General features: G+C 44.4%; 59 protein-coding genes (1 of these 59 cut by a window edge). 34 read left to right on the top strand and 25 right to left on the bottom strand.

Going from position 1 to position 57,671, the window contains the following annotated elements:
- The 20 genes from EGV92_RS10570 to EGV92_RS10485 form a co-directional block, all read right to left on the bottom strand.
- A protein-coding gene (locus EGV92_RS10570; protein ID WP_131669247.1) for a P22 phage major capsid protein family protein crosses the window boundary here: on the bottom strand, positions 1-1,061 show its 5' portion. It extends 214 nt beyond the left edge of the window; 1,061 of the gene's 1,275 nt are visible here — the first part of the coding sequence; its start codon is at positions 1,059-1,061; the stop codon falls past the left edge of the window.
- A 15-nt stretch (positions 1,062-1,076) separates the two neighbouring features.
- A complete protein-coding gene (locus EGV92_RS10565) occupies positions 1,077-1,973 on the bottom strand; it encodes a hypothetical protein (RefSeq protein ID WP_131669246.1) in 897 nt (298 codons plus the stop codon).
- 222 nt (positions 1,974-2,195) lie between these two features.
- Entirely contained in the window at positions 2,196-4,370 is a 2,175-nt protein-coding gene (locus EGV92_RS10560) for a portal protein (protein WP_131669245.1), read from the bottom strand.
- A gap of 5 nt (positions 4,371-4,375) precedes the next feature.
- The gene (locus tag EGV92_RS10555; protein WP_131669244.1) at positions 4,376-5,650 is read right to left on the bottom strand and encodes a PBSX family phage terminase large subunit; all 1,275 of its coding nucleotides are present in this window, start codon (positions 5,648-5,650) and stop codon (positions 4,376-4,378) included.
- The gene (locus EGV92_RS10550; RefSeq protein WP_131669243.1) at positions 5,643-6,257 is read right to left on the bottom strand and encodes a terminase small subunit; all 615 of its coding nucleotides are present in this window, start codon (positions 6,255-6,257) and stop codon (positions 5,643-5,645) included. The genes EGV92_RS10555 and EGV92_RS10550 overlap by 8 nt, the downstream gene beginning before the upstream one ends.
- Positions 6,258-6,316: 59 nt before the next feature.
- A complete protein-coding gene (locus EGV92_RS10545) occupies positions 6,317-6,538 on the bottom strand; it encodes a crAss001_48 related protein (protein WP_131669242.1) in 222 nt (73 codons plus the stop codon).
- 241 nt (positions 6,539-6,779) lie between these two features.
- Positions 6,780-7,403, bottom strand: coding sequence for a helix-turn-helix domain-containing protein (locus tag EGV92_RS10540; RefSeq protein ID WP_131669241.1), 624 nt, complete (start codon positions 7,401-7,403; stop codon positions 6,780-6,782).
- Positions 7,400-8,293 carry a tyrosine-type recombinase/integrase gene (locus tag EGV92_RS10535; RefSeq protein WP_131669240.1) on the bottom strand — a complete coding sequence of 298 codons (894 nt, stop codon included), beginning with the start codon at positions 8,291-8,293 and terminating at the stop codon, positions 7,400-7,402. The genes EGV92_RS10540 and EGV92_RS10535 overlap by 4 nt, the downstream gene beginning before the upstream one ends.
- A gap of 67 nt (positions 8,294-8,360) precedes the next feature.
- On the bottom strand, positions 8,361-8,837 hold the full coding sequence (locus EGV92_RS10530; RefSeq protein WP_131669239.1) for a hypothetical protein: 477 nt from the start codon (positions 8,835-8,837) through the stop codon (positions 8,361-8,363).
- Positions 8,838-8,914: 77 nt separating this feature from the next.
- Entirely contained in the window at positions 8,915-9,169 is a 255-nt protein-coding gene (locus tag EGV92_RS10525) for a hypothetical protein (RefSeq protein ID WP_131669238.1), read from the bottom strand.
- Positions 9,144-9,266 (bottom strand): hypothetical protein, encoded by a 123-nt coding sequence (locus tag EGV92_RS14275; RefSeq protein ID WP_278248261.1) that lies wholly within the window; start codon positions 9,264-9,266, stop codon positions 9,144-9,146. Before EGV92_RS14275 ends, EGV92_RS10525 begins: the two co-directional genes overlap by 26 nt.
- 134 nt (positions 9,267-9,400) lie before the next feature.
- Positions 9,401-9,805 carry an antiterminator Q family protein gene (locus tag EGV92_RS10520; RefSeq protein WP_131669237.1) on the bottom strand — a complete coding sequence of 135 codons (405 nt, stop codon included), beginning with the start codon at positions 9,803-9,805 and terminating at the stop codon, positions 9,401-9,403.
- 165 nt (positions 9,806-9,970) lie between these two features.
- On the bottom strand, positions 9,971-10,165 hold the full coding sequence (locus tag EGV92_RS10515; RefSeq protein WP_131669236.1) for a hypothetical protein: 195 nt from the start codon (positions 10,163-10,165) through the stop codon (positions 9,971-9,973).
- Positions 10,166-10,182: 17 nt separating this feature from the next.
- A complete protein-coding gene (locus EGV92_RS10510) occupies positions 10,183-10,554 on the bottom strand; it encodes a hypothetical protein (RefSeq protein ID WP_131669235.1) in 372 nt (123 codons plus the stop codon).
- Complete coding sequence (locus tag EGV92_RS13945) at positions 10,554-10,718, bottom strand: hypothetical protein (RefSeq protein ID WP_165525607.1); 165 nt, start codon at positions 10,716-10,718, stop codon at positions 10,554-10,556. The genes EGV92_RS10510 and EGV92_RS13945 overlap by 1 nt, the downstream gene beginning before the upstream one ends.
- Positions 10,718-11,092 (bottom strand): RusA family crossover junction endodeoxyribonuclease, encoded by a 375-nt coding sequence (locus tag EGV92_RS10505; protein ID WP_131669234.1) that lies wholly within the window; start codon positions 11,090-11,092, stop codon positions 10,718-10,720. The genes EGV92_RS13945 and EGV92_RS10505 overlap by 1 nt, the downstream gene beginning before the upstream one ends.
- 245 nt (positions 11,093-11,337) lie before the next feature.
- Complete coding sequence (locus EGV92_RS10500; protein WP_131669233.1) at positions 11,338-13,635, bottom strand: bifunctional DNA primase/polymerase; 2,298 nt, start codon at positions 13,633-13,635, stop codon at positions 11,338-11,340.
- A 74-nt stretch (positions 13,636-13,709) separates the two neighbouring features.
- Entirely contained in the window at positions 13,710-13,970 is a 261-nt protein-coding gene (locus tag EGV92_RS10495) for a hypothetical protein (protein WP_131669232.1), read from the bottom strand.
- On the bottom strand, positions 13,960-14,331 hold the full coding sequence (locus tag EGV92_RS10490) for a CII family transcriptional regulator (RefSeq protein ID WP_131669231.1): 372 nt from the start codon (positions 14,329-14,331) through the stop codon (positions 13,960-13,962). The genes EGV92_RS10495 and EGV92_RS10490 overlap by 11 nt, the downstream gene beginning before the upstream one ends.
- A 3-nt stretch (positions 14,332-14,334) precedes the next feature.
- A complete protein-coding gene (locus tag EGV92_RS10485) occupies positions 14,335-14,571 on the bottom strand; it encodes a hypothetical protein (RefSeq protein ID WP_131669230.1) in 237 nt (78 codons plus the stop codon).
- 149 nt (positions 14,572-14,720) lie between these two features.
- On the opposite strand from EGV92_RS10485, the gene EGV92_RS10480 reads away from it, so the two are divergent.
- From EGV92_RS10480 to EGV92_RS10395, 17 genes are all read left to right on the top strand, one after another.
- Complete coding sequence (locus tag EGV92_RS10480) at positions 14,721-15,416, top strand: S24 family peptidase (RefSeq protein WP_242678695.1); 696 nt, start codon at positions 14,721-14,723, stop codon at positions 15,414-15,416.
- 14 nt (positions 15,417-15,430) lie between these two features.
- Positions 15,431-15,676 carry a hypothetical protein gene (locus tag EGV92_RS10475; protein ID WP_131669228.1) on the top strand — a complete coding sequence of 82 codons (246 nt, stop codon included), beginning with the start codon at positions 15,431-15,433 and terminating at the stop codon, positions 15,674-15,676.
- A 261-nt stretch (positions 15,677-15,937) separates the two neighbouring features.
- On the top strand, positions 15,938-16,129 hold the full coding sequence (locus EGV92_RS10470; RefSeq protein ID WP_131669227.1) for a hypothetical protein: 192 nt from the start codon (positions 15,938-15,940) through the stop codon (positions 16,127-16,129).
- A 30-nt stretch (positions 16,130-16,159) separates the two neighbouring features.
- Positions 16,160-16,666 (top strand): DUF7173 family protein, encoded by a 507-nt coding sequence (locus tag EGV92_RS10465; protein WP_131669226.1) that lies wholly within the window; start codon positions 16,160-16,162, stop codon positions 16,664-16,666.
- Positions 16,667-16,900, top strand: coding sequence for a hypothetical protein (locus EGV92_RS10460; protein ID WP_131669225.1), 234 nt, complete (start codon positions 16,667-16,669; stop codon positions 16,898-16,900).
- A gap of 140 nt (positions 16,901-17,040) precedes the next feature.
- A complete protein-coding gene (locus EGV92_RS10450; RefSeq protein ID WP_131669223.1) occupies positions 17,041-17,778 on the top strand; it encodes an ATP-binding protein in 738 nt (245 codons plus the stop codon).
- 2 nt (positions 17,779-17,780) lie between these two features.
- Positions 17,781-18,314 carry a DUF669 domain-containing protein gene (locus tag EGV92_RS10445; protein WP_131669222.1) on the top strand — a complete coding sequence of 178 codons (534 nt, stop codon included), beginning with the start codon at positions 17,781-17,783 and terminating at the stop codon, positions 18,312-18,314.
- A gap of 222 nt (positions 18,315-18,536) precedes the next feature.
- Positions 18,537-19,553, top strand: coding sequence for a PD-(D/E)XK nuclease family protein (locus EGV92_RS10440; RefSeq protein ID WP_131669221.1), 1,017 nt, complete (start codon positions 18,537-18,539; stop codon positions 19,551-19,553).
- On the top strand, positions 19,546-19,851 hold the full coding sequence (locus tag EGV92_RS10435; protein ID WP_131669220.1) for a hypothetical protein: 306 nt from the start codon (positions 19,546-19,548) through the stop codon (positions 19,849-19,851). The genes EGV92_RS10440 and EGV92_RS10435 overlap by 8 nt, the downstream gene beginning before the upstream one ends.
- A gap of 2 nt (positions 19,852-19,853) precedes the next feature.
- Entirely contained in the window at positions 19,854-21,557 is a 1,704-nt protein-coding gene (locus EGV92_RS10430) for a DEAD/DEAH box helicase (protein WP_131669219.1), read from the top strand.
- Positions 21,558-21,566: 9 nt separating this feature from the next.
- A complete protein-coding gene (locus tag EGV92_RS10425) occupies positions 21,567-21,767 on the top strand; it encodes a hypothetical protein (protein WP_131669218.1) in 201 nt (66 codons plus the stop codon).
- Positions 21,760-21,987 carry a hypothetical protein gene (locus EGV92_RS10420; RefSeq protein WP_131669217.1) on the top strand — a complete coding sequence of 76 codons (228 nt, stop codon included), beginning with the start codon at positions 21,760-21,762 and terminating at the stop codon, positions 21,985-21,987. The genes EGV92_RS10425 and EGV92_RS10420 overlap by 8 nt, the downstream gene beginning before the upstream one ends.
- A complete protein-coding gene (locus EGV92_RS10415) occupies positions 21,980-22,219 on the top strand; it encodes a helix-turn-helix transcriptional regulator (RefSeq protein WP_131669216.1) in 240 nt (79 codons plus the stop codon). Before EGV92_RS10420 ends, EGV92_RS10415 begins: the two co-directional genes overlap by 8 nt.
- 92 nt (positions 22,220-22,311) lie before the next feature.
- The gene (locus tag EGV92_RS10410; protein WP_131669215.1) at positions 22,312-22,962 is read left to right on the top strand and encodes an anthranilate synthase component II; all 651 of its coding nucleotides are present in this window, start codon (positions 22,312-22,314) and stop codon (positions 22,960-22,962) included.
- Between the two features lie 82 nt (positions 22,963-23,044).
- Positions 23,045-24,160 carry an anthranilate phosphoribosyltransferase gene (trpD, locus tag EGV92_RS10405; RefSeq protein WP_131669214.1) on the top strand — a complete coding sequence of 372 codons (1,116 nt, stop codon included), beginning with the start codon at positions 23,045-23,047 and terminating at the stop codon, positions 24,158-24,160.
- A gap of 116 nt (positions 24,161-24,276) precedes the next feature.
- Entirely contained in the window at positions 24,277-25,122 is an 846-nt protein-coding gene (gene trpC, locus EGV92_RS10400; RefSeq protein ID WP_131669213.1) for an indole-3-glycerol phosphate synthase TrpC, read from the top strand.
- A 60-nt stretch (positions 25,123-25,182) separates the two neighbouring features.
- Positions 25,183-25,917, top strand: a complete 735-nt coding sequence (locus EGV92_RS10395; RefSeq protein ID WP_131669212.1) for a Smr/MutS family protein — start codon at positions 25,183-25,185, stop codon at positions 25,915-25,917.
- A gap of 108 nt (positions 25,918-26,025) precedes the next feature.
- Here the strand turns inward: EGV92_RS10395 and EGV92_RS10390 are convergent, their stop codons facing one another.
- The gene (locus tag EGV92_RS10390) at positions 26,026-27,903 is read right to left on the bottom strand and encodes a mechanosensitive ion channel family protein (RefSeq protein WP_131669211.1); all 1,878 of its coding nucleotides are present in this window, start codon (positions 27,901-27,903) and stop codon (positions 26,026-26,028) included.
- Positions 27,904-28,203: 300 nt separating this feature from the next.
- On the opposite strand from EGV92_RS10390, the gene EGV92_RS10385 reads away from it, so the two are divergent.
- The 8 genes from EGV92_RS10385 (at position 28,204) to EGV92_RS10350 (ending at position 43,335) form a co-directional block, all read left to right on the top strand.
- Positions 28,204-30,168, top strand: a complete 1,965-nt coding sequence (locus EGV92_RS10385; RefSeq protein ID WP_131669210.1) for a TonB-dependent receptor plug domain-containing protein — start codon at positions 28,204-28,206, stop codon at positions 30,166-30,168.
- A 386-nt stretch (positions 30,169-30,554) separates the two neighbouring features.
- Positions 30,555-31,988: an adenosylhomocysteinase gene (gene ahcY / locus EGV92_RS10380; RefSeq protein ID WP_131669209.1), complete on the top strand. Its 1,434-nt coding sequence runs from the start codon at positions 30,555-30,557 to the stop codon at positions 31,986-31,988.
- Positions 31,989-31,998: 10 nt separating this feature from the next.
- Positions 31,999-32,847: a methylenetetrahydrofolate reductase gene (locus tag EGV92_RS10375; protein ID WP_131669208.1), complete on the top strand. Its 849-nt coding sequence runs from the start codon at positions 31,999-32,001 to the stop codon at positions 32,845-32,847.
- A 509-nt stretch (positions 32,848-33,356) separates the two neighbouring features.
- A complete protein-coding gene (locus tag EGV92_RS10370) occupies positions 33,357-34,259 on the top strand; it encodes a 16S rRNA (uracil(1498)-N(3))-methyltransferase (protein ID WP_131669207.1) in 903 nt (300 codons plus the stop codon).
- 141 nt (positions 34,260-34,400) lie between these two features.
- Complete coding sequence (locus tag EGV92_RS10365) at positions 34,401-36,113, top strand: sensor domain-containing protein (protein ID WP_131669206.1); 1,713 nt, start codon at positions 34,401-34,403, stop codon at positions 36,111-36,113.
- Positions 36,114-37,048: 935 nt separating this feature from the next.
- The gene (locus EGV92_RS10360) at positions 37,049-38,842 is read left to right on the top strand and encodes an acyl-CoA dehydrogenase C-terminal domain-containing protein (RefSeq protein WP_131669205.1); all 1,794 of its coding nucleotides are present in this window, start codon (positions 37,049-37,051) and stop codon (positions 38,840-38,842) included.
- Between the two features lie 128 nt (positions 38,843-38,970).
- Positions 38,971-40,755 carry an acyl-CoA dehydrogenase C-terminal domain-containing protein gene (locus EGV92_RS10355; RefSeq protein WP_131669204.1) on the top strand — a complete coding sequence of 595 codons (1,785 nt, stop codon included), beginning with the start codon at positions 38,971-38,973 and terminating at the stop codon, positions 40,753-40,755.
- A 225-nt stretch (positions 40,756-40,980) separates the two neighbouring features.
- The gene (locus tag EGV92_RS10350) at positions 40,981-43,335 is read left to right on the top strand and encodes a site-specific recombinase (protein ID WP_131669203.1); all 2,355 of its coding nucleotides are present in this window, start codon (positions 40,981-40,983) and stop codon (positions 43,333-43,335) included.
- Between the two features lie 188 nt (positions 43,336-43,523).
- Here the strand turns inward: EGV92_RS10350 and EGV92_RS10345 are convergent, their stop codons facing one another.
- From EGV92_RS10345 to pdxA, 3 genes are all read right to left on the bottom strand, one after another.
- Positions 43,524-44,354, bottom strand: coding sequence for a symmetrical bis(5'-nucleosyl)-tetraphosphatase (locus tag EGV92_RS10345; RefSeq protein ID WP_131669202.1), 831 nt, complete (start codon positions 44,352-44,354; stop codon positions 43,524-43,526).
- Positions 44,355-44,549: 195 nt separating this feature from the next.
- Positions 44,550-45,437: a 16S rRNA (adenine(1518)-N(6)/adenine(1519)-N(6))-dimethyltransferase RsmA gene (rsmA, locus tag EGV92_RS10340; protein WP_131669201.1), complete on the bottom strand. Its 888-nt coding sequence runs from the start codon at positions 45,435-45,437 to the stop codon at positions 44,550-44,552.
- A 313-nt stretch (positions 45,438-45,750) separates the two neighbouring features.
- On the bottom strand, positions 45,751-46,785 hold the full coding sequence (gene pdxA, locus EGV92_RS10335) for a 4-hydroxythreonine-4-phosphate dehydrogenase PdxA (protein ID WP_242678705.1): 1,035 nt from the start codon (positions 46,783-46,785) through the stop codon (positions 45,751-45,753).
- Between the two features lie 577 nt (positions 46,786-47,362).
- On the opposite strand from pdxA, the gene dnaB reads away from it, so the two are divergent.
- From dnaB to argF, 3 genes are all read left to right on the top strand, one after another.
- Positions 47,363-48,766, top strand: coding sequence for a replicative DNA helicase (gene dnaB / locus EGV92_RS10330; RefSeq protein WP_131669199.1), 1,404 nt, complete (start codon positions 47,363-47,365; stop codon positions 48,764-48,766).
- 5 nt (positions 48,767-48,771) lie between these two features.
- Positions 48,772-49,998: an alanine racemase gene (alr, locus tag EGV92_RS10325; RefSeq protein ID WP_131669198.1), complete on the top strand. Its 1,227-nt coding sequence runs from the start codon at positions 48,772-48,774 to the stop codon at positions 49,996-49,998.
- 274 nt (positions 49,999-50,272) lie between these two features.
- A complete protein-coding gene (gene argF / locus EGV92_RS10320; protein ID WP_131669197.1) occupies positions 50,273-51,190 on the top strand; it encodes an ornithine carbamoyltransferase in 918 nt (305 codons plus the stop codon).
- A 159-nt stretch (positions 51,191-51,349) separates the two neighbouring features.
- On the opposite strand, the gene rpiA is transcribed toward argF, so the two are convergent.
- Entirely contained in the window at positions 51,350-52,030 is a 681-nt protein-coding gene (gene rpiA / locus EGV92_RS10315; protein ID WP_131669196.1) for a ribose-5-phosphate isomerase RpiA, read from the bottom strand.
- A gap of 271 nt (positions 52,031-52,301) precedes the next feature.
- Here rpiA and ilvA point away from each other — a divergent pair, with 271 nt between their 5' ends.
- The 6 genes from ilvA to EGV92_RS10285 all read left to right on the top strand — a co-directional run bounded on the left by ilvA (position 52,302) and on the right by EGV92_RS10285 (position 57,628).
- The gene (ilvA, locus tag EGV92_RS10310) at positions 52,302-53,855 is read left to right on the top strand and encodes a threonine ammonia-lyase, biosynthetic (RefSeq protein ID WP_131669195.1); all 1,554 of its coding nucleotides are present in this window, start codon (positions 52,302-52,304) and stop codon (positions 53,853-53,855) included.
- 94 nt (positions 53,856-53,949) lie between these two features.
- A complete protein-coding gene (locus tag EGV92_RS14360; protein WP_131669193.1) occupies positions 53,950-54,252 on the top strand; it encodes an excalibur calcium-binding domain-containing protein in 303 nt (100 codons plus the stop codon).
- 180 nt (positions 54,253-54,432) lie between these two features.
- Positions 54,433-54,858: an RNA-binding S4 domain-containing protein gene (locus tag EGV92_RS10300; RefSeq protein WP_423227909.1), complete on the top strand. Its 426-nt coding sequence runs from the start codon at positions 54,433-54,435 to the stop codon at positions 54,856-54,858.
- A 97-nt stretch (positions 54,859-54,955) separates the two neighbouring features.
- Positions 54,956-55,477: a low molecular weight protein-tyrosine-phosphatase gene (locus EGV92_RS10295; protein ID WP_131669191.1), complete on the top strand. Its 522-nt coding sequence runs from the start codon at positions 54,956-54,958 to the stop codon at positions 55,475-55,477.
- Between the two features lie 133 nt (positions 55,478-55,610).
- Entirely contained in the window at positions 55,611-56,732 is a 1,122-nt protein-coding gene (murB, locus tag EGV92_RS10290; RefSeq protein ID WP_131669189.1) for a UDP-N-acetylmuramate dehydrogenase, read from the top strand.
- A 197-nt stretch (positions 56,733-56,929) separates the two neighbouring features.
- A complete protein-coding gene (locus tag EGV92_RS10285) occupies positions 56,930-57,628 on the top strand; it encodes a YdcF family protein (protein ID WP_242678694.1) in 699 nt (232 codons plus the stop codon).
- Positions 57,629-57,671: the final 43 nt, after the last annotated feature.

Raw genomic sequence — 57,671 nt, 5'->3', positions numbered from 1 at the left:
TTGACAAACAACGTATTGACGGCTGTGTCACGCTTGTTGAGCATGGTGATAGCAGCTCCGTTCGCAGGAGTGTCCGACACGTTTTGATATGCTTGCTCAGATGCTGTAGCAGCCGGATGGTTAGCTGCCACAATTGCAGGCACAACCTCAATACGTGAATCGGACTCAACACCAATCACACGAAACGTTTTTAGGTCGCCCGTGTTGGTTTTGTTTTTATCATGCACCGCATAAACGCCCGCGATGGTAAAGGCATCGCCCACCTTCCATGTGCCGCTAGTTTTAGCAACTGTTAACATCATACTACGGTTATCAACGTTGGTTTGGTTGCCATTGACCTCGTTTTTTTTGGTGGCAGTAGGGATGTGGCGCTGATTAGCAGCCGCAATAGTTGCGCCAGTGACAGTAGACGCGCTCAACCATACAGGTGAATCATCTTCATGTATGCTTACGCCTGCAATACGATTTACATAAGCTTCTTCGTAAGCGGTGGCGGTTTTGCCAATGAGATTTTGACGACTGGCTAAGTTGTCAGCCATATCAATCATTGCGGTAGATGAGTAAAAGCCCATGCGATTAGTGCCGCGAACGCCCAGACGGTCTAGCTTAGCCTTCATTGTTGCCACGTCACGGAAGCCTGTAGGCGCTCCAGCTCGTACATCAACGATTGATGAATAAAAAGCAGCTTCACGGCGTAAGGCATCATTAACCTTACTAGCCAACGTGATTTTCGCAGAATCGCCCCATTCTTTCATCGCGCTTTCATCGCGCAACTCGCTTGGATGCACGGAAAAAGGCACTGAGCGATTGCGATCAACACTAACAGGCGCAGCAAGCTCAGTTGGAGTGACAAAGTTGCCTTTTTGGTTTAGTCCTTCTTGTGATATGATTTGCTTAGGCATAGGCCGCCAGATAGTATCATTCCCGCGTAAAGCGACACGACCGCTAGGCAGTGGATAGACCTTAGCCGCCTGAGTGTAAACAAGCGCTTCTTCAAAGCCTTCGACCATATCATCAAAAGCTACAATCTCTTGCTTAGTTAATTTGCCAGTTCCAGCCATTTAGGCCTCCTTAAATTAAGATTTGTTACGAAGCGAGCGCTTGTAAGCGACGACTTTAGACCGGTCGCCAGTTTTTTCCGCTTGCGCTTCAAGTTTTGCTAATTGAGTATCGCCACCGCCTGCACCACCCGTTAATTCGTGGCTTGTAGGCTTTGGCTTGTTGGGGTTTCGTGATTTAGACTTAGTTTTAGATTGCGACATTTTTTGCTCCAAGAGTACGATTTGTTTAATAAATTGCGGCTCGTCAAGCTTTGACAGCTCTGCTAATTTATTAGGCGACTTGCCCAGCGTATAAGCCATCTTTGCAGGGTTGTCGCATAGCATCTTGAGCATGGCCTGCTTGACTTCAGGCAGCGTATCGATGACCACGCCCTCTACTTCATCGTAGTCATCGGCTTTGGTACGGATTGCATCTACATCAGCTTTATAACGCTCGTCATATTGCTGATATTTCTGCTGTTCTTGCTGCACCTTTTGCTCGTACTGCTGTTTTTCGGTATGCCAAGCAAGCAACTCTTGCTCAAAAGCGTCAGAGTCATAGTCAAAGTCTTCTAGTGTTGGCTTCTCGCGCAACACTGGCTGCTGACTATTGATTCCCACCTTGGCTTCAAGCTCTCGCTTCTGTCGCTCAAGCTCACGGTTCTTTTTCCGCAGGTCTTTGACCCACTGCGGGGCCTCCTGACCAGCGTAAGGGTCGCCGCCTTCGCCTTCTTCGTCGTCATCAAAAGAAAAACCCAGCTCATCATCGGCTGGGTCATCTTCTTCATCAGATTCGGCATCGGGTTCTTCACCGTCTTCGTCTGTATCATCGACATCATCGGGCAATTCGTCAGCTTCCGGCTCGGTCTCAGTAGCTTCCTCTTGTTCGTCGATATCGTCATACTCTACATTGTCGTCGTCATACTCACTCATTGTTATTACTCCTCAGATTATGGCATCTGGTCGCCGTTGTTAAAATTCGGGCATTAAAAAAGCCCCGCTCGAATGAGGGGGCTTTAATTAGATTTATTTAGTTACCGCAATTTTTGTGAGATTCGGCTTTTTGCAATCCAATTTTTTCAGTGTTTACAAAAGCTGCAACCAATAAAAGTAATGGTATTAATACAAGCCAATACAATTTTTCTAGGTTAATATTCATCGCATTAGCTCCTCAGGCGGCATTTGCTCTATATCAGGCATACCCGCTGGCGGCGCAGGCATTTCGCCCATGGGCGGCATCGGTGGAGGCGTCACCTCTTGCTTGATCTGCTGCTCACTCTGCATTTGAGATTGCTGCATGGCTTGCAAGATAGCCATCATCTGCTCCATCGTCTGCTGCACTTGCTGCTGCTCCTTTTGTATCTCAAACATCGTCTTAGCAGTATCAGCTCGTGTCTCGTCAACCTCGGCAAGTGTTTTTTGAACGTCAGCTTTAGCTTTCTCAGCATTAGCATGAGCTTTAGCGGCCTCTGCTTCCATCCATTGGTCTTGCGCTGATGGCGGTTGCTGACTGGCTGCTGCTTGAGCTGCTGCGAGTTCTTTTTGCTCCTCTTCGTTAGGCTCAACAATTTGCATGCTGATAAGATTCTTACGTGCCCATTTTCTGAGGTCTTGCAACCCTTCGCCTTCTTGGTTGGCCAAGATGGTATTGAGTAGTGCGGACTGCTGCTGTGGGTCGGTAATCATCGGCACTAAGTTGAGCAGACGCTTAATCGTCTTGTCTCGCTGAGTCGCAAACGCTTCGCCAACATCAACCGTTACTTTGTACGTGCCGCCTTGCAAGTCGTTTTCATACGCAAGTTTGCCGTCTTTGATGGTCGGCTTGTTGATGACAATATCAACATCTTGATCATCATGAGTCAAGCCCGTCATTTCACGCTGTTCTTCGTCGTAAATGGTTTTGGCCATTGATAGCCAAATCCGGCCAACATGCGCCATGGTCTTAGCAAAGTTATCAAGATAGATATAAGCCTGAGCGTCTACCTTATCCTGCACCATTTCGACCGCTTGCGTCGAGACGTTAGAGACTAGCTGCTCGCCGTTCGCTTGGTTGCCCGTCAGCTCGGCTATATCTTGCCCTGCTTTGTCAATCAAAGCGCCCATGGCTTGTGGTATCTGCGGCGACTTGGTGTAAGCCTGCGGCCCCACTGCGACCATGTTGCCATTGCCGTCCTTAGTTGGATTAATCGTGAGGTACGGCTTGCGCTTAACCTCTTTATTCGCCCAGATAAATTCATGACCTGCGATCTGTGCAGGTGTAAAGATAGGTATCTCATCTTGAGGGCGACTCGCCAAGTCAATCAAGCCTGACATCTTGACGTTATAAGCAATCTGAGCGTCACGAGACAGTCGAACGTGCCCTTGAGTGACCTCGCGACCACTGATATACATGCGCTTGCCATAAAACGGTGCTATTGGCAGATAGTCGCCCGCTATGACGCCTAGTTTCTCAATAATGCCGCTACCGTCGAGCACATAGCCTTTAACTACTCGGCGCTTGATTTTCTTTTCGAGAACAACCTCATAGCCTTGAGCCAACAACGAATCAAGCTCTTGTTCAAACTCTGCAACTTCTTCGGCGTCTTTTTTATTTGGCACATCAAGCGTTACAGGGTCGGCGTGCTCATGCTCAAGCTTGATAATATCGACTTTGTTTTCTGTTAATTCGTAGTGTTCAGCAACTTTGATACTGTCACCATTTCGCCAATCAAATCGCATACCTTGCAAATTGTCAAAACTGCATGGCTCTTTGTGATACTTTGCTTCAAAAGCTGATTTACTCATTGATGTGACGATTGTCACATGATTAGCATCCGCCTTGTCGTAGCGCTTAGCGTTTGCATCCCAATAGACGCAAGTGTCAGCTTCAAAGATGGGTTTGATTCTGATTCTCTGATGATCATCTTCATCACTATATTCATCTTCATACTCAGCTTTAAGCATGACCGCACTAATTCCGCCACTGATTCCTTCAAAAAAAGCAGTACTGTAAGCTTCATCGGCGTTACTATCTCGCTCGTCAGCCCTAAAGAGGTTTTGCAGTGTCTCGGCAGTGTCAGCATCGGCAATATGGTTTTTCGGGCGAAACTCTACAGTAAATCGGTTTTTAGCCCATTCGTTGTAGATGCGGATAACACTAAGTTGGATTTTATTAAACTCGAACTTTGGTCGGCCCTCGAATTGACGCCCAATGTCACCATCCCACTGAGCACCTGAAACAAAGCAGAATCGGCGGTCATCGTAAGATTCTTTTTGGTTCTCTTGTGACTGATCAAAGTCTACATCAATGCGCTCTAGCAAGCGCTGGTGTAAGTCTGTTTGCTTGCTCATATTGATTACCAATAACTTGTTACTGTGGGGATGGGTTGTGGTGGCAGGTCGTCTTGGTTGTGATTGGTTAGCTTGTCAGACACAATGCACAAGTATCTAAATGCATCAGCTCCATGGCTGTATTCATCATGAACAGGTCGGCTTGGCTCCCCTGTGGATTTGCTGACATGCCTACGGTATCGCTTTAAGCACTCCACAAGTCGCATAACGCCCTCGGATTCTTTATTGAAGTAAATGCGAGGGAACACCTCACGACCTCGACGAATCCCCGCCTCAACCTCCATGTTTGGTATTTGAGCCACATTACGCCCTAGCAACCTCATAACCTCAGCGTCAGACTTTCCACTTTGATGACGCTTGGCAAAACCATCGTGTGGTAGCCAGTCATCACCCCAGTTATAGTTACGAGGTGCTACATCCTCAGTTACATAGCTAACTAACGTGCGCCTGTTATCCTCAATTGCATCAATAATTCGCACTTCTGACGCAAGGCGCTGTGCAAACAAGATAAACATTGAGTCATTAAACCCTAAGTCCCAGATCGTATGTACTTTAAGCATGGGGTCATAAGGGAGTAGAGTTACACGACCTTTAGCTTCCGCGTCTGCAATCTCATTGAAATAAATAGCACCCTCAACGGCTGGCATACACTTACCCTCCCAGATATGTTCGTACTCAGCCTTTGATAGCGCAGCCTTAGCTTCTAGACGCTCATTGTTAAGCACTTCGGGAAACCACGGATTATCATACCAATTGACATCAATAGTAATAACATCGCTACGGCCACTATTGGCTAAAACATGGATGGGGTCAGTATCTAGCTGTGGGTTGTAAGTCACCCAAATTTCTGAGCCTTTAGCACGGATTGTTGGCGCTAAAATCTTGAGTGACTTATCTGTGATTGCTTGTCCTTCTTCAATCCAACAGATATCCACGCCCTCAAAGGACTTGATACTATCAACGGTCTGGTCACTTAGGCCGCTAAAGTAGATTCGAGTACCGTTTTTACCTCTGATTTCAGTCTCTAATACATTATAGAAGCCACCAAGCCCTAGCGCTGTCACTTGGTCTTTTAAAAGCTGGTGTACTGACTGCTTGATTGACTTTTGAACCTCACGAGTGCACAAGATGCGCTTAGGGCTTTGGCCGCCGATTAATAAGAGTTTGCGCGCTACCGTCCAAGACTTAGCGCTACCTCGGCCACCACGGGCAAATTTATAGCGACTAGGCTTGTCAAATGCTGCAAACTTTTTGGGAAACGAGATAGCAACATCATTCATATTTAACCGTTATAGATGGAAACAGTTCAGCGCCATCCGCACCCGTATGCTCCACTTTGTCTTTAAACATCCCCAAGTGCCTTGCTACATTGTCTAGCGCTTTCATTCTGTCAGCTGTCGTAACCTCAATCCCAAATTTGGTAGCCTTGGCACCTTGGTAGACCAATTTAGCAGCAGGCGATAATTTAGTGGTGTCAGCGATATGCACATAAGGTGCGCCCTCGCCTTTGCATTTTGGGCAATCAGGGTCAGGCGCTTCATTTGGATTGACTACCGCCGTCTCATCTTCATCGGTCAATGCTCCGCCCCAACACCAGCCACATGCCACACGCTTAACGCTAGACAGCTCGTTATAATCAGCCGTAGCAATCTGCCACCACTGCCACAAAACATTGTCTGCGTCGATGCGTAAGCGCTCTTTACGCTCAGCAATAGCGCCATCAATTGCTTGCTGTATATGCGGCATCTGTAGCAGCTTCCACGCTTGCTGGTCAGCGGTCTTTGCGCTAAATCCTGCGTCACGTGCTGCACGGCCGCCGTTAAAGTCTTTGATATACTCAAGCACAAAAAGTGCTTGCTTAGCAGTAAGCTTTTTAGACTGTGACATGCTTACCTCCTAAGCTGTAGACGTAAAAAGCCCGCTCAATGGCGGGGCTGTGGAATTTGCTATAGATTGTCTATAGCATCTGTAATGCGCTGACTCAACACCGAGTGATAGGCTTTCATGTGCTCGTATTGGTCATCAAGTAACCGCCATTGCGTATCATCAATGAATTCAGGCTGTCCTTTGTCTAAAAACTCAATCAATTTCACCAACCTAGCTTTCAGCTCTTTCTTTTCAACAATCATGCGCTGTAGGTGCTCTGGCATTTCTATTTGTGTTGTCATATCAAGTCCTAGACGTAAAAAAGCCCACATCGTGAGATATGGGCAATGGTTGTTTTTAGTGCTTAATAAAAAATATCTGCCCTGCTCTGGCTAAGTGCGGTTGCATCCCGTTAAGGCTCGCCGCAGACATTTAAGACACAAAAAAAGGCAATTAGAATTAACTAATCACCTTTCCGCTGCGGATGCAGACATCATATCATATTTATACACGTTACTTCGGTCAAAGTCAATAAAAAAGCCCTCAATCTACGTCAAGCTCTAATAGCAATTGCCATTTATCATGTGGCATTGGCTGTTCTCCATTTTCCCATCTGCGCACCTGTCGGTTACCAGCGACGCCGACTATTTTAGCTACTTGCTCTTGAGTAAGTCTCAACCGTTGACGCAACTGTTTAAGATTAGCAGGAGTATAGCCTAGCTCATGTATCGACTTTGACAGCAAGTAAGGTAATATCGCTGCCAGCTCATCGTTATGCATCTGAGTATAGCGACGGTTGTCAGGCGGTAATGTCCAGCTGCCAACCCTGCTATTAGATAAAGGCAGGCCCGACTCTTTAACGATCTCTTTGACTTGCTTAATATCGATATTTAGCTGCTGCATGATGATTTTTAACAAATCATTTGCAGTTACACTGTCAACATCATCTAGCAGCATCAAATCAGCTGCTTTAGCATGCAGCAATCGATCATCATTTAGCAGTGCCACTTTTTTAGACTTGTTATCATACTCTCTGCATGCGGCTCGATACGCTGACCATGCCACATGCTCATTATCAGTGATAAAGTATTGCTGATTATTAATATTGACTTGGTACATGATATTTTTGAGATAGTTGATGATGTTGCCAAGTTTAGCATATCTCATGATAGACCTCGCCACTCATCTACTAAATCCGCCCACCACTGCATCAGCTCTCTACGCTGCTCTATCATCTTCGCATGATTGTAGACGCCTTTTGTGCCCTTAACACTATGAGACAAAGACAGCTCGATAGCATCAGATAAAAAGCTCGCATCATGCGCCCTGGTGCTAAATATGTGTCTAAAACCGTGCATTGTCTGACGCTTCTCATAGCCAGCTACTCTAATCAGATAAAGCGGCGACCAAGGGTCGATGGGTTTTAGGCCTTTTACTGTATGATTGGAGGTAAATGCCCAAGGTGAGTCTATTCGGTCAAACTCCGTTTTAATCAAGCGCAGAGACTGATCAGACAGCGGCATAATCTGTTTAGACCGAGTTTTCGCCCGCTCAGCGGGTATTGTCCAAATACCACTCTCTAAATCAAACTCCTTTCGCTTAGCTAAAACACCCTCGCTACGTCGAGCTGCTGTATAGACTAAAAACCAGAATGCCGCATTGTTACCAGGACTTATTCTCTTCATGCGGTTTATTTCTGATAAGAGTAATGCTAAATCTGCGTCACTGTCTAAATGTGCAAAATGCTGATATTTATGACGTTTTAGATAGCGCTTGAGTCCATATGCTGGGTTATTATTTAAATAGCCCATAATACCCGCATAAACAAAAATCTCATTGCAGCGTCCGCACATGCGACCAGCTCGATAAGTTGATACTTTCTCTAGCTTCTTTAGCGTATCTAACATCATCTTTGGAGTGATGTCGATTATATCTATATGCCCGATAAGCGGATACAAGTGATCATTTAGATCCTGATTTATAGCACATATCGCTCCGTCACTAACCGTGGTGGCGTGTACATCACGCCACTCTCTAGCTAATTCAATAAATTTCACATGGGACTCCTGCCCCCGCGGGGCGTTGGTCGGTTAATATTTTGTTATAAAGTGTTCGTAGAGATTATTAGACTTCCTTTTGTTCAGTGTATGCAAACGCTTCAGCATCTTTAAATGAGACTGTTAGCTGACCATTTTTCAAGTCAAAGTAGTAATACCCTTGCGCGTAATACTCACCACTTTTTCTATTCTCAATCGTGTTTTTAGTCGAGCTACTAAAATTAGTAGTCCATTGTAGGTCAGTAGCATCATATGCTATGCCGTTTTCTTCTAATTGTTGTTTAATGAGCTTTCGGGCATACGGTTTAATAACATCAACATACTCACCAGACACTAAATCCAATTCATGTATTAGATGGTTGTATTCTGCACTCTCGCTAAATGCTTCGTTTTTTGACTTTAAAGACCATCCGCCCATGATGTTATTTTCATAGCTTGACAACTTGCGCTTTAAGCCGACGATATTAACTTCCTCAAGCCAGTGAGCATGTTTTGTATGGGTGTAAAGGGTGTTGCTGGTTAGATAGGTTTTAGTGTTTGACATTTTTGACTCCTGCCTTACTAGGCGTAGGTTTAAATTCTATTGGATGGGCAGTTTAAGGACTTGCTCAGGTCTAGTAATTATTTAGTTAAGACTTCTTCAATTTTTTCTTCTACGTAATCCAGCCATTCAGCATAGCCATAGTCTAATAAATCACAATCATCTGTATATAACTCATCGTCAGAGCGAGTTTCATAACCACTGACTGTTAATATCCGTTTTAAACTGTTGTCATCACGCTCCAACCAACTATTATCTGATGCTTCGTGGTTAGTAGTGATCTCGCCATCATTTAAATCCAAGTACAACTTATAACTTATAACTTGTACCATCATAATATTTGCCTGATGCAATACCGATAAAGAACTCATTTAAAGTATTAGCGTTGTCATCACGGTTGATTAGCTCGTTAGCGTCAAATTTGGTTTTCATGATTTGAACTCCTGCCCTACAGGGCGTTGGTTGGTTTAATATGTCAGCGTTATCGCTCAACATGGGTATATAATAGGTCTTTTTAAGTCCTATGTCAACACTCAAACCAAATTAATTTAAAATAAAAAAGAGGCCTAAGCCTCCTCTTTAATCAATAACTCAATAACCTGCTCAGCCTCATCTACCAACTTTTTACAGTGCTTGTCGCACATCTTTTGTCCTGCTTTATCTCCACCTCGTTTATACTCCGGCAGTTCTCGAGTAAGCTTAGCGGCTAGTCGGTTGTAGCTGTAGCCGTACAAATACTTGAGCTTGAGCAGTCTATAAGACCAGCGACCATGTACTTTGAGATATGACATTGCGTGCTCGACATCAAGCATATCGCTATCATAATCAACCGAGACGCCCCTCCCCGGCGACGGCAGTATCATAGCCCATGCTGACTTGTAGCCGACGTTAGTAAAGCTTTGGCTGCTACCACGACTCGCCCATCGCCCCCAAGCCGTAAGCAACTCTTTAATATTTAAATTATCAATCATTAGTGCTTAAACCTTAACTTTTCTAAACTTACTTGGCGAATGGTGAATTTTGTTCATGTCTATTTATCGCTTCTTCAAACTTTGCTACCAAGACAAATATAAAAATCAAACTAATATGTGCCGTCAGTATTACTGCTAGAAATATCCGCAGAGCCTCAATATCACTCACACCAATTCCTCCACCGTATAATTTTGCTCAAACCGTTTTTTACTCATCGTCAACGTCTCTTTACTCCTAAAGTTATAAAACTCTATTTTGCGATTTAAGAGTGTTTTATAGCCTGTCGCTACTATCACACCATTTTTATTTTTTATCGCTAAAGCTGGCTTAAATTGACCCGTATATGACGTTTTTTTCATGCACTCAACCATGTTGTCTAATACTCACCTTTAACAATCTTAATAGTCTTTTTCAATGCGGCCAGCTCGCCTTGTGCCTTAACTCTGCTTTTATACTCCTCTTCTAAATTTTGCCGGAGTCGTTCCATTTCTTGACCATGATATTTTTTTACCTGTGCGCGAGTTTTTGACCATGCTTTTTTTTCGGCTAACCTAACGCGGCGATGCAACGTATAATCATCATTGAGATACATGCGCATATATTTAATAAACTCACCTCTTTCGGGTATTAAAAATATATGCAAAAACCCTATATAAATCTTGGTGTAATGAGGGTCGCCTCTCTTCTCGCAGAAAGCCCAATCTTTTTGACACTTAAATGCAAACTTGCCTAGTTTTATTAAAATCATCACTCACCCCTCACCCTCTCAAAATCCTGCATAAATACAAACTTACGCAACGTGTTTAATGTCTTACTAGCTGTCTGATATGTGACAAGCTCGTTTGATTGCCAGATGACACGGACCAATTCGCCCGTGTCTTTTTTTTGCCAATGTCCAAATTCGATAGTCATTACTCTATCTCACAGATAATCAAATCAACGCGTCCACCTTTGACAACTTCGCCGCGCTTGGTTAGCAGCTCTACCACTTGCTTGTCATCGACAATAAAGCGAGCTTCTTCCAAGGCGTCCAAGATTAGCTTGTTGCGGTTATCTGTATCTGATGTTCGCTTATTAGCTGGATGGATAACTATTTCGACCGCTATGGGCTTCTGTGAGGGTTTTTTAGGTGCATATGGTGCTAGTGACTGGTAAGCGGTTCTTTTGAACTCTCTTGACGCTTCTGTGAGCGTTACACCACCTCCACGAGTGCGTTTTGTGTAGTGGTTGACGCTTGGCGGCATGGCTGGGATAGATACTTCTGCCAAAAGGTTTAATCTGCTCATTTTTATCTCATCTTAATTAAATCGAATTAAATCGATTAGTGAGACACTATTGTCTGCACTTATAACCCTTTATTTATAAGGCTTTAATATATTGTTGCAGACAAAAAGGGGGGTATACCTATATATTTTAAGTGGTGTGTATAGCGTCTCATGTCTGCAACAATGCTATAAGACCCATGCTTATTAAGTTATAAATGCAGACAAGGCGTCTGCAACAATGTCTCATCTGTCTGCAACAATGGCGGCTAACCCACCTCCATGATGGTTTCGTCAAAATTCTCTGGGCAAATATAAGCCACACGTTTGCGACCACGGCCAGATACTGACGGGATAGCAACTTGCATAATGCGAGACTCGGATAGCAATGCTTTAAAAGCTTGCTCACGATCATTTGGACGACTGGCTGCAAACAGACGGCTATAAGTTGATAAGTCGCGCTCAGTCATGCCCTTACTGCCAGAGCGGCCAATTAATTCGTAGATATTTAGATAGAGGCGGTGGAACTCGCCGTCAGCAACCCTGGTCGCCGCACTATCCATGAACCGCTGACCGTAGAACGTCACATAATCAACGCACCATCCTGCTATCTCAGCGTTAACGATTGGGTCTTTTGAGTTTTCACAAACTGCCAATGCGGTGGCCAGTCTCATAGAGTTTTCAACCCAGCGGCGAGTTAGATCAGGTAGCGTAAACTTTCCTTCTTCTTCCGCTTCTGCCAGTGCGTCAAATAGGCCATCAAAGATCATCATGGCCGCGTCGTCTATAGCTACGATGGTAGGCACTGGTGTTACATCATAAGCAGCTTCAATACCGCTTAAATCTGTACGGCTTTTAGGCTTAGGATGACGTATATCAAACGCCCATTCTTTTAGATGCTCTGGCACGGGCAAGCGTCTACTACGTTGGCGTGGTGCTTGCGGCTCCGACACTTCAACGACATGCAGGCGGTTTAAGAAACCATCTTCAATCTCAGCGGTGGTCAGGTTGTCAAATACCTGCCCACTGGTGGCCAGTCCTAGATTGGTAATAGCTGGGCAATGCACGACAACCTTTTTATCTTCAATGTTTTTACCCTTGGTAATGTCGCCCATGTTTGAATAGTTGCGAGGGATCATGTAACTGGTAGTCGACGAGTAAGCTTCGGTCAATGTGCTGAACGCTTCAGCCATTTGACCGTTAACTTGCTTGCGAGCCGTTTGCAGTTGCTTACCTACTTCGTCGGCAATCTGAATATGGCAAGGCGCACGGCAAAGCGCGGTAAATACTGCCCCTGCTGAGGTGTTACCGCTACCAGATAAGAGATGATCAAGTTTGGATTCGACTAAAAAAGATTGAATGGTAGTCTTAGCGTAGTTTTTACCAACGCCAGTATCAGCTAAGATCATAAAATACATAGAGCTTGTATTGGCTTCTTCACTGCGGTAGTTACGGCCTGCTAATACTGACGCTAGCGCCAATGTAGCCGCTATAGATATCTCACGTTGCGGCTGCCGGCTGTGACTCTCCATCCAGTGCATGACCTCGCTGAGCTGCGGCACTGGAATATCAAGCAGATGACTAGGTACGGCTTGCTTATTGCCATGCTTACTTAGCTTTACTGGTTCTGATATATCAATAGCTTGAGCGACCAAATTGCCTTGCTTGGTATTTATCCAGCCACTATCTTGAGCAAGCTTAAATAGCGTAGGCAGATCAACGCTTGATAAGCCTTTGTGCCTAAAACTGCGCCACACTCTATACTGATCATTTTGATCAAACTTATCGCTAGTCGCTGACCAATCACACCAAAGCTGATAAGCTCGCTTATCATTAGCGGCGTGTAGCGCCATACCCACTGTTAGCCACGTATCACGGTCATCGGCATTAATAAATGGTAAAGCCTCGACTACATCGTAATACTGATCATCTGTCATGCCGCTATTAATTGCAGCGTCACTATTATCGTCAACATAGGCTGCAGTCTGACTAAATGAGCGGATCCAGTCCGGCAGTGGTCCAGCTACAGCGCCCTCAAGCGGATTGCTTGACGCCTCCCAAATATATTCGCCACCACTAATATGGTTACTAGGCTCAGCGATGATATAACCGTTTAATTTAACGTCCACGCCTTTACCAAGCTTGCCGGGCAAGTTACCATCGGGGCGCAAAAATAAGCGGTGTTCACCATTGCCACCAGTTAGCTGCACCACGTCCGACTCAATAGGCCCGTAGACTGATTCAAGATCTTCAATGGTGTAGTCGCCACCGTTGCGCGGGTCAATATCAATCGCACAAAGGCCACTGCCAGCTAAGTAAATAGCAATATTGGCATCGGAATTGGTGGTCCACCACTGGGTAATGGCGGCTTTATCACTGGTCGCACTGTCTTGACCGCGAGGTGCGAGGCTTGAGATTGGGTGCTTGCCCGGCGACTTGCAGTCAGTACCACACGCACACACACCGTCAACAATCTGCCAGCAGGGGAATATCTGCCAGCCTAGTTCAGCGTATGCTAATGCAGTCTTAAGATTGTCTGATTGTGCTTGCAAATTATTATCACTCATGATTAAATTACCTTGTCTTCTACGACTAATTAAAGACACCGAAACCCCAGTCAGTTGCCTCTGATTGGGGTTTTTTATTTGTCTAGGTTTTTTATATTGACCTGTCCTACTGAGTAGATTGTCTTCTTAAAGCTTTTTTCCATCGCTGACACAATTGCTTTTTTAACTCTATCTTGCCAAGCGTCCAAGCGCTTACTGTCATCTGTATTTGGCTTAGTGGCTAATCTGCATTTGACTGGTGATGTGAAAAAATCACGACCTTTGTACTTGCAGTGAGCAATTGGCTGTCCGCGATTAAAATCAACGTCGATATCTACTCGCATATTAGTTAGCATTTACTAAATCCTTTCTTGTTAGCTCAGAACGTGGACTAAACATTCGGCGTACAAATTCAGGAGAGCCGTAAGCTTTACTGAGCATCACCGACATAATGTCAATCATCTCGCCCTCGCAATAAATCGCCTCAGCATCCACAAGCTTTATATCCATCACGGCGCACATAACGGCAAATAGCTCTAAGTCGCCCTTGCCTTCAGCCGTATCTTTAATGCGACTCATCTTGCTTTCGCTAATACCTACAGCTTCAGCTACTACGTTTTGACCATGATCTGCAAGACGCTGCAACAAAAAACGATGGTTATCCCGTGCTATTTCACGCGTCGGCTCTGATAATTCATGTATGGGGGTATGGCACATTTATTAAGCTTCCTCTAGTTCGGGTTGGAGTTGAGACTCTTCTTCAGAGTCAGCAATGTAGTAGCTAATATGTTTGATATCCTCAATGTTTTTCACTAAAAAAATTTTAGGGTGGGCAATTTTTGCATCGCGAGAAATTCCGCGAGTTAACCAGTTATGTACGGTGGTGTAGTTATATCCAAGCGCATCAGATATAGCCTTTACACCACCTAATTTTTCAATTAGCTCTTTATCGCTCATGGGTTACTCCTTGGATAAACACAATAAGGCTAATAGTACACATAGTGTGAATAAAAAGCAATGCTTACTTTTCATGGTGTGCAACATATTATCCACACGCCGTGTAAAATATACATATCATTATATTGGGGTGATTTATGCACGAGAGTATGAAACGCCTGATTGAGATAGCAGGTACTAGCAAGAAATCAGACATTGCAATTGATTTGAATGTGGGTGCGTCTACTGTGACAAACTGGGCTAAACGTGGCGTGTCTAAGGAAGGCGCTTTGGCAGCTGCTAAAAAGTATAAAGCTGATGCCAACTACATTTTAAACGGAGAGGTGGCTAGAAAATCAAAGCCTAGTATTGATGAGTTAAAAGCACAAATTAGCCAGATACAAAAGAGTGGCGGCGAATCAATAACTCCATCGGGAACTCAAAAAGTCAGTATGAATAATCTTGGTGATGTTCCGATAATTAGCTGGGTAGCTGCTGGCAGCTGGACAAGTATAGAGCCAGTAACACTCGAAGATCGTCTGGGCGGCGCACCTCGACCATCCAACTTATCTAAAAATGGCTTTGCGTTAATTGTCCGTGGACGGAGTATGCAGCCAAAATATGACCCTGGAGATATCATCTATGTAGAGCCAGAAGTGGGTTTATTCAGCCTCAAGGATGGCAATTTGGTGGTTGTGCAGTGTAATGACGACACTGAAGCAACTTTTAAACAATTGGTTATTGGCGATACATTAGATGATATGTACTTAAAACCACTTAATCCAGACTGGCCAGATCAAGAGATGCGCCCTATGGGAGAGTGCACTTTGGTGGGCAAAGTTATCGGCAAGTTTGTTGCTTGTTGATCATAGGAGGACTTATGGATTTATCTTATTTCTTGGGTGGGCTTATATTTTTAATATTAATCCCTCTTATTAGGCTAGCTGTAATTAACTTTAAAAAAGACCAAGTAAAAAGAACTCCTACTTGGCAATATTTACTCGTATTTATATTCATGTCTCTAATTATGCTAATTGGTAATCATGAGCATAAAGTCCTACTAGTTATAGCGGCAATGCCTTTTTACTTATACGCTCTCTATCATGAACGTCAATTAGATGTCTAAACACGCTCGGAACTTTCTGACCCGCTAATCAAGCGGGTTTTTTATCGTCCTTAATATACACACTATGAAAATAAATGCACATTTTGTGAATTTTATTGTTGACATAAATACACACCGTGTGTAATATGAACACATCAAGACGAAAACGAGCTAGCAGCACTAGCCGAAATTATTTAACAACTTAATTCAATAGATAGTTATTAAGTCGTAGTCAGTTACCAGATAGCTGACTACTGCGTACTAACTATAGAGGCTCTCACTATGAGTGATTTTGCCAAAAGCTGTCTACTCACCATTACTGCATTAACACTTTTTATAGTGATTTATCAGTTATTGGGTGACGCTCTAGACAAAAGCTTTGCAAGTAATGATGCCGTTGTTGAGCATCATAAAGCATATATAAGCCCGTCCGACCAGCTAGTGATTAGCTGGAACGATAATTCAAGCAAGTAATCAACCAACTCTAATAAAAGGAACGTAAAAATGAACGCATTTATTACCCAATCAGTAAAAGCAACCAATGCCAATCCTGCTCTTGCAGCGTCAGCACTAGCAAACAGCCACGCCACAGCTCAAGCCCCTGTTACTGGCAGTATCGCAGAACAAGCGCCCAACGATTTAGACCTCCTTGCTGAAGAATGGCAGTCAATGAAAGATCTTGAAGCTCAGGCGAAAGAACGCCGCTATGAAATCGAGCAAGAAATTATCACTTTGGTTGGCGTCCTCGATGAAGGTACGACCAACGAAGAAACTGACTGCTTTAAGGTAAAAACCGTCGGCAAGCTTACTCGTTCATTAGACGATAAAGCCATTCAAGCGGACTGGGATAACTTGCCAAGCGAGGTTAAACAGTGCTTTAAGTTCAAAGCGTCACTAGACACCAAGAACCTTCGAGCGCTAGAAGCCATGCGTAGCGACTTAGTACCAGTCATGGCTAAGTACATAACTACTAAACCTGCCAAGCCCAGCGTGTTAGTGGAGGTTAAATAGATGGCCGTCAACTCAAGCAATATCGCAAATATGGCGACATTAGAGCAATCGAAGGCGATTTGCGAAAGAACACTAACCAAGCGCGAACAAATAGCAGCTATGGCTATGCAAGGTATTTTGTCTAACTCAGGCGTTATGACTGAGTTTAAGTCTGCACATGCAGTTCGCTACGCCGTGTTACTAGCTGACGCATTAATCGAAGAATTAGACAAAGTGGGGTTAACCAATGGCTGAAGTAGCTGACTGGGAAACTGAATGCGATTGTTGCGGTCAGGTTCCCACCATTAGGGACGTGGGTATGTGTGCAGCTTGTACGTTTGGCGAAGCAGATGCTCAGCAAGAATTAATCAATGGCGAAATGAAGGACTTTAATAATGGCTATCAAACTAACTACCACACGCGAACAAGCAAAAACAAGCGGCGTTAAGGTGCTGGTCTACGGTCAAGCTGGGGCAGGTAAAACCGTTCTAGCAGCTACCACGCCAGACCATGCTAAGACAATCATATTATCCGCTGAAGCGGGCCTGCTCTCTATCGCTGATGCTGATATCCCTGTCATCGTCATCGAAAGTATAGAGGATTTAAACCAAGCTTATGAGTGGCTAGTCAATGACCCACAAGGCCAGACATTTGAATGGGTGTGTCTAGACTCAATCAGCGAAATTGCAGAAGTGGTGCTAAACGCTGCTAAACGAGCGTCCAAAGATCCACGGGCTGCTTATGGCGAAATGCAGGAGAAGGTAGAGACGCTAATCCGCTCCTTCCGCGACTTGCCGCGCAATGTTTACTTTAGCGCCAAGATGGAAAGTTACCAAGATGACGCTGGTGTCGTGCGCTATCAGCCAATGCTGCCAGGAAAGCGCTTACCGGCTGGCTTAGCATACTTTTTTGATGAAGTGTTTTTTCTGCGAGTTGAAAAAGATGAGCATGGTCAGCCTATACGCTATCTACAAACTCAGCCTGACATCAAATATCAGGCAAAAGACCGCAGCGGCAAATTAGATGCTGCGGAGTGGCCAAACCTAGCTGCCATTGCTGCGAAGATTCGTGGCGAGCAGCACCAAACGCAAGTAACGCAACCAATCAATCAAAATGAAACTCAAGGAGCATAACAATGGCTTTATTAAACATGCAGTTTAATCAAACAGAAATCGCTGAAGCTCAAAAAAGCGACTTTGACCCAATTCCTGCGGGCACTTATGTTGCTGAAATCACTCGCAGCGAAGTTAAAGATAACAACTCAGGTTCAGGCAATCGCTTAAGTCTTGGTCTTAAAATCTTAGAAGGTACACACGCTGGGCGTCTTATCTTTCAAGATATCACTTTACGTAACACCAATCAGGTTGCTGAACAGATTGGCCGTAAGCAAATGGCTCAACTGTTCCATGCTTGCGGCAAGCTTGGCGTCCAAGACTCAAGCGAGCTACATGGCATTCCGATGGAGATCAAAGTAGCTATTCGCATTGATAAAACCGGCCAATACGACCCAAGCAATGAAGTCAAAAAGTTTGCTCCAGTGGCTGGTAAACCAACCATGCAAGCGCCGACCATGCCGCAGCAGTCACAACCTGCTCAAGCGCAAATGCCGCTCACTCATCAAGCACCAGCTGCCCAGCAAGCTAATAAGCCAGTGTGGCAGCGTGGGTAATCAATTCCGTTACGGAAATCCCCGTAATGGTCACCAGATGGTGCTGTATCAGAGCCATACACGCTAGGGCGTGCTCTAAATTTTAGAGTCCCTATTGTAAGAAAACCGATACCGACTGACTGGCGTAACCAGTCACTTTACTTGAGTTAATTGGTAGTTCTCGTCGTCTGCCAGTTAGCTCAAGTAAAGTTAAAACGTAAAAGATGCAAATAAGGAGCGAAAATGGCAAACCTCACTGAATTTACCAAAGACAACGCCACTCTTAATGCTCTCTATGAGGGTATCAAAGCAAAGCATAACGAGCAGCCACGGCGATATCTTGGTGGCTCAATTATTGGCAAGTCTTGCGCCCGTCAATTGTGGATGGATTTTAGATGGGTGCACTTTGAAGACTTTGATGGTCGCTTACTGCGCTTATTTGAAACTGGTCATCTTGAAGAGCCGCGCATTGTGCAAAACATGCGAGACGCTGGCATAGAAGTCTATGACGTTGATGACCGCACTGGCGAACAATTTGGAGTTATATTCCACGGCGGCCACTTTCGTGGTCATGCGGATGGCGTAGCTCTTGGCATCTTAGAAGCGCCAAAGACTTGGCATCTTTGCGAATTTAAAACGCATAATGATAAATCATTTAAAAAACTTATCAATGAGGGCGTAGAGAAATCAAAACCCATGCACTATGCACAGATGCAAGTTTATATGCTTGGTCTTGATCTAACCCGCGCTGTCTATATTGCTAAAAATAAGAATGATGATGAGCTTTATGTTGAGCGCGTCAAGCTTGATAGAGCTGCAGCTGAGTCGCTTGTTGAACGAGCTGCCCGGATAATCTTTGCAAACGAACCGCCAATGAAGGTTAGCGAAAAGCCAGACTGGTTCGAATGCAAATTTTGCCCCTATAGCGACTATTGCCATGGCGGCACTGAAACTATTCCGAGTCCGCTACCAAACGTTAATTGTCGCACTTGCATACACAGCACGCCGCAGCCTGATGGCACATGGCTATGCGAGCATAGTAATGAAGCCTTGAGCTATGACAAACAAATGCGGGGCTGTGGTGATCATAGATGGGTGCCTCAGTTACTACCAAATCTTAAGTTTGTCGAAGCTATTGAGACCGATATAGGCGCTCTGATTGTTAAGTATCGTCTTTTAAATACTGACATTTATTACTTTAACAATGGCAATGGCTCACTTGTGACCCGTGAAGAATATGAAGAGGTTGGATATGTCTAATTCAATACTGAAACCAAGCGCGTTATCTGACGCAGAGCTAATTGATGACGCTATAAACTCTGATGATATATTGGCTCAAGAATTAGCAAGACGACTTGAATATCTATTGCCGTGTGAGCCTATGTGTAGTTGTGAGGATTGCTTATCGGCTGCCTACACAGAGTATCAACTTGAGGCGCTTAGCTGTGGCTATGACGATGTTGCGCCAGAAGCCATAGAAAATCTTGTCGAACTTGGCAAGAGCTGCATTATTGGCGTTTTAGCGCTTATTGGATACCAAGTTAAAAATAAGGATTAAAAATGTATCAACTAAGACCCTACCAAGAGCGAACGCTCAATGAATTGTATGACTGGCTCCAACGCCACCCTGACGGCAATCCCATCGTTGATGCCTGCGTAGGCGCAGGTAAATCAATTATCATCGCTGAATTTTGTAGACGTGCCATCGAGCAATATCCACAGACTCGCATTGTTATGTGTGTAGCATCCAAAGAACTATGTCAGCAAAACCTAGACAAACTCAGAGCGATATGGCCAGAAGCCCCCGCAGGTGTTTGCTCTGCTAGTCTTGGTCATAAAGACGTTGAGAGCCAAATCATCTTTGCGACCATTGGCAGTATCGCTAAGCGCGCTCATGAGCTTGGCACTGTTAACTTACTTATAGTTGATGAGTGTCACAACGTCAATCCTGACAATGCTGGTATGTATCGAAGCTTTATCAACGATCTAAAAACTTATGGTAGTCCTTATCTATGCGTTATCGGCTTTACCGGCACACCCTTTAGGGGTGATGGCGTGTGGCTATGGCAAGGTAAAGATCCCTTATTTGCAGGCACTGCCACACGTGTGAGCATGGATGAGCTACTCGAGCAGGGTTACCTTGCTCCGCTTGTCGTCGATATTGACACACCAAAAATGATTGATACAAGTGACGTTAAAGTGGTCGCTGGCGATTATGTAGTTAAAGAGCTTGAGGGTGTCGCCATTGATCCTGCCATCATCAAAGCCACGGTTGACGATATGTTTATGCGAGGCGGCGAGCGAAACAAGTGGCTGATATTTTGCGTTACTATCGACCACGCTCAAGCTGTACTTGACGAGGTGCAAATGATTGGCGGCATGAATGCTCAAATCGTTACCAGCAAGACGCCAATGAAACAGCGAGCTACGATTTTAGAAAACTATAAATTGCCGTACGGTCATCCTGATAGCGTCAACTGCTTGGTTAACGTCGCTTGCTTAACGACTGGCTTTGACGCGCCAGAGACTGACTTGATTGCTTTGCTACGTCCTACTAAGTCGCCAGTGTTATATGTACAGATAGCTGGGCGAGGTATGCGAATAGCTGATGGTAAAAAGGATTGCCTGTGGCTGGATTACACGTCTACCACTCGTGACCTCGGCCCGGTGAATTTAATCAAAGGCCGCAATAAACAGACTGCAGCAGTTGACCAAGGCGCACCGTTTAAATACTGCTTAGAGTGCGGCAATCCTAACCCCATCCATCTTGATGAATGTATTGAGTGCGGCGCACCAATGCCAAGTGAGTCAAGTGACCCGCACGGTTTTAGAGCAGGTAAGGCACTACCATTGCATGGCTTTCAACCGCTACCAGAGGAGTGGCTGGACGTGCAGCAAATTGGCTACTACAAGCACCCTGGCAAGAATGGCAAGCCGCCTACCTTGCGGATTGACTATTACTATAGCGAATTAGATGAGCCAATCAGCGAATGGAAGTGCTTTGAGCATGACGGCTTTGCTTTAAGAATGGGCTGCCAATGGTGGGCTGACCATATGCCTCATGCATCTGTGCCTTTTACTGTCGATGAGGCATTGGAGCGCATTCATGATCCTAGTAAAGGAGTTATCACATTGCCCACTCGAATACTTGTACAAGACGATGGCAAGTATAAGCGCGTTAAAAAATACCAATATGGCAATACGCCGCATGTGCCAAAAGTAATTAGTTACCAGTCAGCCACCAATAATTTAATGCCATTTTAAGGAGGTTGTATGAACAATAACACCCGCTACGGAATCATAGAACAATTGCCCTGTGGTCGAATACGTCAAATCGGCATGACTAAAGAGCAGCAAGAGCTACTAAAAATGTCTATGGCGGCTATATCAGAGAGTACGCAGCCATTTGCTCACATGCCTGAGCAATACGATTTAGTTTTAAAGAGCGATGGAGGGGTGGTAAATAATGTCTAAATACCCCGAATTTGAACAAACGACAAAAATTGGTGGACTTAATTGCGACTATATCGGACGTCAAGCAGGCATTGATTTTTATCAAGATGGAGACACTGATAAGAATATTTTATATGGCGTTAAAAATAGCGAGGTGATTCTTGAGCTATTCGCAGATTCGTTGAGCGAGGTTGGTCATCTGGTTGAGTTTAGTATGAGAATGGAGGTGAGTGATGATTGAGTCTAAAGAAATGAAAGTATCAGCATCAGAAGAACGTCGAGTAAGAATCAAAGAGTTCAGTAAGCGTCTTGGTCGATCGCGTGCAACTTTCGACAGATGGGTAAAAAGTGGTAAGATACCAAAACCAGATGGTCGAGACCCTTATCCATATTGGCTGCTTTCAAGCGTCAATAAAATCGTTACTGGAATAAGTGAATCTGAGCAAGAAAATAATAAAGAAGAGGCCGCTTAATAGCGGCCATTTTATACTAAGTGAGTAATATTGTGAGTAACACCATAGCCATTATTATAAAAACCCTTTAGAATCAATGATTTAGGCTCTATATGCTACTTCTTATCGACAACCATGACAGCTTTACTTATAACATAGTGCAGTATTTACAAGAACTTAAGCAAGACGTCGTCGTGTGGAAAAATGATGCCTTTGAGCTAATAGATATTCATCAATTGGCACCCAGAGCTATTATCATTGGTCCTGGACCTTGTCGCCCTAGCGATGCAGGACTGTCTTTAGCGGTCATTGAGGCGTTTAAATTCTCGATACCTATACTAGGGATTTGCTTAGGTCACCAAGCCATTGGGCAAGCTTTCGGCAGTACTATTGTGCAAGCAAAAGAGATTATGCACGGCAGACTTTCTGAAGTATATCATCGTGGTCAAGGGGTGTTTGAGGACTTACCTAACCCGTTAAAGGTGACGCGCTATCACTCTTTGGTGATTGATAAAGCGAGCGTGGCTGACAGTCTTGAGGTTACGGCTTGGACCCAAGATGCTAAGGCGCAATCATTAGCAGCAGATAGCTACCATGAGTCTGTAGAGATTATGGGCATTCGCCACCGCTCTCTACCAATCGAAGGCGTCCAATTTCACCCAGAATCTATCTTGAGTCAAGCAGGCTATCAGTTGCTAAATAACTTTTTACAAAAGCATGGCCTAGCGGTACTTAATAATAAGAATTTGCCTTGCCTAGGTTAAGCCACTAAAGAGTAGCCCTCAATGTGAGTGAGCCATAGCAAAGTTAACAATTACTGTAATATCTACTAATAAGAGAGTTTGTATGTCAACATCTTCTGATTTTTCCCGCCCCCATACCCCAGATGATATCCGTGCGATGAGTGATGAGCAGATAGTCCAATGCCTGACTTCTGCCCTTAACCGTTTGTTAGAGCGAATTGATTTAACCTTTGATGAGATGCGTAATGTCATGCTCATTATTATGCAAGGCAGGTGTGGTGATGCCATGATGGGCGCGATACTTACCGCTCTGCGTATGAAGAGTGAATCTATTGTTGAGATAACAGCAGCAGCCAGTGCCATGCGTGAATTGGCGGATAATATCACGCCAGAAGGCTGCAATTATTTGGTCGATATCGTCGGCACTGGTGGTGACGGAGCGAATCTATTCAATGTCTCGACAGCATCGGCCCTAGTGGCAGCAGCAGCAGGCGCTCAAGTAGCCAAGCACGGCAATCGCGGTGTCTCGACCAACTCTGGCAGTTCAGACTTATTAGAGCAAGCAGGTATTAGCCTAGGCTTATCCCCCGCGCAAGCGCGCAAGTGTATCGAAGAGCAAGGGATTGGCTTTTTATTTGCGCCCAATCATCATAGCGCTATGCGTCATGCCCTTCCAGTACGCCGCGCTCTAAAAGCACGAACTATCTTTAATATTTTAGGACCATTGACCAATCCTGCTGGCGTCCCTAATCTTGTCATTGGGGTCTTTACTGATAAACTTTGTGAACCTCTAGCCAATGTGATGAAAAACCTTGATGCCAATCACGTCATGGTCGTCGGTGCCCAAGATGGTCTTGACGAGATTAGCTTAGCAACCTCGACCACCGTGGCCGAGTTAAAAGATGGTGAGGTGAGCGTCTATGAGATTGTGCCTGAAGATGCGGGTATTGAATCCCAGACCTTGATTGGTCTTAACGTTGACTCCCCCGCTGATAGTCTGGCGCTAATCCGTGATGCGCTATCTGGTACGGATACTAGCAATCACCGAATATTAAAAGCACGTGATATGATTGCACTGAACGCGGGCGCGGCTATCTATGTCGCAGGGCTAGCCAGCAACTATGCTAATGGTGTCAGCCGCGCACAAACCGTCATTCAAAATGGCATGGCATTGACTAAGCTTGAGGAGCTAGCCACTTTTACCCAGTCCCTTGGATAAAATAGCTCTTCAGGTAATAAACTCATTTATTGGCGTATATCAAACACCTGCCAATCTATACCAATATTTGATCACCATAGATATTCGTCCTTTTAATCGCAATTTACTGGATCATCATGACTGCTAATTTACATACCCCCTCCGTTTTGCGGCGAATCGTCGCTACCAAAAAAGAGGAAGTTGCTGCTGCCAAAGCGTTGCTTTCCTTATCAGAGCTACAGGCGCAAGCAGATAGTATTACCACACCTCGTCGTGGTTTTGCCAGTGCCTTACGTGCTGCTAATATTGGCATCATTGCAGAGATAAAAAAGGCGTCTCCATCCAAAGGGGTTATTAATCATAATTTTGACCCGGCTATGTTTGCAGAGCAATACGCTAAGGCTGGGGCCAGCTGTCTTTCGGTACTGACGGATAAACAGTACTTCCAAGGTCATGATGACTATCTTCAAGCAGCTAAAGCCAGTTGCCAGCTACCCATTCTACGAAAAGACTTTATGATTGATGAGTACCAGATTTATCAATCCTATGTCTTAGGCGCAGATTGTGTGCTGCTGATTATGGCCTGTCTAGACGATGAAACGGTGAAGAGGCTTCACACAGTAGCCACCGGTCTGGGTATGGATGTATTGATTGAGACGCACACTGAACAAGAGCTTCAGCGCGCTCTTAATCTTCCGCATTCAGCGCATAATATCTATGGTATTAATAACCGTGACCTCAATACCTTTAGCGTCGATCTGCAAACCTCAATCTCATTAAAGCAAGTATTAGTAGACGCTTTTGCTACTGATGAGCAGACGCCATTACTGGTCACCGAAAGTGGTATTCATAGCGCTGGCGACGTGGCATTGATGCAGTCACACGATATTCACCATTTCTTAATCGGTGAGCAGTTTATGAAAACGGATAATCCTGGTCATGCGTTACAATCCTTACTTGCGAGCGTGGCACTAAAACGCTAAGGTAGCGGCATTATCCCTGATTTTAATTAATTATTAACTTATTAAGATACTTTAATTACTATGGCAAATTTATTTTCTAAAGAAGCTCAAGAGCAGCTTAAATCATTAAAAGGCGAACTATCTAAAGGCCGCGACACCACGCCTGCGGACCCAAAAGACGTTAAACCTACCGAGCCTGTTAGCTTGCCGACGCAAAAGCAAGTTAATAAAACCGTCAAGCAGCTTAGCAGTGAGCATGTTGATGATGAAAAAGTATTGTTTATGCAAGCCATGGCGGGCGTTAAACCTATTGAAGATAAAAATGTCGTATCTCCAGTAGAGACGCCTAAAGTGAGCAAGCCTGATGCGGCGATTTTATCTAAGCGCGCTGCGGCTCAAGGCACTGATGAGCAAAGCTTGGGAGCAGGATTGTCAGACATGCAAGCCTTGCTCAATCCTGTCGCCGGTGAGGCTTATCTGAGCTACAAGGTCCCTACACTGCAAACCAAAGTCTTTAACCAGTTAAAGCAAGGTAAGATGCGCTGGTATGACGCGGTCGATATCCACGGCTGCTCTATCGATGAGGCTCGCGGTGCCATGACCCAGCTGCTAAGCCAAGCCAAGAACAATAATGAAACAGTGGTCAAGATTGTCCACGGTAAAGGCTCAGAAGCTATTTTAAAAACTTGCGTCAACGGTTGGCTGCGTCAGCTTCCAGAAGTACTGGCATTTTGCTCAGCTCCGCCAAAAGACGGTGGCAATGGTGCGGTGTTAGTATTATTAAAGAAGACCAAGACCGATAAAGAAGACAAATAGTATAGTACTAATAAGCGCTGAACATAATAAAAGACCACCAGTAACTAGCTGGTGGTCTTTTTTATAGCTTACTGATTTTATTGATATTGCTATATCAAGTTCTGGCAGCTAACTGTCTTTTTCTGTCTTATACATAGACTTGGTATCTGATAGCTCGTTAAGATTATCAGCAGCTGCCCTTTCTTTATCTGTACTATCCAAAGCACCTTTAGCCTGTTTCTGTAACGCTACAGACCCCTGTGGATGATGATCTGTCTGACCATCTCGATGTACGATTAGCTGCTGCGTTGGTAGAGCATGCTCAACATCAAACTTAGCGACTTCTTGTAACACATCTGTGAAAATAACGTTTTGCTTGTCATAAAACTCTGCTGCGCCACTAGCATTAACATAAGCTTGCAACTCAATCACATAGCAATCTTGACGCAGCTCAGCGATGCGGGCTTGGTTCCACTCTTGGTTGGTCAGATCGTGCTCATCAATATAGTCATTTAGATGCTGAGTTAATTTAAAGACGGTCTCAATATCCGCGGTACGCTTGAGATAAAGATGATGCAAAAATCTAAACATATCGCGCGCCGCAAAGTTCTCGATTTGCATGGAAGAAAAATCACCATTGGGTATGGTCACCACCGTTCGGTTTAGAGTTCGTACTCGCGTTGAGCGAATACCAATGTCTATGACCGTGCCCTCGTATTCCCCAAATTTACAATAATCACCTACTCGGACTGGCGTGTCAGCGACCACCACGACACTACCGACTAAGTTCTCAATGGTCTTTTGCGCACCCAATGCTAAGGCCAAACCACCGACCCCTAAAGCCGCAATCCCTGTGGTCAAATCAAAGCCTAGATTGCCAAATATAACGATAGTTGCAAAGATTAATAACAGCGCTTTGGCAAGCTTTCTTAATAACCCTAGAATAGAGACGCGTTCGGTATAGTTCTTTTTATAGCTAAGACGCTCTGCACGTTTAAAAACAGCATCAATAACCCGTAACAGCAACCAAGTTAGCGCCAGCCATGAGGCAATCTCAGTTAAGCGGTTAAAAGGCTCTCGTACAGTAACAGACACTCCAGCGTAAACCATAATATCTGTCAGCAGCGAAGCCATTATCACCACTGATAGTGGCAATATTACACTTTCCGTTAATGGCAATGGTTTATTACGTAGCCTAGGATACAGTCGATTAACCAGATGATAAAACAACCACACCACAAGATAAGTCAAAATAAAACTAGATATGGTCAAAATAATGACCGCGGCGATGTCATTCAGCTCGTAACCCAATAGCCTTTTACCTGCTAAAAAGCTAACGGTGTAGCGATTGACTAGCGTAGGCTCGGCATTTTCTAGGACATTCGGGAGTGCGGCTAAGGTATCAGATGAAAATTGCCAATATTGCTCACCTTTGTTGGAAGTAACCCGCTCTAAAATGAGATTGACACTTCTCTCGCCCACATTGATGCTGCCGACCCGCTCTTGGTTCGGTGGCAGCTGATCTGTTAGGCTGCCTTCTGGCTGATTACTCAGCTGCAAGTCTGTCTGGAAGCGACCACCAGCATCTAATGCTCGTTTGAATTGGCGAACAGCTGTCACTGGATTGTCTGACTTGGATAGGTTTAGATAATTGCTAGCCAGCAAGGTGTCATTATTACCTAACGCACTGATAAAACCTTGCACCGTGTGCCGCGGCGTATCACGGCCAAACGGGTCTGTGGGAGCACTAGTCTCTGCCGCCTCTTCTACTGCACCTGCATTATTGTCACCAGCCTCTGCTGCCGGGGCGGCATAAGCCCCCTGTAGTGAAAAAACACTAAGGACTATCACCAATAAACATCGATAAACCCAAATAAATAATCGAGACCCATTAGCATCTATCTCAGCACAATCATCTCTTATCAAACCATTGTGACGAAGGCTTTGAGAGTTATTATTGGCAAGGGTGAAGGACTCTTGACGATGGAAGTTACCAAGGACTGACATATATATTTAGTCGCTCACTACTTAAGATATAAGAATAGATAAGGTATAGGAGTAGCTGTAAATTCTACTGACGTATCATACCAATTTTAACTAACAACAGTCAGCAGACATTAAGCAATTGACACTGAGTTAAACTTGCGACTAACAATGCACAAACAAATAAAAGCCTTTAATGAATAATTTTCAGTGTAAGCTGAATAAAGGTATGAATAAAGAGGTTTATAAAGTTAGCCAATTTTAAGATAATAGCTTTTTTATTTATTGTATCTGAATATTACCTCAGTATTACTAAGGCCTGTTATGTCTATACCTACCCCAGCTAACTCTTCGCTTAATTTACGTTTATGTTTACTTTCAGCATTGGGTATTTGTGCGCCGAGTTTAAGCCAGGCAGCCCTCTTACCATCAATCGTCAATGAGCAAAATGAGCAAACTGCCATTAATGCTGACACTGCTCCAACGACAGAGCTTGATGAGATCGTAGTTACCGCCAGTCGCACACCGACCAAGGTCACCAATACGATCGCGCAAACTCGAGTTATCGATAGCGAGGAATTGCAGCGCTATCAAGGTCAATCTGTCCTTGATGTATTGAGTAATCAACCTGGTATTAATATAACGCAAAGTGGCGGTATGGGCACCACCAGCAACTTCTATATGCGTGGTTTTGATAGCAAGCAAGTATTAATGCTTATTGATGGTGTTCGTTACGAATCTATCTCTTCGGGCACGCCTGCTATCAACCTCTTATCTGCGGATCAAATTGATCGTATTGAAATACTCTATGGGGCTACTGGCGCAAGTCTTTATGGCTCAGATGCCATGGGCGGTGTTATTCAGATATTTACTAAAGGTAGTAACGCTACTACTAATAATGCGTCAGTAACTGCTGGTGTTGGCTCGCACAATCTGTATAACGTTGGTGTAAATGGTCAATATGCCGCTAGTGGCACTGCCTTAAGCCTTGGTGCTAGTCGCACCAAGACTGATGGGTTTAATGCTATAGCCAATCCTAGCTCTAGTAATTACTACCCAGATGACGATGGTTTTGAAACGAATAATGCTAGCCTGGCGCTTAATCATCACCTCTCAGATGAAGTAAGTATGGGTTTAAGTGCTTTGTACTCTGAATCTACTACTGAGTTTGATTCATATGGCAAAACTGTTCCAAACGCATACGCTGACCAGAAGAATGGTAGCGCGAACACCTATATTCAGTACCAAACACCGTTATCTGTCACTAAGCTAAGCTATGGTCAAAGTATTGATAAATCCACCAGTCATGATGGCAACTCCATTGATTACAAGCAAGGCAGTCAATTTGATACTACTCAAAAACAAGCTCGCCTTGAGACTAACATAAATGCTCAACCTGGTACTGCTATCCTTGGAGCTGAATGGCTTTCACAGAATTTAGAAGCATCAGATGTTAATGATTGGAGTACTGGCGCTCCTGTAAAAACAGCTTATGATCCAGATAATAGGATTGTGAAGAGCGCATTTGTAGGCTATCAGCTGGCTGATCAATACTACGACTTACAAGCCAATTACCGTGTTGATGATAACTCTCAATACGATACTCAAAACACCTATAATTTAGGTGTTGCTATTCGCCCTATGACAGGTCTCAGAATTGGTGCCAACTATGCCACTGGTTTCCGAGCGCCTACATTTAATGATTTATATTTCCCAGGCTATAACAATCCGAACCTTAAGCCTGAGCACAGTAAGAGCACAGAAGCTTTTATCGAGTTTGCTAATGACACTCAACGCACCCGAGTAACTGGCTATCGTACTGATGCTGAAAACTTAATAGCCTCTGGCTCTAATATTGGTAAAGCCAAAATTAAAGGCGCAAGCTTGACGTCGGATTGGACCTTTGAATCCTTATTATTTGGTTTAGGTTATGACTACTTAGAAGCGACAGATGATACTTCTAATAGCCCTAACTATGGTAACGATATTAGGTATCGTCCAAACCATAGTGGTACGGTTTATATAGGTTATCAGCAACCAAGCTATGACGTTCGCGTAGAGGCCAAACATACTGGCGATAGATTCAACGATGAAACAAATAAAACCAAGCTTGATGCATACACCTTGGTTAACTTAAGTGGTAATGTTTATATCACCCCACAACTTCGTGCAAATTTACGTGTGAACAATATTACCGATGAGGAGTATACCTTATCCAATCAGTATGGTGATGTATATGCTACAGACGGTACTAGTTACTTTGGCTCGTTGACTTACTCTTTTTATTAATTAAAAAGTAACTCAATAGTAGATTACAAACGTCACCCTAGGGTGGCGTTTTTTAATGACAATGATTAATTATTTTAAGTCAGAATATAGTGTAGAGCGATGATTACAGTACTGTCTTAGTCCTCCGCGACAATTTGAGAGAATGACAAATAACTCATCATGCTATACAATAACCACCGCCGAGAGGTGTTGCATCATCTAACCAGTAGTTCAGACAATCGCCTAATGCTTACGACTTCTACAAGTCATTATTGCTGATTAAGGCAGCCTATTTAGCGTTAGATGTTAGGCTCGGTATGCGGCACGAATGTCCTATTCTTGCTTGCAAACAACGACACCTGCGTTATTATTCTTTTTATCACTCAAACTTTTGATAGGAGCATATTATGGACGCAGTGTCTAAAGCTGAACTGGCAGCTTCTGCCCATACGATCGACCCCTCATTTACTGATTATAAAGTCGCTGATATCAGCCTTGCTGACTACGGCCGCCGCGAGATTGCCCTTGCTGAAGCCGAAATGCCTGCCCTTATGGGATTGCGTCGCCGCTATGCACCCGAGCAGCCATTGAAAGGTGCTAAGATCGTCGGTTGTATCCACATGACCATCCAAACTGCTGTACTTATTGAGACCTTAGTCGCTCTTGGTGCGGAAGTACGCTGGACCTCTTGCAATATTTTCTCTACTCAAGATCATGCTGCTGCAGCAATCGCGGCGGCCGGTATCCCTGTATACGCTTGGAAAGGTGAAACTGAAGAAGAGTACGAATGGTGCCTTCGTCAACAAATTCATGCTGGCGGTGAAGAATCAGGCGAGCTTTGGGACGCCAATCTAATCTTGGATGATGGCGGCGACTTAACCGCGCTTATTCACGATAAATACCCACAGATGCTAGACAGTATCCACGGTATCTCAGAAGAGACCACCACTGGCGTGCATCGTCTTATCGACATGCTAAATAAAGGCACGCTCAAAGTCCCAGCTATCAACGTCAATGACGCCGTGACTAAATCAAAAAATGACAATAAATACGGCTGCCGTCATAGCTTGAATGATGCGATCAAACGCGCCACTGATATGCTGCTTGCTGGTCGCCGTGCCTTGGTCATTGGTTATGGTGATGTCGGTAAAGGCTCTGCTCAGAGCCTGCGTCAAGAAGGCATGATCGTTCGCGTATCAGAAGTCGATCCAATCTGTGCGATGCAAGCGTGTATGGATGGCTACGAAGTCGTCTCTCCTTATAATGCAGGTGACAATGCCGGTACTGCCGATTCGATCAATACCCGCCTACTCCAAGATACCGATCTTATTGTCACCACTACTGGTAACTACCATGTCTGTGATCGGCATATGCTGGCGGCATTGAAGTCTGGCGCTGTGGTCTGTAATATCGGACATTTTGACACCGAGATTGACACTCAGTTCATGCGCGACAACTGGCGCTGGAGTGAGATCAAACCTCAAGTTCATCAAGTCTACCGCTCGAATGATGACAGCGATTACTTGATTTTGCTTGCTGAAGGTCGACTGGTCAATCTTGGTAACGCAACAGGTCACCCATCACGTGTTATGGATGGCTCATTTGCCAACCAGGTCCTTGCGCAAATGTATCTATTTGAAGAGAAATTTGCTGAGCTACCTGTCGATGATCGATTTGATAATTTATACGTTAAAGTACTACCGAAAAAGCTTGATGAAGAAGTCGCTGCCGCTATGGTGGAGGGCTTTAATGGTGTCCTAACTAAGCTTACAGCTGAGCAAGCTGACTATCTTGGTGTGCCAGTCGAAGGGCCATTTAAGCCTGATGACTATAAATACTAGGGATACGGTTATGACCACCACTAAACCTACCGTCTCTTTTGAATTTTTCCCTACTCAGACGCAGCAAGGAAAAGAGAAGCTATTAGCAACATTTGATAGCTTAAATACATTGTCACCGATTTATTTTTCTGTCACCTATGGTGCAGGCGGCTCTACCCGTGAGCGTACGCTAGATATCGTTGATAGCCTATGCGCTCGCAGTGATACCCCTATTGCGCCGCATATCTCCTGTATTGGTGATAGCAAAGCACAAATCGCTGAGTTGTTAGAACGTTATAAGGCGCAAGGTATTAACCGTTTAGTGGCGCTTCGTGGTGACCTGCCCTCTGGACAGGTCGGCATGGGCGAGTTACCGTTTGCTCTAGACTTAGTGAAGTTTATTCGTGAGCACACTGGTGACTACTTTCATATTGAGGTTGCAGCCTACCCTGAGATGCACCCGCAGGCACGAAGCTTTGAATTTGATATCGAAAACTTGGTCAAAAAATTCAATGCCGGTGCCAATACGGCAATTACGCAGTTCTTTTATAATGCAGACAGCTATCTGTACTTACGTGATGCATTAGAAAAAAATGGTATTGATACCACCGACAAGCCATTAGTCGCTGGTATTATGCCGATTGTTAACGCCAGTAATTTAATACGTTTTGCAGACAGCTGTGGTGCTGATATTCCACGCTATATCCGCAAACAGCTGGCAGACTTCGGTGATGATAGAAAAGCCATCCGTGAGTTTGGCTTTGACATTGTCTATCGACTCTGTGAGCGGTTAATTAATGAAGGCGTTCCTGCACTGCATTTTTATAGCATGAATAAAGTTCAGCCTAATATGCGTCTTGTGGAAGCTTTAGGGCTATAAGCGTATTTTTAAATACGTTGTACTACTAGCCAAACCCAAACTCTTACACCTATGAGTTTGGGTTTTTTATTGTAATATTGCCTTGTCTGAGGTCTCTGATGGCATAAATAGGCTCATTTATTGGACTGCTAACAAAGATATAGTCAACCAGCTATAGAGATAATGCCGTCATCGTTACTTTTTTTATCCCCTTGCTACCTTGAGATTACAGGCGTTGTAACTATATTCTATCTTTAGAAGATAAGTGTCTAGACACTAATTCTATTAAACAACTATTTTAAATTTATACCGATATAAATAACTATTGGCTTAATTAATAACTCTCTGATATTCATCATATGAAGATCAATTAAGTATTATTGTACGGTTATGAAGGGTTATTTTTTATGTATTTTCAGACTAAAATAATCGACATTATTTCTGTCAGATAATTTCTATCAAGTCTTACTAAGCAAAAATTTTATCCTGTTAATCTTATTCAAACATTGGCTAAATTGAGTGTCCTATCTATGCGTAGATTTTATTACGATGTCACCGCCCTCTGTGACAACACTATCCCTACCCCACTCGCTGATCTTAGCATCAATGATAGTTTTACGCTTCCAGAATCAATTGTTCATCATTGGTGCCGTGTGCTTCGAGCCAAGGTTAGTGATGTGGCACTGCTGTTTGATGGCTTTGGTGGAGAGTATCAAGCAGAGCTGATTGAGGTCAGTAAAAAAAATGCTCGTGCGAAACTATTGGCTTTTGATCCTATTGAACGGACGCCCAATATAATGACCACGATAGGCTTAGTGATGAGTCGTGGCGACCGAATGGATTATGCCATTCAAAAAGCCACTGAACTGGGGGTTAGCGCTATTCAGCTATTAACCAGTCATCATGGTGAAGTCAGTCTAAAATCATCGCAAGTCCCTAAAAAATTATTGCATTGGCAGCAGGTCGCTATTGCCGCTTGCGAACAATGTGGTCTCAACCGCCCACCACTTATCTTTGCCCCTTTATCTATCGAAGATTGGTTGAAGTCAGAAACTGATAAATCTGTAGATTTAGCGTTACAAAGTCAGCAGGTAAGTCCAATCGTGGAGCCTTTATTACGCCAATCTTATTATGCCAATCTACAGCTGACTGCCTCATTACGCTTGGTACTTGCCGTTCCAAATACTGCCGAAGTCAATAATCAACATCTATCGGCTAGTATAATTGAGCAAATTCAGCAAGCTTTTCAAGCTGCCCAGTCTTCTCCATGCTGCTTCAAGCTATTGATTGGTCCAGAGGGCGGACTGAGTAGTAGTGAACTTGAGCTGGCTTATTCCACTGGCTTTGAGGCTTGGCAGATAGGTAAGCGAGTGTTAAGAACCGAAACCGCGCCAGTCGTTGCTTTAGCTACTTTACATGCTTTATGTCGTTAATTATAAATAGACAATTGTTTACAAAATTACCCATTATCTTCAGCGTAGCTACCACGTTAATTAGCAGCAAAGCATGTTATTTTTAAATCGGTGATGCAGTTTTTTTTGATATTTCACCCAATTTAATATTGAGCTCTGATTATGGCTGCGATTTCACCGCTTGCTTCTGATATCAAATTTACGCTTTTCTCAAAGATTTATCAGCACTCTGAAGACAGCATCTTTATTTTAGATGCTAGCTTTAGATATCGTGATGTCAATCAGAGTCTTGTCAATTTGCTTGGCTTTGAGCGCTCGTTTTTAATGGGTGAGTTAGTCGGGACATATCAAGCTAATTTTATCCCTAAGTCCACATTGAAGTTAGTCAAAAGGTCTCTTTATCGCCTTCCCGTTGATCAACAATACCAAAAAGACTTCTTCGTCACTACTCGTCATGGTACTGTTATTCCGCTAAGCATAACCATCATACATGTGGCCATTAACGATGAGCGCTACTATATTGGTTTATGCCGTGACATCAGTGTCGTCCATAGCAGTCGAGAAAAGATTCAACATCTTCAGAACTACAATCAACTGACCAACCTACCCAATAGACAATTCTTTGTCCGTCAATTAGCCGACCTTCTGCTAGATACCTACCAAGAAGTGGTCGTGGTACGCTTTAGTATCGATAACTATCGACTGCTTGTTAGTCATCTAGGCCAAAATAGTGTTGATCAGTTATTGCAGCAGTTCGTTACGCGAATTCAAGAGCTAAATCTAGAGAACCTTCATTGCTTTGCCAATTTTGGCAGCGAAGACTTTGCGATGTTGTTTGAGCTAAAAGAAGCCAACATGGTTCGCAATCAGCTCGATAGCCTCATGCAGCAGTGCGAGCTACCCTTTCGTATCAGCAACACTACCCTATATGTTCATATTTCAGTTGGTGTCAGCTTTTATCCAAGAGATGGTCAACAAATGGACGTACTGCTTAATAATGCTGAAAAAGCGTTAGAACATGTCAAGCAGCAAGGTGGTGATGATATATACTGGTTTACTGACAAGCTAAATCATAACTCCTTTATAGATCTGCAGATAGAAGCTGATCTACGGCAAGCCTTTGAACAATCACAGTTCATCGCCTATTACCAACCAAAAATAGACCTCTTAACCGACAGAATTATCGGCTTTGAGGCCTTAGTTCGCTGGCAACATCCTAGTCGTGGTCTTCTCAGCCCTGATCAGTTTATTACTGCTATCATTAGTCATAAATTGTCCTTCGAGCTTTTTTTTCAGATGGCTGAGCAAGTGGTACACCTACTGGGTATTTGGAGATCAAAGGGGCTTACTGCTCATTTATGCTTAAACGCCGATGCTGCCGTATTTAATCATCTAAATTTTGTCTCATGCCTAAACGACTTGCTCACCGCTCATGCTATTACTCCTGATAGTATCCACATTGAGATAACAGAATCTACGTTAATGCTGCGCCATCAAGCCGTCAAGAGACAATTAAACGCCTTAAAGGCTCTGGGCATCTGCTTAGCATTGGATGACTTTGGCACGCGTTATGCCTCGCTCAGTTACCTACAAGAATTTCCTTTTGACTTTATCAAAGTAGATCAAAGCTTTGTGGCCAATATAGCTGAGCAGCCTATCCAGCAGCACATCGTCAAAGCAATCGCCACCTTAGGAGCAGCCTTAAATATGAAAATCGTCGCTGAAGGTATTGAAAGACCTGAACAGTGTCAGATTCTTGCTGGTATTGGCTGTCATTATGGTCAAGGCTATCTGTTTGGTAAGCCTATGTGCGCCCATCAAGCCACCGATCTTTTGGTAGCGCAGGCTAAAGGTAACCTTAACTTAGCTCTATAACTGGTGTTTATTTGTCTATATATCTATATCGCTCTGCTATTATCGCTAGAGCACGTTACTTAACTTATGATATCTCTTTTGCTTATACCCTCTTACTTTACAGCGCCTCCTTCCATTTTATAGAAAATCGAACTAAGTGATTGGCCAGACAAATGATTAATCAGTCAAGTGATGCGCCACTATGGTCAAATTACTCTAGACGTAAAAATTGACTGCACCCACTTTTCACTTTAGTCGTGCGATTAGCTCTACTATATAATAACTGCCCTCCTATATTAGCTAGTCTCTAACACATTCGCTTCCACTTTTAATTTAAATTCTTATGACTTATCAGTTGTATATCGCTGCTTGTATAATCCTGCCGTAACCACTATCTTTTACAGGCCCGAGCAATACAGAGTCTGTTAGGTGAATAGTACTCACTATTTTGCGTATTACTACCTTTGATACAGCTGCTATTAGCTTTGGTGAGGTAAGGTCAGATAATGAGCTATTTAACTTGATAGCCTCATGTCGCGATCACTAACTGGTCGCCTGATAATCTAGTTTGTCTAAGTTCACACACCTGCTATTGGGCACAACTTAGCCATCCAAAACACTTAATATTGTTTATTTATTCTACGTAATACACTTTATCACTAAGCCTCTTATTATGAGATTGATAACTATAAGACTTTCGCCAGCACCTCAAAAAGCGGTGAGCTCACTTCTGCAAGCCATTAAGATAGCTGCTGATCATTCCTACGAATAATCTGCGTACTTTCTTACCTTTGGGCTTCATCGAAGCTGTCGAAGCGCTTATAGCTGTGCCTGCTAGAGGGTGATATTGACTGCTAGAGAGTTATGGCTTTATTTGATTAAGATATCTGTTTTTCTTATTATGCCAACAACACCATAAATTAAAAAGTAACTAGCCACTTAATAAGGATTGATCTATGCAATACAAAGCCCCTTTACGTGATACAAAATTCGTCATGCATGAGCTACTAAATAGTGCCGCACATTATCAAACTATCCCTGCCTTTGAACATGTGGAACAAGACATTATTGACAGCTATCTTGAGACTGCGGCAAGCTTTGCAGAAAATGAGCTATCGCCACTTAACATGAGCGGTGACGCTGAAGGTTGTCAGTTTAATGATGGCGTGGTCACTACCCCTAAGGGCTTTAAAGAGGCTTATCAACAGTATTGCGAGCTTGGTTTTACTGCGCTAACAGCTGATGAAGAATTCGGCGGTCAGGCAATGCCTACTTCTCTTAATTCAGCCATTAATGAATTTATGGGTACGGCAAACTGGTCATTCTCTATGTACCCAGGACTGTCTGAGGGAGCAATATCTACCCTAGAGCACCATGGTACTGATAGCCAAAAGAATAAATACTTGCCTAAACTTGTCAGTGGTGAATGGTCGGGGGTTATGTGCCTAACCGAACCACAGTGTGGCTCAGATTTGAACCTAGTCCGCACCAAAGCTGATCCAAACGGCGATGGCTCCTATAGTATTAAAGGTAATAAAATCTGGATCTCAGCAGGCGAGCACGATATGTCTGACAATATTATCCATATTGTCTTAGCTCGCCTTCCCGATGCTCCAGCTGGGACCAAAGGGCTGTCTTTATTTATCGTTCCTAAATTCATGGTGGGCGATGATGGTAGCTTGGGTGAGCGAAATGCGGTAACTTGTGGCTCTATTGAGCACAAAATGGGTATCAAAGCATCTGCAACCTGCGTAATGAATTATGATGGTGCGACCGGCTTTTTGATTGGTCCAGAAAATAAAGGTCTAAACTGTATGTTTACCTTTATGAATGTTGCCCGAATCGGTACAGCTATCCAAGGGGTGACCGCTTCTGAATATGCGTTTCAAGGTGCTCTACCCTTTGCCAAAGAGCGACTAGCCCTTCGTGCGCTCGGCGGTGCAAAATTCCCTGAAAAGCCAGCTGACCCTATCATCGTCCACCCTGCCGTGCGTGATATGTTATTGACAACCAAAGCATTTGCAGAGGGCGGGCGGGCATTGGTATGCTATATGTCACAGTTTGCTGATGTCGTTGCCAAAGGGGATGGTGAGGCGCGTCAGTACGCTGATCAGATGTTGTCACTATTGACACCAATTGGTAAAGCATTCTTAACCGAGACTGGCTTTGAGTCTGCCAAGCATGGCGTTCAAGTCTTGGGTGGTAGCGGCTTCTGTACTGAATATGGCCTTGAGCAAAATATTCGTGATACTACTATTGCTTGTATCTACGAAGGAACAACACAGATTCAGTCATTGGACTTGCTAGGCCGCAAGGTCTTAGGCTCACAAGGCAAGTTACTCGCTAACTTCACCAAAGTAGTCCACAAATTTTGCACTGAGCATCAAGACAATATGGACATGGCACAGTTTATTGCGCCACTGGCCGAACTAAATAAACAATGGGGCGAGCTTACCCAGCGTATTGGTGCTCAAGCCATGCAAAATCCAGAAGCCGTAGGCGCTGCTGCTGTTGACTACATGTATTTCAGTGGTTATGTCACCTTAGCCTACTTATGGGCGCGGATGGCATTGGTTGCTCAGCAAGCTTTATCTGGCGATACCACTGAGCAAGGCTTTTATGACGCCAAAATAAAAACAGCTAAGTTCTATTTTAGCAAGATATTGCCGCGTACCCGTACCCATGTTGCCCGCATTGATGCTGGTCATGAACCATTCATGGATATGGACGTTGAGCAGTTTGTCTATTAATCGGTCTCTTAGTTGCTATCTGCTGCACAAATGACCACAAACTAGTATGCCTGTTTAGCAGGGCCATATGTCTTGCTAAACTTCTCATTTTTATTTTATTGCTCATTATTTACTACTAAGGAAGTACTATGGCAGTTTATAACGCTCCATTAGACGACATGCGATTCATCTTAAATGATGTGTTTAATGCCAGTACCTTTTGGCAAAATAACGAAAATCTAGCCCACGTTGACCTTGATACGGTCAACATGATACTAGAAGAGATGGCCAAGCTCTCTAAAAACGTCCTATTGCCATTGAACCGTACTGGCGATGAAGAAGGCGCAACGTACCAAGGCGATGGCGTCGTCACTACCCCGGCAGGCTTCAAAGAAGCTTATCAGCAGTATGCTGAGTCTGGCTGGATTGGCCTAGGCGGTGATCCTGAGTATGGCGGTCAAGGCTTCCCCAAAATGGTCACGATGCTGACCGAAGAGATGGTCTTCACCACTAACCAGTCTTTTGCTCTTTATCCGAACCTAACCGTTGGTGCCACGCTATGTATGTTGGCTTCAGCTTCTGAAGAGCAAAAGCAGACCTATCTTGAGAAAATGTACTCAGGCGAGTGGTCGGGCACAATGTGTCTTACTGAGCCGCATGCTGGCACTGATTTGGGAATTATCAAAACCAAGGCCACGCCGAATGATGACGGCAGCTACAGTATCTCTGGTACTAAAATCTTTATCACCGGTGGTGAGCACGACCTAACTGATAACATCATCCACTTAGTACTGGCAAAAACGCCGAATGCCCCTGAGGGCTCTAAAGGCATCTCTTTGTTCCTTGTGCCTAAATTCATCGTTAATGATGATGGTAGCTTAGGCGAGCGTAACAGCTTATCTGCCGGCTCTATCGAACACAAAATGGGTATCAAAGGCTCTGCAACTTGTGTTATGAACTTCGATGACGCTAAAGGCTGGATGATTGGTGAAGAAAATACAGGCCTTGCCTCTATGTTCGTGATGATGAACTATGAGCGTGTGACTATGGGCTTACAAGGCCTTGGTGGTACTGAGCTGGCTTATCAAAATGCCGCCCTCTATGCTAATGACCGTGGTCAAGGTCGTAGCGATACACAGATTCAAAGTCCTGAAAAGCCTGCCGATGCCATCATCCATCATGCCGATGTGCGCCGCATGCTATTAAATGCTCGCGCCAATGCTGAAGCTTCACGCTGCTTTGCCATGTATGTCGCTAAGCAACTGGATGAGCAAAAATTCAGTACCAACCCTGAAGCGGCTCAAGCAGCAGCGGCTCGTGTTGCTCTACTAACTCCTATCGCTAAAGCATTCTTAACGGATAAAGCTTTAGAGGCGACTGTGGACTGCCAGCAAGTCTTTGGTGGTCATGGCTATGTCCGTGAATGGGGTATGGAACAAATCGTCCGTGACACACGTATCGCACAGATTTATGAAGGCGCCAACGGTATTCAAGCTCTAGATTTACTGGGTCGTAAGATTGCTCGTAACAAGGGCAAATATATGGAGAATTTTTTAGCAGAAATTCGTGATTTTGTGGCCAATATGCAAGCGGATCACGCCATTAAGCAAGCAACACTTGATGCCGCTAATACTGTCGAAGAGCTAACCAAAACCGTACTAGAAAATATTGGCGAACGTAAGAGTGAAATCAATGGCTGCGCAGTAGACTATCTCCATGCCAGCGGCTATTTATGCTATGCCTATATGTTCGCCATGATGGTCGAAGCCGCCAATGGCAAAGAGGGTGAGTTCTACACCAATAAAGCCAAGTTAGCGAACTTCTTTGTAGGTCGCATCCTACCTCGTCTAGATGCGCACGCGCAGATGGTCAAAGCAGGCAGTGACCCTATGATGGATTTTGACTTAGATTATTTTGATGTTCCAGCCAGCTAATCTTAGCTGACTAGACTTCTACAGTCATAACTTCTACAGTCAGAATAATCGCTATGAATGACGCTAAGCAAATTATAGTAATTTAAAACAAGAGGACGGTAAACTTACTGTCCTCTTTTTAGTTTTATTTACTAACAAAAATCACATGTATCATTTTCATTTTATGATTACAATAGCCGAAATTATCACGATGGCCCTTTTGGTCATGAATCTTAAGGATGCGCTGTGTCAGAATTAAAACGCATTTTGCAGCAGATTACTGCTCTAAGTGAGGTGCCAGAGCCTTCTGTGCTAAAACGACTGATTGATGAGCTTAGAGTTCACGAAAAAGATGAAGAAAAATCTAGCAAAGCGGCGAATGAAAAGATTCAGTCGCTTATCGATTTACTCCAAGAGCACCCAGAGTATGGCGCTGGTCTGGCTGCTTTTACCCTAAAGCTACTCAATCAATATCAGCAAGTATCTTTGTTTACGGATACCGGTATCTTATCTGATCAAGGTTTTGTGAGTAGTCTAAATCGTTTAGTCGGGCATCGATTTTTGCCGCTGCTTCCCCAAGAAGATGATGTGGTGGAGTTGATCGATTATTTGTTTGACGATCGTCATGATGAGCGCTGGCTTGCCAGTATTGATGACACGCTTTGGGACACCCTAGTCGATCTTATCCAGATGGATGAGGCCCATGTTGACTTGGTAGCTACCGCGAAGAACAATCTACTCAACGCCATGATTATCTTGTCTTACCGCATCAGCGGCATTGGCCTTCATCCTGAGCTTATGAAAGCCTATCCGCAGATGCTCGGCTATTCGGCAGCTTTTGTCGCGCAGAACCAAGAGGCGGTATTGTTTGTCAATCAATATCGCCAAGCCCATAAGCTTGATGACCTAAAAGACGTTATCCCTGAAAATGACATTTCAACTGCGCCTTTATTGGTCATGCTTGAACAATGTGAAGATATTGTCACCACCATTCGTAAGCGTATCTATAAGACTGGCATCTCTATTCGCATTACCAATATGCTGCTCAGATTAGAGCAAAGCCTAGAGCGAATGCGCATCCTAAGTGAGCTTCTAGCTGACGATCATAAAAACCGTGATAAAGCTATTATTCAGCTTACTGAAGGTGTCATCAGCAGTGCCAGACGCCGCTATAGCATTGGCTATCTTATTAATACCAACACCAACCTACTCTCTCGCAAGGTCACCGAAAATGCGAGCCGAGTGGGTGAGCATTACATTAGCACCGACAAAGCGGGCTATAAAAATATGTTCAAGAAGGCCTCCATCGGTGGCTTTGTCATTGCTTTTATGGCGACGATTAAGATTGAGGCTTATAACTTAGTCCTGGCACCCATTGGCCGCGCGTTTGTCAATAGCATGATCTATGGCTTAGGCTTTGTATTTATCCATGTCATTCATGGTACGGTCGCGACCAAGCAGCCAGCCATGACAGCAGCGGCTATTGCTTCTACTATCTCCCAAGGCTCAGGTAAAAAGTCGCATCAGCTTACCAAGCTGTCTGAGTTAATTGTCGATATCTTGCGCACTCAGTTTGTCGCCATTATGGGTAACGTCCTGATAGCCATGCCAGTCACCCTTGCCATCTCAATCGCTTGGATGCAGATTAGCGGTACACCTATGATTAATAGCGAAAAGGCCATGCATCTTTTGCACGAGTTAGATCCCTTTCGCTCATTGGCACTACCCCACGCGGCTATTGCCGGAGTATTTTTATTCCTATCAGGCCTCATTGCCGGATATTATGATAACTTAGCAGTCTATAATCATATTGGCGCGCGAATCTCACGGCATTGGCTATTGAAGCGGCTCATGCCCCATGCTTGGCTTGAGCGATTGAGCAGCTTTATAGAGACTAACCTTGGCGCGATTATGGGTAACTTCTTATTCGGGGTATTTTTAGGCAGTACCGCGACCATTGGCTATATCTTAGGGCTACCCCTCGACATTCGCCACATCGCCTTCTCTTCGGCCAACTTCGTACATGGTCTGTTCAACATGCCCGCCGATCAGTTTAGCCTGAGTATCGTCTTGACCTCAATCCTTGGGGTAGCTCTAATCGGTATTGTCAACTTAGCTGTGAGCTTCTCATTAGCACTAATCGTGGCATTACGGGCAAAAGATGTTCAATTTTTGGAATGGGGCCGCCTAGCTCGATTATTATTAACCCATTTATTTACCCATCCCAAAGACTTTTTCTGGCCACGTCCTGAGCCGATGCAATATGCCCGAATTGACAGTCAAGGTCACATGATTTTTGAAGAAGTTAGTGGTAAAAAAGGTGGCAAGCCAATGCCGACCAATTACGTCATTCGTAGGCTATCTGACGTCAAAGCAATGCCTGAAAACAAGCAACATAAGCCAACTGATACAGCCTCAGAGTCAGCTCATAATGACATGGAAACCAAGATACTAGAAGATGGTCTGGTTGATGACGATATCATGGAGGCCACTCCACTTGCCGACGATCATCAAGACAAGACGGGCAGTAATAATGAAAAAGCAGGTCAAGCAAAATCGCCGCTACCAAAACCTAGCAAGCCACCCAAACTTCCCGATTAATAGCATCTAACCCTAGTATTAACTTGTGCCATGAAAAAAGCCCTTAACTATTAAGGGCTTTTTTTATGGGCAATTATCTTATGGGTCGTTCTAAAACCACTTGACCACAGTCATATCATCATAAAACCGCGTCGTTATTCCGGTTATTTAACTATATATACAATGTACATAATAGCTATGACTCGCTATTATGAGCACTTAGCAGAAGAGCTAATTACCCTACCATCTTCTAAACGGTAAGCTAATAGACAGTTCCCCCATACGCAGCCACCATCTAATGCTCTAGCATGCGGCAAATCAACCTCTCCCTTAAGCGCCGCCCAATGACCAAACAATATCTTGCGCCGGCGCGGAACTTGCCATTCAAACCAAGGCCGGTAGTCATCTGGCATGCGCTCATCTAAGCTCGACTTAAAGGAAAACTCCAGATTACCATCAGCTTTGCACAAGCGCATACGCGTCAGGTAATTGGCGATAGCCCGCATCCGTGTGTAGCCATGCAGATTATCATCCCATTTATCAGCGGTTTTGCTGTACAAGTGTGGCAGTAGCCTATCGAGCTGCTTTAAGCTACTTTGCAGCTGTGCTTCTAATTCACGCGCATAGCGCCGGGCTTGTTTGATCTGCCAATGCGGCGGAATTCCCGCATGGACCAATACGGTATGTTTATCAGGGAAAGCCAAGAGTGGCTGATACCGTAGCCAGTTAAGCAGCTCATCGCAATCCTTAGCGGCAAAGATAGGGGCGGTCTTGTCCTTTTTTTTAAGAGAAGTCGCACCGCGCCAGACTGCTAACAAATTAATGTCATGGTTACCCAATACCGTAGCGGCAGCTCCACGCTCGCACAATGCCTTTACATGGCGCAAAGTGCTCAAGGAATCGTCGCCACGTGCTACCAAGTCTCCAGCAAACCACAGCTTATCTTGCTCAGGGTCAAACCCTAAAGTATCTAGCAGCTGTAAAAATGCTTTATAGCAACCCTGCAAGTCTCCGATGACGTATTGATGACGATAACTCATAACCCCCCAAAAGGAAAAATTCATGTCTTAAGTGATAATTAATCTAACACTACAAATTCACGATTTCCATATCAATATTGCTATCGAAAGTCTATCAAATCGCTAAGCTAAGCTAACAAATTTTTGTGATTAGCAAGGCCAAGTTTCATTGTTGCAAATTGGCAATCTATCTAAGGTAAGCTGCCTTAGCGTAAATTAATAGCTTAGCGCCGCTATATGGTTACTTAGGGCCACAAACTGTGTCACATCAATCGTTTCAGGGCGGGCTTGCGGATCAATATCCACAGCTGCAAAGTCATCATCGCTTAAGGTAGGTAGTAGCGTTGACTTTTTAAAGATGGCGCGCATGGTCTTACGACGATGATTAAATGACTCTCGTACGATAACAGCGAATTGCTTTTCATCATTCGCCTGAACAGGTTTAGTAACGTGCGGAGTCAATCGAAACACCGCACTGGTTACTTTGGGCGGTGGATTAAAAGCACCCTTTGGTACGGTCAACAAATAATCGGTATCGCAGTAATACTGCATAATAACCGACAGTCGACCATAAGTCTTGCTGCCTACCTCTGCTGTAATACGCTCGACGACCTCTTTTTGCAGCATAAAATGCATGTCTTGAATCACATCGGCAAATTCTAACAGATGAAATAATAGCGGCGTTGAGATATTGTAAGGTAAGTTACCGACGATTCTTAGCTTGCTAGCAGGCGACTGTGCCACCCCAGTAGCCTTAAGATCAGTGACCTGCTCATAAATGTCATGATAATCCACATTCATCGCATTGGCTTGAATGATGTTGAAGTTGTCATGACTGTTAGCACCGATACGAATACGTAGGCTGTCAGCCAAATCACGATCAAGCTCAATCACGGTCATGGCATCAACTTCAGCCAGTAGTGGCTCAGTCAATGCCCCCATACCAGGGCCAATCTCTACTAAATTATCTGAACGCTGCAAGCGGACACTCTCAACGATTTGACGAATAATATTGCTATCGTGGAGGAAGTTTTGTCCAAAACGCTTTCGCGGCTGATGCTGGCCCTTTAAGCCGGCACGAATGGTAGCAGAATGTGTGGTCATAAAATATCTTTAATATCGCAGTAAATAAGCTGTAAATAGCTATAAATAAATAGTAATCGACTAAAACGCAGACGACGGGTCAAACGCAAGTACTCATGTATGCTGCAAAGTATAGCACAGAGCTGGTTGACACTACGCAGTACGGCTTTTAAGTTTGGCATAAGCCTCAAATATTGAAATGAGCTTCTATGACGTGAGCAATACCTAAGCTTGATAGAGTGAGTCATTAAAAAAATACCAGTTGCACGGTTGCGCGCTAGAGCTTTTATTTCGGAGCAACTATCTGGCGCAGCCAATCTACACTACCTTAGCACTAGCTACTAATCGCCATCATTTGCGCCATTAAAAGCGCTTGATACAAGCTAGTAGCACTCGCCTTTCCAGATCCCGCCAGATCCAGCGCCGTACCATGATCGACAGAAGTACGGATATAAGGGAGTCCCAAAGTAACGTTTACAGTATCGCCAAAGCCATGTGACTTGAGCACTGGTAATCCTTGATCATGGTACATGGCGATGACGGCATCACAGGTTTCAAGATGTCTGGGCGTAAACAAAGTGTCTGCAGGCATGGCCTCAGAGATATCTACCCCTTGCGCACGAAACTCCGCCAGCACTGGATTAATAATATTAATCTCCTCCATGCCCAGATGACCACCCTCGCCTGCATGCGGATTGAGACCACAGACCAATATCTTCGGCCGCGCAATACCGAACTTTTGCTGCATATCGTCAATAACGATCTGGACCGTTTGCCGCACATTATCAGCAGTGATGGCAGCTGGAACGGCACTTAAAGGCAGATGCGTCGTTACCAAAGCCACTTTCATGGCTTGATTGGCAAGCATCATAACGACTTTGTCGCAGCCACTTCGCTGCATAAAGTACTCGGTATGACCACTAAACATAGCACCATCAACAAGACGAATATCAGCCTCAATTAAGGCTGACTTTTGCAGTGGCCCAGTTACAATCGCTGCAATCTTTCCCTCTATTGCCAGCTTGTGAGCCAAAGACAATTGCTCAGCGACCATAGCCGCATTTGCCACCGTGATAACCCCAGCCTGAACAGGACTAGCCGCTTGAATATTAATAACGGTAAATTCAAAGTTTTTTACGTCTGAGGTCTTGTGCTGCTTGCTTGGCCCGCCGGTTAGCGCATTAACGGCGTTATCTACTTCTGTATTATCGGCTGCAATGACTCGCCAAGTCGGTACAGTAGCTATTGCACCTTGCTCCACCAGCCTTTGCGCTCGAGCCGCTAGTGCTTGCGCATCTGCCGTCACCCATATGGGCTGGTTAAAATCAGCAAACTTCCCAGCTGCCGCTAAGGATAAAACGATGTCCATACCAATACCAGCTGGCTCACCAGTCGTAATTAATAGTGGTTTGACAGCTAGTATCTCTAAGTCCTGTTGCAGTGCAGGCTTAGCTGATGTGGAGGAAGTTAAAAACGTCATAATAGTCTCATAATAATAAAAATGTAGTAGATTCGCTGGTGCTTATTTTCACATAATAACTTACTTAGTGACTCATTTAACAACTGACTCCACAACTCTATTTATAATGTAAAGCATTGCTCAGATACCTCCCCTAGCACAATTGCCTATTGGCGGTATTAAGTAGATTTATAATCTTCATGGCGTTCTTTAATAATGCCACGATAGCTAGCATATACAAGCTTAAGCCGTTATTACTAATAAGTTAACCACCTGTATATCGGTTGAATTACACTTAATCAAGCCTTATTTATAACCCTCACATTTTGCCCAAGACTAATATTATTTACTAAGAATATGCTAAACTTCAGCATAAATTAACCGTCACACTCTGACGGTTTTCAACGTTTAAACCTCTTAATAATTAATTATTTTTAACTAAAGCTTACTTAATATTTATCCCTTTTATTTGAGACATTAAGCGCCCATGGCAGAGACCAGTAAAACCGACGACCTTCTAAATCAGCAGCCACCACATAATATCGATATCGAAAAAGCGTTATTGGCATCGCTGATGAGTATTGAAGAGGCGTACGATAAAATCTCAGAGATCGTCACTAAAGATGACTTTTATGCCGGTCGCCACCAGCATATTTTTGCCGCTATTGCTCACTTAGCAAGCGTCGGCGAGCCTTATGATACAGTTATGGTTCACGACTGGCTTGATGCGCAGAACCTGCTTAAATCTGCAGGCGGCGACAGCTATTTATCTGATATCTTAAGCCAAAGTCCAGCGACGTTATTTAACCTAACTGCCTACGCCCAACGTGTCCGTGAGCTATCTACCCTACGCCAACTTATCACTACTGGCAATGAGATGCTAAGTCTGGCTTATAATCCTAAGGACCAAGGGATCAGTGATATCTTAGATAACATTGAATCCAAGATATTCTATATCAATGAGCAGCACAATAAGCGTGCAGAGCAGCGTGGTCCGGTAGATATAAACGCGGTATTAAGCAATGTTATGGAGTCCTTAGCAGAGCTAAAGTCCAATCCAGATGGCATGATCGGTCTTCAGACACCTTTTATTGAGCTGAATAATCGTACCCAAGGTCTGCAAGCCGGTGACTTAATTATTGTCGCAGCTCGACCTTCGATGGGTAAAACAACCTTCGCCATGAACTTAGCAGAAGGGGTACTGTTTAATGAAAACCTGCCCGTGGTCGTCTTCTCAATGGAGATGCCAGCCGAGTCTATCGTCATGCGGCTATTGTCTTCTTGGGGCGCTATCAATCAGACCCACCTTCGTTCTGCACAGATGAATGAGGATGAGTGGGGCAAAATGATGAATGCGGTGCAACATCTACAACAAAAGCACCTCTATATTGATGACAGTACCGCACTACCGCCATCTGAGATGCGTTCACGTTGTCGCCGAATCGCCAAAAACCATGATGGCAAACTGGGGGCTATCGTGGTCGATTACCTCCAGCTCATGAAGGTGCCGAGCCTAGACGGCAACCGTGTCGGAGAGATTTCTGAGATTTCGCGAAGCCTTAAAGCGCTAGCACGTGAGCTTGAGTGTCCAGTGATAGCTTTATCTCAGCTTAACCGAAGTCTTGAGAACCGACCAAATAAGCGTCCGATTATGTCAGACTTACGTGAGTCCGGTGCGATTGAGCAAGATGCGGATTTGATTATGTTTATTTACCGCGACGAGGTCTATAATGAGAACTCAGATCAAAAAGGCATCGCGGAGATTATTATTGGTAAACAGCGAAATGGTCCGATCGGTACTGTTCGTCTCGCCTTTGAAGGTCAGTTCACCCGCTTTACCAACCTTACCCCAGAATATTATCAATCTGTTAGCTTTGAGAACGATGAGTAACGCCCATGACCAGCCCGACTTCACGCCAAGCCAGCATAACTATCAATAGTTCAGCCTTAACCCATAATTTATCACAAGTCAGACGCCATGCCCCAGACGCAAAAGTCTTAGCTATGGTTAAGGCATCAGCCTATGGTCATGGCGTGGCCCATTGCCTGCCAGCGCTACAAGACGCTGACGCTGTCGGTGTGGCAACTTTTGATGAGGCTATTGAGGTTCGGCAGCTGGGCTGGGATAAGCCTATCGTGATGATTGAGGGTGTCTTTAGTGAGCGTGAGTGGCAGCAAGCTATCAAATGGGAACTAACCTGCGTTATCCAGCAGCAGCAGCAAGTCACTTGGGCCCTGGCGCATCAACCTACCAATACTGATGCCACAAATGACACCAATGCCAGTTTACCCTCTATACCTGCCCATCCCAGTCAAACAGTTTGGCTAAAGCTCAACTCAGGTATGAGCCGCCTTGGCTTTAATGCCGATGAGATTCTCTGTGTAGCACAGCAGCTACATGACGCCGGCTACCATCTGGTACTCACTAGCCATTTTGCTAACGCTGACCTTATCGATCATCCACTCAATCAGCAGCAGATTGATACCTTCAACTCAGTATTGACTCAACTTCGTACCAAAGTTAGCTCGACTGTTGAAGCCTCACTTTGCAACTCTGCAGCTATTATCAACTTTCCAGAATGTCACTATAACTGGGTACGACCCGGTATTATGCTATATGGTAGCTCACCTTTTGAGACGGTAAGTGCTACTAAGCTCAATCTACGACCAGTTATGACTTTTAGCACGGCGTTAATGGCAGTTCATGATCTTGATGCAGGTGAAGTTGTCGGTTATGGCAGCCGCTTTACAGCAGCGCAGCCGATGAAAAAGGGCATTATCAGTATTGGTTATGGCGATGGCTATCCCCGCGTAGTAAGTGAGGCGGCATGGGTCAGCTTATATCAGGATGGCCACTACTATCCCTGTCCTATTCTCGGCCGTGTGGCTATGGATATGGTCGCTATTGATCTATCAGCAGTACCCTCACCAAAGCTAGGAAGCCAAGTCATCTTATGGGGTCATCCTATGGGGTTAGATCAGCCATCTGAGAGTGTTGACGGTAAAGGCAGTCAAGTGCCTAGCGTCGATGATGTGGCAGCTTGGGCCAATACCCTAGGCTATGAGCTACTGTGCCGAATAACCCAGCGTCCTAAACGAAACGTCGTGAGCGAAACGTCCTAAGCGAAGCACAAAATAAACTCTTGCCACTTTACTAATAGGCGCTTTTTGTTAAGCGCTTCTTGTTACTTACTACTTACTCTTCAGTCGCCATACTCAGCAGGTATAGGCGCTTTAGTCCTGCATGTGCGATAGGTTTTTAATCAGCTGACACAACGCTAGTCTAGAATATTGTTCTAAAACCCAGTCTAAGCCGTTTACATCGTTCTAATTTTCGCTATACTGGTTTTTTAGTTACAATAACCTATTTATTACCTTTCGATGAACCGAGATAACCATGAGTGTGCGCCATTTTTTGACCCTACTTGACCTATCCACTTCTGAGCTTGAGCAACTGATCAAACGTGCTTGTGAGCTGCGCAAGATGCAACATGCCGGTACTATTTATCAGCCATTTGTTGGCCGCACCTTGGGCATGATATTCGAAAAATCATCCACTCGAACTCGTATCTCATTTGAGACTGGTATGGGACAATTTGGTGGTCAGGCGATATTTTTATCACCCAATGATACGCAGCTTGGTCGCGGCGAGCCGGTTGAAGACTCCGCACGAGTAATCTCAAGCATGGTCGATATCATTATGATTCGTACCTTTGAGCATGAAAAAGTAGAAAAGTTTGCTAAATATTCCTCGGTGCCCATTATTAATGCGTTAACCGACGACTTCCACCCCTGCCAGCTGCTGGCAGACATGCAGACTTACTATGAGCATCGCGGCAGCATCAAAGACAAGATCGTCACTTGGGTTGGTGATGGTAACAATATGTGCTCGTCATTTATGCATGCCGCGCATCAATTTGGCTTTGAGCTTCGCGTCGCCGCCCCTTACGGCTTTGAGCCAGACTTGGACCTAATGGATAAGTTTAGCGACTGCGTAAGCCTAGTTGAGAATGTTCAGGATGCGGCTAAAGACGCGCACTTAATTGTGACCGATGTCTGGGCCAGTATGGGCCAAGAAAACGAACAAAATACTCGAGCTCGCCGCTTTGCTCCTTATCAAGTTACTCCTGCCATGCTTGATAAAGCTGATCCTGAGGTCCTATTTATGCACTGCCTTCCTGCCCACCGCGGTGAAGAGATCTCGCACGACCTACTCGATGACCCTCGCTCTGTCGTCTGGCATGAAGCCGAAAACCGCCTACATGCGCAAAAGGCATTAATGGAATTTTTATTGCAAGATAAGATTAAAATCTAATTGCCCAAAAGCACAATTAAATAAGAGCTGACATCGATTGATATCAGCTCTTTTAGTATGGCTAGTTAAGTTAATCGTTATCCTACTATTTAATAATCATTGGCTTATTAAAGATGTATCAATACCGCATTCACTGCTATCTAGTCATGCGTTTATCAATTATCGAGTCAGCGTTTCTACGCCACTTGCCTTGGCAATCAATAGCTTATCCGCTTGATTGGCAGCAAAGATGCCATTGCAGACTACGCCCACGATGTTATTAAGGCGAGATTCCATATCGCTAGCACTTGGAATGTCTAGGTCATAAGTATCTAAGATAATATTGCCATAATCGGTCACAAAACCTTCACGATATACAGGCTCTCCCCCTAACTTAACCAGCTCACGAGCCACATAAGAGCGAGCTTGTGGCAAGACTTCAATAGGTACAGGGAACTCACGACCGAGCGTGGTTACCCATTTGCTCTCATCAACCAAGCAAATAAACTCTTTAGAAGCTGCCGCCACGATTTTCTCACGAGTCAATGCGCCGCCGCCACCTTTGATAAGCTGCAGGTTAGGATTGACCTCATCTGCACCATCGATATATAGGTCTAACTCACCAACAAAGTTAAGATCCATGACCTCAATACCCAGTGCTTCAAGCTTATCTTGGGTCACTTTGGAGCTGGCGACTGCACCTTTAATCCGTACCTGAGGTAGTAGCTCAATCAAGCAGTTTACCGTACTGCCCGTACCGACACCCAATATCATATCATCTTCAATATATGCTAAAGCCGCACGAGCGACATCTTGCTTTAGCTTCAATTGTTGATCCTGCTCGCTGGATTGCTGACTCATAAAATCCCCTAAAGTTATTGAACTAATACCAAATAAACTGCCATTAAGTAACGCAACGTTAAAAAATGACTTCGTCACCCATTACTGCAATCACGAAATAAAACGATGAGTAGCATCATTTTAACTGAATTCACAGCGAAACAATAATCATAGAGCAATTTAGCCTGAGTAACTAGAATATCCGTTATAAATCACTGAGAAAAGCTTGCGCGATTCTCAAAAACAGCATAGGCTTATGGGTCAAATCAAATGACTTCTGCTAGGATATTTTATGCTATCACATTGGGTTCGTGCCATTCTGCAAGCCACCGTTTATGACGCTGCCATTCAGACCCCACTTGATCCAGCACCCAAGCTGTCAATCCGCTTTGATAACGACATTCGCTTCAAGCGTGAAGACTTGCAACCGGTATTTTCGTTCAAGTTACGCGGTGCTTATAATCGTATTAGTCAATTAAGCGCTGAGCAAAAGGCACGCGGCGTTATTTGTGCGTCAGCTGGCAATCATGCTCAAGGTGTGGCCTACTCTGCCAGCAAGATTGGTATCAGTAACATCATCGTCATGCCCACCACGACTCCTGACATTAAGGTCAATGCAGTCAAGGCGTTAGGCGGCAATGTCGATCTATTTGGCGACAGCTTTGATGAAGCCAACCGTTACGCTATCGAACGCGCTGAAAAAGAGGGTTTGACGTTTGTTCCCCCTTATGATGATGAGTTGGTCATTGCCGGTCAAGGTACTATTGCTCTGGAGCTGACCCAGCAGTGGCGCGATATGGAATATGTGTTTGTCGCGGTCGGCGGTGGTGGCTTGATCTCAGGGGTTGCTGCATTCTTGGGCGCTATTGTCCCCCATGTTAAAGTCATTGCTGTTGAACCCGCAGGCGCGGCTTCTTTAAAGGCCGCATTGGCCGCTGATGAGCGAGTCAAGCTCAAGCATGTTAGCTTATTCGTCGATGGTACTGCCGTGGCTCAGATTGGTGAGATTCCCTTTGATGTCGTTCGCTCACAAAAAAGCGATAACTCAGGCACGGTCATTGAGCCTGAGGTGGTTACCTGTAGTAATGATGAGGTTTGCGCGGCTGTCAAAGACGTATTTGAAGAGAACCGTAGTATCGTTGAGCCGGCAGGCGCACTGGCTGTCGCAGGTATGAAAAAATACCTATCTAAACATAAGATAACGGGAAAAAACTGCGTCGCAATCGTCTGCGGTGCCAATATGAATTTTGACCGCCTGCGCTATATTGCAGAGCGTACCGAAATTGGCGAGAAAAAAGAAGCCGTCTTTGGCGTCAGTATTCCTGAACGTACTGGTGCATTCTTAGAGTTCTGCCGTGATCTCAAAGGCCGAAATATCACTGAATTTAACTATCGCGCTCGCAGCCATACTGCGCCAGACTCGCTACAGCCTGCGGCGATATTCGTCGGAATTGCGCTCAAAGAAGGCAAGAAAGAGCGGCAAATTATCGCTGATAGCTTAGTGGATTCTGGATATCAAGCTTACGATCTCACCGATGATGAGATTGCCAAGACACATATTCGCTACCTCATCGGTGGTCATGCTGGCATTGATGACGAGCAGCTCTTTAGAGTAGCTTTCCCAGAGCGTCCGGGGGCGCTACTTAACTTCCTAGAAAAGCTCGGCCAAGATTTTAACATCACATTGTTCCATTACCGCAATCATGGTGCAGCTGATGGTAGAGTATTGGTAGGTCTACAAGCATCAGAAACCAACTCTCGAGCCTTGCAAGACACGTTAAATGACATCGGTTATGATTGTGAACCGATAGTCGATAATGTTGGTTATCAGATGTTTTTGAAGTAGCTTTTATCATCAAAAGTAGCGTTTATCATTAATAGTCACTAATGCCGTTATTTACTTGTCGTCATAAGCTGACTGTCTATCTTAGAGGGCTTGTATGAAACTAATCCTTATTGCCATCATCGCAGTGTTAGCTTATTTGGGATACCAGCAGTACGAGAGTAGGCAAGTTTCAGCGCTCTATGAATCAGATTCTCAGTACTTTGTTGAAGACAATGCTGCTAGTTTAGGTCAAGCTCCTGTCCCCGCTTCCCCTACAGCTTTTAGTTGTGATGGTCGAACGCATTGTTCGCAAATGACCTCCTGCGAGGAAGCTACCTATTTTATTCAGCATTGTCCCAACACTGAGATGGATGGAAACCACGATGGTGTACCGTGTGAGAGACAGTGGTGTAATTAAGCACAAAACATAACTTATTAAGTTTGAGACTGGCTAATTGTATAGCTCAAGCAACAAAAGAATGGCCGCTAGCTGCGGCCCTATTATCTCCATCACGATTGATATTTTGTCAAAGCTCACCATATAAGTTTTATTGATTCATGATGTACTCTCTAAAACAATAAGGAATACCCTAAATATATGACAGATAACAACCATAATATGCCTGAGAGTAGCTTACAAAAGGTTCGCTTAGATAAGTGGCTTTGGGCCGCTAGATTTTATCGTACTCGCAGCCTAGCCAAACAAGCGATTGAAGGCGGTAAAGTACATTTTGCTGGCAGCCGAGTTAAGACCAGTAAAGAGATTAGTGTCGGTGATGAGCTGACTATCCGTCAGGGCTCTGCAACCACCATGTCTGAGAAGACGATCGTTGTCAAAGCGCTATCGACACAACGCGGTAATGCGACTATTGCTCAGACGCTGTATGAAGAAACCAAAGAGAGTATCGAGCGCCGCGAATACTATAAAGAACAGCGCAAATTAGCCAATCTGGCACGCCCCGATACTAAACCCAATAAAAAGCAGCGCCGCGACTTACAGCGCTTTAAACATCAGCACGACTAGCAGAGTTACCCTTCCCTATCGTTTTTGAGCAATCATTGTTAAAATAGGCAGCTACCTTGTTTAATTTATAATTTCAATTGCCTGTTAAGGTTATGTTATGCCTATAAAAGCTTCAGCCCCTCGCTCTGTATTGCTAGTTTGTCTTGGTAACATCTGCCGATCCCCCACTGCTGAAGAGATTCTGCGTCAAAAAGCTGCCGTCGCCGGAATGTCGTTAACCATTGACTCAGCAGGTACAGGTGACTGGCATCTCGGTGAGCATCCTGATGTGCGCGCTCAAAAGCATGCAAAAGCTCGTGGCTACAACATCAGTAAGCTGGTCTCACGTCAAGTCAAGGCCGATGACTTCTATCAATTTGATCTTATTTTAGCAATGGATAAGCAAAACTTAGCAGACCTGCAAGCTATCAAAGACAGCTTAACTGATGCGTCTGATCAAGACAGTGAGCATGAGTCTAATAAACTCGCCACGCTTGCTTTATTAAGTGAAGAAGACCCAATTTATGGCGGCGCTAACGTGCCAGATCCTTATCAGGGTAATGCCGATGACTTTGAAGCCGTCATTGACCAAATTGAATCCTCCGTCGATGCTTGGATTGAGAGCTGGAAATCCGTCTAATTTTAATTGTTTTAAGGAGTCTGTGTTATCTTCCTAAGCAGTATTCAGCTTTATTAACAATCACAGCTCCTAACAAGCCTTTGTTTATCGTTAATCCTCGTATTATCGACCTTTTCTGCGCGACAGGCCTGCCATGATCCAATCCTACGAAATACAATCCCCATCTGACTTATCTAGCCTCAATACCATGGCTCTCGCCTGCCGTGCTAATACGCTGATAACGCTGACTGATGAAGCGCAAGTCGTACCAGTTATTACCGATATAACCCAAAACCAACAGCCTTTATTCATACTTTCTGGCGGCAGTAATGTACTACTACCACCTGTGCTAAGTGCATTCGTGATACGCCCCATGATTCAAGGTATTCATATACTTCATGAGACAGATTCGGATATTCATATCGAAGTAATGGCGGGCGAAAATTGGCATGAGCTAGTACTACATACCGTAAACAATGGCTGGTTTGGGCTTGAAAACTTAGCACTAATTCCGGGTTTGACAGGTGCCGCACCAGTGCAGAATATTGGCGCTTATGGGGTGCAGCTGGATGACTGTGTGACCCATGTTCGAGCTTATCACTTACCAACGCTGACTTGGCACAACTTTGAAAAATCTGCATGTCAGTTTGGCTATCGCGATAGTATCTTCAAGCAGCAAGCAGGCGAATGGCTGATTACTCGAGTAGGGTTTAGCCTGCATAAAGATGCCAGTCGCATTCATGCTGGCTACGGTGATGTACAAGATAAAGCGCTCGCTCTGGCTAAAGATGGTGGCCGTCAAGCTGCCACGCCAGTTGACGTCATGAAGGCCATCATTGCTATTCGTCAAAGCAAGCTGCCTGATCCTGCTTATCTGCCTAATTGTGGTAGCTTCTTTAAAAATCCAGTCATTACCACCGAGCAGTTTGACATCTTGAAAGCACGCTTTGCCAATATAGTGGCTTACCGTGTAGATGACATGCATACTAAGGTTGCAGCAGGCTGGCTTATTGATCACGCTGGCCTTAAAGGCGATGGTATCGCCCCTATTATGAGCCATACTCAGCAAGCCTTAGTCCTGACCAACCATACCCCTCAAAGTAGTGAGGTCAAAGCCAATCAAAAAGACGTGGCCACCACTCAAGCTTTTATCCAGCAAAAGATATTCGATAAATTTGGGATTATGCTAGAGCGCGAGCCTTTGTGGATTGAGAGTAATGGTCAGGTTAATCTGCACAATACGACCTTGGATCACAGCTTTGTCGCCAGTCCATAATCTCAAATCATAGCCTAAAACCATAGTCTAAAAAACATTAAAGCATTCATTGAATGGCGAAATAATCTACACTAGCAAGTTAATGCTCACTAAGACATTATTTATTAGCGGCGGACCTTATGTGGCAGAGGAGTTATCTTATTGTTCAAGCCTTCTTAAAGTTGCTCAAGCGGCTTTTGTTGGCTAGTGCTATTACTATGTCACTAACTGCCGTTAGCTTTTTTACCCCACTTTTTTCTAAGGTAGGGCTGACTGTCTTGCAGCACTTACCCATTCCACAATCTGAGCTGGCAGGATCGCCCAAAGAGCGTGCTACTGCTCCTACTGCATATGTGGTACTCGGCGGCGGTCTTACCGAAGATGAGCTAGAGACTATCGTCGTAAATGAGTTTAGCGAAAGCCGACTTAAAGCTGTGCTCAAGCATTATCAGCAATTACCGCTACCGATTATATTAACGGGTGTTGAATCGCCATGGATGCATGACTGGCTTATTCGTCACGACAACAGACAAAGTAGTGATCACAAAGCCACTATTCAAGAGAATATTATCAGCGAAAATGCCAGCATGAATACTTGCGAGAATGCACGATTCACAGCTAAGCGGCTAAGTCTTAATAATGTCTATCTGGTCACTGATGCCTACCATATGAGCCGTGCTCGTCGCCAGTTCGCTCTAAATGGCATCCGCACTACCCCTATTAACGCAGCATTACCTGAACCTACAGACTGGAAAAACATCGCTGCCAACTATCGCCATTCAAAACGTACTTTGTATGAGCTTGTCGCCTATCTTCGCGATTTATTTTTTCCTCAACCTGACTGTCGGCTAGCCGGCGAGGTCTCTATGGAGACACTAATGCGTAGCCGTAAGCCCGATGCGTTAAAGACCTTCTAATCCAAGCTTAATTATGCCTATGAAGTTTAATTACTTACTTTGT

This window comes from Psychrobacter pygoscelis (assembly GCF_004335015.1).
GTDB lineage: Bacteria > Pseudomonadota > Gammaproteobacteria > Pseudomonadales > Moraxellaceae > Psychrobacter > Psychrobacter pygoscelis.
Note: the sequence above shows the minus strand (reverse complement) of the source record. Positions and strands in the feature narration are given on the sequence as shown.

Coding starts and splice junctions, on each gene's coding strand:
- EGV92_RS10565 (WP_131669246.1), bottom strand. CDS start 1,973: ATGAGTGAGTATGACGACGACAATGTAGAGTATGACGATATCGACGAA.
- EGV92_RS10560 (WP_131669245.1), bottom strand. CDS start 4,370: ATGAGCAAGCAAACAGACTTACACCAGCGCTTGCTAGAGCGCATTGAT.
- EGV92_RS10555 (WP_131669244.1), bottom strand. CDS start 5,650: ATGAATGATGTTGCTATCTCGTTTCCCAAAAAGTTTGCAGCATTTGAC.
- EGV92_RS10550 (WP_131669243.1), bottom strand. CDS start 6,257: ATGTCACAGTCTAAAAAGCTTACTGCTAAGCAAGCACTTTTTGTGCTT.
- EGV92_RS10545 (WP_131669242.1), bottom strand. CDS start 6,538: ATGACAACACAAATAGAAATGCCAGAGCACCTACAGCGCATGATTGTT.
- EGV92_RS10540 (WP_131669241.1), bottom strand. CDS start 7,403: ATGAGATATGCTAAACTTGGCAACATCATCAACTATCTCAAAAATATC.
- EGV92_RS10530 (WP_131669239.1), bottom strand. CDS start 8,837: ATGTCAAACACTAAAACCTATCTAACCAGCAACACCCTTTACACCCAT.
- EGV92_RS10525 (WP_131669238.1), bottom strand. CDS start 9,169: ATGATGGTACAAGTTATAAGTTATAAGTTGTACTTGGATTTAAATGAT.
- EGV92_RS14275 (WP_278248261.1), bottom strand. CDS start 9,266: ATGAAAACCAAATTTGACGCTAACGAGCTAATCAACCGTGATGACAAC.
- EGV92_RS10520 (WP_131669237.1), bottom strand. CDS start 9,805: ATGATTGATAATTTAAATATTAAAGAGTTGCTTACGGCTTGGGGGCGA.
- EGV92_RS10515 (WP_131669236.1), bottom strand. CDS start 10,165: ATGAAAAAAACGTCATATACGGGTCAATTTAAGCCAGCTTTAGCGATA.
- EGV92_RS10510 (WP_131669235.1), bottom strand. CDS start 10,554: ATGATTTTAATAAAACTAGGCAAGTTTGCATTTAAGTGTCAAAAAGAT.
- EGV92_RS13945 (WP_165525607.1), bottom strand. CDS start 10,718: ATGACTATCGAATTTGGACATTGGCAAAAAAAAGACACGGGCGAATTG.
- EGV92_RS10505 (WP_131669234.1), bottom strand. CDS start 11,092: ATGAGCAGATTAAACCTTTTGGCAGAAGTATCTATCCCAGCCATGCCG.
- EGV92_RS10500 (WP_131669233.1), bottom strand. CDS start 13,635: ATGAGTGATAATAATTTGCAAGCACAATCAGACAATCTTAAGACTGCA.
- EGV92_RS10495 (WP_131669232.1), bottom strand. CDS start 13,970: ATGCTAACTAATATGCGAGTAGATATCGACGTTGATTTTAATCGCGGA.
- EGV92_RS10490 (WP_131669231.1), bottom strand. CDS start 14,331: ATGTGCCATACCCCCATACATGAATTATCAGAGCCGACGCGTGAAATA.
- EGV92_RS10485 (WP_131669230.1), bottom strand. CDS start 14,571: ATGAGCGATAAAGAGCTAATTGAAAAATTAGGTGGTGTAAAGGCTATA.
- EGV92_RS10480 (WP_242678695.1), top strand. CDS start 14,721: ATGAAACGCCTGATTGAGATAGCAGGTACTAGCAAGAAATCAGACATT.
- EGV92_RS10475 (WP_131669228.1), top strand. CDS start 15,431: ATGGATTTATCTTATTTCTTGGGTGGGCTTATATTTTTAATATTAATC.
- EGV92_RS10470 (WP_131669227.1), top strand. CDS start 15,938: ATGAGTGATTTTGCCAAAAGCTGTCTACTCACCATTACTGCATTAACA.
- EGV92_RS10465 (WP_131669226.1), top strand. CDS start 16,160: ATGAACGCATTTATTACCCAATCAGTAAAAGCAACCAATGCCAATCCT.
- EGV92_RS10460 (WP_131669225.1), top strand. CDS start 16,667: ATGGCCGTCAACTCAAGCAATATCGCAAATATGGCGACATTAGAGCAA.
- EGV92_RS10450 (WP_131669223.1), top strand. CDS start 17,041: ATGGCTATCAAACTAACTACCACACGCGAACAAGCAAAAACAAGCGGC.
- EGV92_RS10445 (WP_131669222.1), top strand. CDS start 17,781: ATGGCTTTATTAAACATGCAGTTTAATCAAACAGAAATCGCTGAAGCT.
- EGV92_RS10440 (WP_131669221.1), top strand. CDS start 18,537: ATGGCAAACCTCACTGAATTTACCAAAGACAACGCCACTCTTAATGCT.
- EGV92_RS10435 (WP_131669220.1), top strand. CDS start 19,546: ATGTCTAATTCAATACTGAAACCAAGCGCGTTATCTGACGCAGAGCTA.
- EGV92_RS10430 (WP_131669219.1), top strand. CDS start 19,854: ATGTATCAACTAAGACCCTACCAAGAGCGAACGCTCAATGAATTGTAT.
- EGV92_RS10425 (WP_131669218.1), top strand. CDS start 21,567: ATGAACAATAACACCCGCTACGGAATCATAGAACAATTGCCCTGTGGT.
- EGV92_RS10420 (WP_131669217.1), top strand. CDS start 21,760: ATGTCTAAATACCCCGAATTTGAACAAACGACAAAAATTGGTGGACTT.
- EGV92_RS10415 (WP_131669216.1), top strand. CDS start 21,980: ATGATTGAGTCTAAAGAAATGAAAGTATCAGCATCAGAAGAACGTCGA.
- EGV92_RS10410 (WP_131669215.1), top strand. CDS start 22,312: ATGCTACTTCTTATCGACAACCATGACAGCTTTACTTATAACATAGTG.
- trpD (WP_131669214.1), top strand. CDS start 23,045: ATGTCAACATCTTCTGATTTTTCCCGCCCCCATACCCCAGATGATATC.
- trpC (WP_131669213.1), top strand. CDS start 24,277: ATGACTGCTAATTTACATACCCCCTCCGTTTTGCGGCGAATCGTCGCT.
- EGV92_RS10395 (WP_131669212.1), top strand. CDS start 25,183: ATGGCAAATTTATTTTCTAAAGAAGCTCAAGAGCAGCTTAAATCATTA.
- EGV92_RS10390 (WP_131669211.1), bottom strand. CDS start 27,903: ATGTCAGTCCTTGGTAACTTCCATCGTCAAGAGTCCTTCACCCTTGCC.
- EGV92_RS10385 (WP_131669210.1), top strand. CDS start 28,204: ATGTCTATACCTACCCCAGCTAACTCTTCGCTTAATTTACGTTTATGT.
- ahcY (WP_131669209.1), top strand. CDS start 30,555: ATGGACGCAGTGTCTAAAGCTGAACTGGCAGCTTCTGCCCATACGATC.
- EGV92_RS10375 (WP_131669208.1), top strand. CDS start 31,999: ATGACCACCACTAAACCTACCGTCTCTTTTGAATTTTTCCCTACTCAG.
- EGV92_RS10370 (WP_131669207.1), top strand. CDS start 33,357: ATGCGTAGATTTTATTACGATGTCACCGCCCTCTGTGACAACACTATC.
- EGV92_RS10365 (WP_131669206.1), top strand. CDS start 34,401: ATGGCTGCGATTTCACCGCTTGCTTCTGATATCAAATTTACGCTTTTC.
- EGV92_RS10360 (WP_131669205.1), top strand. CDS start 37,049: ATGCAATACAAAGCCCCTTTACGTGATACAAAATTCGTCATGCATGAG.
- EGV92_RS10355 (WP_131669204.1), top strand. CDS start 38,971: ATGGCAGTTTATAACGCTCCATTAGACGACATGCGATTCATCTTAAAT.
- EGV92_RS10345 (WP_131669202.1), bottom strand. CDS start 44,354: ATGAGTTATCGTCATCAATACGTCATCGGAGACTTGCAGGGTTGCTAT.
- rsmA (WP_131669201.1), bottom strand. CDS start 45,437: ATGACCACACATTCTGCTACCATTCGTGCCGGCTTAAAGGGCCAGCAT.
- pdxA (WP_242678705.1), bottom strand. CDS start 46,785: ATGGACATCGTTTTATCCTTAGCGGCAGCTGGGAAGTTTGCTGATTTT.
- dnaB (WP_131669199.1), top strand. CDS start 47,363: ATGGCAGAGACCAGTAAAACCGACGACCTTCTAAATCAGCAGCCACCA.
- alr (WP_131669198.1), top strand. CDS start 48,772: ATGACCAGCCCGACTTCACGCCAAGCCAGCATAACTATCAATAGTTCA.
- argF (WP_131669197.1), top strand. CDS start 50,273: ATGAGTGTGCGCCATTTTTTGACCCTACTTGACCTATCCACTTCTGAG.
- rpiA (WP_131669196.1), bottom strand. CDS start 52,030: ATGAGTCAGCAATCCAGCGAGCAGGATCAACAATTGAAGCTAAAGCAA.
- ilvA (WP_131669195.1), top strand. CDS start 52,302: ATGCTATCACATTGGGTTCGTGCCATTCTGCAAGCCACCGTTTATGAC.
- EGV92_RS14360 (WP_131669193.1), top strand. CDS start 53,950: ATGAAACTAATCCTTATTGCCATCATCGCAGTGTTAGCTTATTTGGGA.
- EGV92_RS10300 (WP_423227909.1), top strand. CDS start 54,433: ATGACAGATAACAACCATAATATGCCTGAGAGTAGCTTACAAAAGGTT.
- EGV92_RS10295 (WP_131669191.1), top strand. CDS start 54,956: ATGCCTATAAAAGCTTCAGCCCCTCGCTCTGTATTGCTAGTTTGTCTT.
- murB (WP_131669189.1), top strand. CDS start 55,611: ATGATCCAATCCTACGAAATACAATCCCCATCTGACTTATCTAGCCTC.
- EGV92_RS10285 (WP_242678694.1), top strand. CDS start 56,930: ATGTCACTAACTGCCGTTAGCTTTTTTACCCCACTTTTTTCTAAGGTA.